Annotated in this window: 57 protein-coding genes and 1 pseudogene (2 of these 58 only partly in view); 28 read left to right on the top strand and 30 right to left on the bottom strand. The window is 64.7% G+C overall.

The features are described 5' to 3' along the window. The 3 genes from P1L40_RS05915 to P1L40_RS05905 form a co-directional block, all read right to left on the bottom strand. Positions 1–296, bottom strand: the 5' portion of a protein-coding gene (locus P1L40_RS05915) for a DUF1616 domain-containing protein (RefSeq protein WP_284010404.1). It extends 814 nt beyond the left edge of the window; 296 of the gene's 1110 nt are visible here — the first part of the coding sequence; its start codon is at positions 294–296; the stop codon falls past the left edge of the window. A 501-nt stretch (positions 297–797) separates the two neighbouring features. Further along, positions 798–1199 (bottom strand): type II toxin-antitoxin system VapC family toxin, encoded by a 402-nt coding sequence (locus P1L40_RS05910; protein ID WP_284010403.1) that lies wholly within the window; start codon positions 1197–1199, stop codon positions 798–800. Continuing rightward, positions 1196–1432, bottom strand: a complete 237-nt coding sequence (locus P1L40_RS05905; RefSeq protein ID WP_284010402.1) for a DUF7557 family protein — start codon at positions 1430–1432, stop codon at positions 1196–1198. Before P1L40_RS05905 ends, P1L40_RS05910 begins: the two co-directional genes overlap by 4 nt. A gap of 373 nt (positions 1433–1805) precedes the next feature. Between P1L40_RS05905 and P1L40_RS05900 the strand changes: the two genes are divergently transcribed. Further along, positions 1806–2378, top strand: a complete 573-nt coding sequence (locus P1L40_RS05900; RefSeq protein WP_284010401.1) for an ArsR family transcriptional regulator — start codon at positions 1806–1808, stop codon at positions 2376–2378. Positions 2379–2381: 3 nt separating this feature from the next. After that, the gene (locus P1L40_RS05895) at positions 2382–4109 is read left to right on the top strand and encodes an Nramp family divalent metal transporter (RefSeq protein ID WP_284010400.1); all 1728 of its coding nucleotides are present in this window, start codon (positions 2382–2384) and stop codon (positions 4107–4109) included. Between the two features lie 338 nt (positions 4110–4447). On the opposite strand, the gene P1L40_RS05890 is transcribed toward P1L40_RS05895, so the two are convergent. Both P1L40_RS05890 and P1L40_RS05885 read right to left on the bottom strand, forming a co-directional pair. Continuing rightward, complete coding sequence (locus P1L40_RS05890; RefSeq protein ID WP_284010399.1) at positions 4448–4729, bottom strand: type II toxin-antitoxin system RelE family toxin; 282 nt, start codon at positions 4727–4729, stop codon at positions 4448–4450. Further along, positions 4722–5009 (bottom strand): ribbon-helix-helix domain-containing protein, encoded by a 288-nt coding sequence (locus tag P1L40_RS05885; protein ID WP_284010398.1) that lies wholly within the window; start codon positions 5007–5009, stop codon positions 4722–4724. The genes P1L40_RS05890 and P1L40_RS05885 overlap by 8 nt, the downstream gene beginning before the upstream one ends. Positions 5010–5346: 337 nt before the next feature. On the opposite strand from P1L40_RS05885, the gene P1L40_RS05880 reads away from it, so the two are divergent. From P1L40_RS05880 to P1L40_RS23360, 5 genes and pseudogenes are all read left to right on the top strand, one after another. Further along, complete coding sequence (locus P1L40_RS05880) at positions 5347–6198, top strand: IS5 family transposase (protein ID WP_284010397.1); 852 nt, start codon at positions 5347–5349, stop codon at positions 6196–6198. Between the two features lie 242 nt (positions 6199–6440). Then, positions 6441–7079: a TMEM175 family protein gene (locus P1L40_RS05875; RefSeq protein WP_284010396.1), complete on the top strand. Its 639-nt coding sequence runs from the start codon at positions 6441–6443 to the stop codon at positions 7077–7079. A 243-nt stretch (positions 7080–7322) separates the two neighbouring features. After that, positions 7323–8966 (top strand): amidohydrolase family protein, encoded by a 1644-nt coding sequence (locus tag P1L40_RS05870; RefSeq protein ID WP_284010395.1) that lies wholly within the window; start codon positions 7323–7325, stop codon positions 8964–8966. Between the two features lie 73 nt (positions 8967–9039). Next, positions 9040–9372 (top strand): ribbon-helix-helix domain-containing protein, encoded by a 333-nt coding sequence (locus P1L40_RS05865; protein WP_284010394.1) that lies wholly within the window; start codon positions 9040–9042, stop codon positions 9370–9372. After that, positions 9365–9589, top strand: a pseudogene (locus P1L40_RS23360) (type II toxin-antitoxin system RelE family toxin). The gene P1L40_RS05865 and the pseudogene P1L40_RS23360 overlap by 8 nt, the downstream one beginning before the upstream one ends. 84 nt (positions 9590–9673) lie before the next feature. Here the strand turns inward: P1L40_RS23360 and P1L40_RS05855 are convergent. Further along, positions 9674–12715 carry an FAD-binding and (Fe-S)-binding domain-containing protein gene (locus tag P1L40_RS05855; RefSeq protein ID WP_284010392.1) on the bottom strand — a complete coding sequence of 1014 codons (3042 nt, stop codon included), beginning with the start codon at positions 12713–12715 and terminating at the stop codon, positions 9674–9676. Between the two features lie 22 nt (positions 12716–12737). Further along, positions 12738–14456, bottom strand: coding sequence for an L-lactate permease (locus tag P1L40_RS05850; RefSeq protein WP_419181207.1), 1719 nt, complete (start codon positions 14454–14456; stop codon positions 12738–12740). Positions 14457–15361: 905 nt separating this feature from the next. On the opposite strand from P1L40_RS05850, the gene P1L40_RS05845 reads away from it, so the two are divergent. Continuing rightward, positions 15362–15661, top strand: coding sequence for a hypothetical protein (locus tag P1L40_RS05845; protein WP_284010390.1), 300 nt, complete (start codon positions 15362–15364; stop codon positions 15659–15661). Between the two features lie 197 nt (positions 15662–15858). Here the strand turns inward: P1L40_RS05845 and P1L40_RS05840 are convergent, their stop codons facing one another. Beyond that, on the bottom strand, positions 15859–17631 hold the full coding sequence (locus P1L40_RS05840; protein ID WP_284010389.1) for a sensor histidine kinase: 1773 nt from the start codon (positions 17629–17631) through the stop codon (positions 15859–15861). A 166-nt stretch (positions 17632–17797) separates the two neighbouring features. After that, positions 17798–19390 (bottom strand): helix-turn-helix domain-containing protein, encoded by a 1593-nt coding sequence (locus P1L40_RS05835; protein ID WP_284010388.1) that lies wholly within the window; start codon positions 19388–19390, stop codon positions 17798–17800. Between the two features lie 660 nt (positions 19391–20050). Between P1L40_RS05835 and P1L40_RS05830 the strand changes: the two genes are divergently transcribed. From P1L40_RS05830 to P1L40_RS05815, 4 genes are all read left to right on the top strand, one after another. Next, the gene (locus tag P1L40_RS05830; RefSeq protein WP_284010387.1) at positions 20051–21766 is read left to right on the top strand and encodes a CARDB domain-containing protein; all 1716 of its coding nucleotides are present in this window, start codon (positions 20051–20053) and stop codon (positions 21764–21766) included. A gap of 217 nt (positions 21767–21983) precedes the next feature. Continuing rightward, positions 21984–22370, top strand: a complete 387-nt coding sequence (locus P1L40_RS05825) for a VOC family protein (protein ID WP_284010386.1) — start codon at positions 21984–21986, stop codon at positions 22368–22370. Between the two features lie 42 nt (positions 22371–22412). Beyond that, entirely contained in the window at positions 22413–22898 is a 486-nt protein-coding gene (locus tag P1L40_RS05820) for a GyrI-like domain-containing protein (protein ID WP_284010385.1), read from the top strand. A 24-nt stretch (positions 22899–22922) separates the two neighbouring features. Beyond that, positions 22923–23675 carry a flavodoxin domain-containing protein gene (locus P1L40_RS05815; protein WP_284010384.1) on the top strand — a complete coding sequence of 251 codons (753 nt, stop codon included), beginning with the start codon at positions 22923–22925 and terminating at the stop codon, positions 23673–23675. A 131-nt stretch (positions 23676–23806) separates the two neighbouring features. On the opposite strand, the gene P1L40_RS05810 is transcribed toward P1L40_RS05815, so the two are convergent. The 10 genes from P1L40_RS05810 to P1L40_RS05765 all read right to left on the bottom strand — a co-directional run bounded on the left by P1L40_RS05810 (position 23807) and on the right by P1L40_RS05765 (position 34228). Continuing rightward, positions 23807–24817 carry a WD40/YVTN/BNR-like repeat-containing protein gene (locus P1L40_RS05810; RefSeq protein WP_284010383.1) on the bottom strand — a complete coding sequence of 337 codons (1011 nt, stop codon included), beginning with the start codon at positions 24815–24817 and terminating at the stop codon, positions 23807–23809. Between the two features lie 27 nt (positions 24818–24844). Then, positions 24845–25546, bottom strand: a complete 702-nt coding sequence (locus tag P1L40_RS05805; RefSeq protein ID WP_284010382.1) for an SDR family NAD(P)-dependent oxidoreductase — start codon at positions 25544–25546, stop codon at positions 24845–24847. Positions 25547–25631: 85 nt separating this feature from the next. After that, complete coding sequence (locus tag P1L40_RS05800; RefSeq protein WP_284010381.1) at positions 25632–26702, bottom strand: TrmB family transcriptional regulator; 1071 nt, start codon at positions 26700–26702, stop codon at positions 25632–25634. 457 nt (positions 26703–27159) lie between these two features. Beyond that, positions 27160–27732, bottom strand: coding sequence for a DUF8130 domain-containing protein (locus P1L40_RS05795; protein ID WP_284010380.1), 573 nt, complete (start codon positions 27730–27732; stop codon positions 27160–27162). Next, the gene (locus tag P1L40_RS05790; RefSeq protein ID WP_284010379.1) at positions 27729–28478 is read right to left on the bottom strand and encodes an ABC transporter ATP-binding protein; all 750 of its coding nucleotides are present in this window, start codon (positions 28476–28478) and stop codon (positions 27729–27731) included. Before P1L40_RS05790 ends, P1L40_RS05795 begins: the two co-directional genes overlap by 4 nt. Then, the gene (locus P1L40_RS05785; RefSeq protein ID WP_284010378.1) at positions 28475–29365 is read right to left on the bottom strand and encodes an ABC transporter permease; all 891 of its coding nucleotides are present in this window, start codon (positions 29363–29365) and stop codon (positions 28475–28477) included. The genes P1L40_RS05790 and P1L40_RS05785 overlap by 4 nt, the downstream gene beginning before the upstream one ends. A gap of 91 nt (positions 29366–29456) precedes the next feature. After that, the gene (locus P1L40_RS05780) at positions 29457–30059 is read right to left on the bottom strand and encodes a class I SAM-dependent methyltransferase (RefSeq protein ID WP_284010377.1); all 603 of its coding nucleotides are present in this window, start codon (positions 30057–30059) and stop codon (positions 29457–29459) included. Positions 30060–30196: 137 nt separating this feature from the next. Next, on the bottom strand, positions 30197–31453 hold the full coding sequence (locus tag P1L40_RS05775) for an MFS transporter (RefSeq protein ID WP_284010376.1): 1257 nt from the start codon (positions 31451–31453) through the stop codon (positions 30197–30199). Between the two features lie 49 nt (positions 31454–31502). Further along, positions 31503–32987, bottom strand: a complete 1485-nt coding sequence (locus tag P1L40_RS05770) for an aldehyde dehydrogenase family protein (RefSeq protein ID WP_284010375.1) — start codon at positions 32985–32987, stop codon at positions 31503–31505. Beyond that, positions 32984–34228 carry a M24 family metallopeptidase gene (locus P1L40_RS05765; protein WP_284010374.1) on the bottom strand — a complete coding sequence of 415 codons (1245 nt, stop codon included), beginning with the start codon at positions 34226–34228 and terminating at the stop codon, positions 32984–32986. The genes P1L40_RS05770 and P1L40_RS05765 overlap by 4 nt, the downstream gene beginning before the upstream one ends. Positions 34229–34369: 141 nt before the next feature. On the opposite strand from P1L40_RS05765, the gene P1L40_RS05760 reads away from it, so the two are divergent. From P1L40_RS05760 to P1L40_RS05740, 5 genes are all read left to right on the top strand, one after another. Continuing rightward, on the top strand, positions 34370–34987 hold the full coding sequence (locus tag P1L40_RS05760) for a cysteine hydrolase family protein (protein ID WP_284010373.1): 618 nt from the start codon (positions 34370–34372) through the stop codon (positions 34985–34987). A gap of 86 nt (positions 34988–35073) precedes the next feature. Beyond that, positions 35074–35577 carry an Lrp/AsnC family transcriptional regulator gene (locus P1L40_RS05755; protein ID WP_284010372.1) on the top strand — a complete coding sequence of 168 codons (504 nt, stop codon included), beginning with the start codon at positions 35074–35076 and terminating at the stop codon, positions 35575–35577. Between the two features lie 264 nt (positions 35578–35841). Next, positions 35842–36996: an ABC transporter substrate-binding protein gene (locus P1L40_RS05750; RefSeq protein ID WP_284010371.1), complete on the top strand. Its 1155-nt coding sequence runs from the start codon at positions 35842–35844 to the stop codon at positions 36994–36996. 5 nt (positions 36997–37001) lie between these two features. Further along, the gene (locus P1L40_RS05745; RefSeq protein WP_284010370.1) at positions 37002–37817 is read left to right on the top strand and encodes an ABC transporter permease; all 816 of its coding nucleotides are present in this window, start codon (positions 37002–37004) and stop codon (positions 37815–37817) included. Further along, complete coding sequence (locus P1L40_RS05740) at positions 37817–38638, top strand: ABC transporter ATP-binding protein (RefSeq protein WP_284010369.1); 822 nt, start codon at positions 37817–37819, stop codon at positions 38636–38638. Before P1L40_RS05745 ends, P1L40_RS05740 begins: the two co-directional genes overlap by 1 nt. Positions 38639–38664: 26 nt before the next feature. On the opposite strand, the gene P1L40_RS05735 is transcribed toward P1L40_RS05740, so the two are convergent. Then, the gene (locus tag P1L40_RS05735; RefSeq protein ID WP_284010368.1) at positions 38665–39624 is read right to left on the bottom strand and encodes an asparaginase; all 960 of its coding nucleotides are present in this window, start codon (positions 39622–39624) and stop codon (positions 38665–38667) included. A 163-nt stretch (positions 39625–39787) separates the two neighbouring features. Here P1L40_RS05735 and P1L40_RS05730 point away from each other — a divergent pair, with 163 nt between their 5' ends. Then, positions 39788–41146 (top strand): dihydroorotase, encoded by a 1359-nt coding sequence (locus P1L40_RS05730; RefSeq protein WP_284010367.1) that lies wholly within the window; start codon positions 39788–39790, stop codon positions 41144–41146. Further along, positions 41143–42084 carry an amidohydrolase family protein gene (locus tag P1L40_RS05725; protein ID WP_284010366.1) on the top strand — a complete coding sequence of 314 codons (942 nt, stop codon included), beginning with the start codon at positions 41143–41145 and terminating at the stop codon, positions 42082–42084. The genes P1L40_RS05730 and P1L40_RS05725 overlap by 4 nt, the downstream gene beginning before the upstream one ends. A 37-nt stretch (positions 42085–42121) precedes the next feature. Here P1L40_RS05725 and P1L40_RS05720 read toward each other — a convergent pair whose 3' ends face one another. From P1L40_RS05720 to P1L40_RS05700, 5 genes are all read right to left on the bottom strand, one after another. Further along, entirely contained in the window at positions 42122–43786 is a 1665-nt protein-coding gene (locus P1L40_RS05720; RefSeq protein ID WP_284010365.1) for a spermidine synthase, read from the bottom strand. A gap of 72 nt (positions 43787–43858) precedes the next feature. Next, positions 43859–45145: a signal recognition particle-docking protein FtsY gene (ftsY, locus tag P1L40_RS05715; protein ID WP_284010364.1), complete on the bottom strand. Its 1287-nt coding sequence runs from the start codon at positions 45143–45145 to the stop codon at positions 43859–43861. 7 nt (positions 45146–45152) lie between these two features. After that, complete coding sequence (gene pfdA / locus P1L40_RS05710) at positions 45153–45626, bottom strand: prefoldin subunit alpha (protein ID WP_284010363.1); 474 nt, start codon at positions 45624–45626, stop codon at positions 45153–45155. Continuing rightward, a complete protein-coding gene (gene rpl18a / locus P1L40_RS05705; protein ID WP_284010362.1) occupies positions 45623–45796 on the bottom strand; it encodes a 50S ribosomal protein L18Ae in 174 nt (57 codons plus the stop codon). The genes pfdA and rpl18a overlap by 4 nt, the downstream gene beginning before the upstream one ends. A gap of 314 nt (positions 45797–46110) precedes the next feature. Beyond that, positions 46111–46272: a hypothetical protein gene (locus tag P1L40_RS05700; RefSeq protein WP_284010361.1), complete on the bottom strand. Its 162-nt coding sequence runs from the start codon at positions 46270–46272 to the stop codon at positions 46111–46113. An 81-nt stretch (positions 46273–46353) separates the two neighbouring features. Between P1L40_RS05700 and P1L40_RS23710 the strand changes: the two genes are divergently transcribed. Further along, positions 46354–46473, top strand: a complete 120-nt coding sequence (locus P1L40_RS23710; protein WP_465260782.1) for an FmdB family zinc ribbon protein — start codon at positions 46354–46356, stop codon at positions 46471–46473. Here the strand turns inward: P1L40_RS23710 and P1L40_RS05695 are convergent, their stop codons facing one another. Together P1L40_RS05695 and P1L40_RS05690 are read right to left on the bottom strand one after the other, a co-directional pair. Beyond that, positions 46474–46830 (bottom strand): DUF5658 family protein, encoded by a 357-nt coding sequence (locus P1L40_RS05695; RefSeq protein WP_284010360.1) that lies wholly within the window; start codon positions 46828–46830, stop codon positions 46474–46476. It lies immediately after the preceding gene. Between the two features lie 46 nt (positions 46831–46876). Then, on the bottom strand, positions 46877–48115 hold the full coding sequence (locus tag P1L40_RS05690) for a DUF7096 domain-containing protein (RefSeq protein WP_284010359.1): 1239 nt from the start codon (positions 48113–48115) through the stop codon (positions 46877–46879). Between the two features lie 156 nt (positions 48116–48271). On the opposite strand from P1L40_RS05690, the gene P1L40_RS05685 reads away from it, so the two are divergent. From P1L40_RS05685 to P1L40_RS05665, 5 genes are all read left to right on the top strand, one after another. Next, positions 48272–49384, top strand: coding sequence for a helix-turn-helix transcriptional regulator (locus tag P1L40_RS05685; RefSeq protein ID WP_284010358.1), 1113 nt, complete (start codon positions 48272–48274; stop codon positions 49382–49384). 116 nt (positions 49385–49500) lie between these two features. Further along, the gene (locus tag P1L40_RS05680) at positions 49501–50343 is read left to right on the top strand and encodes a polyprenyl synthetase family protein (protein WP_284010357.1); all 843 of its coding nucleotides are present in this window, start codon (positions 49501–49503) and stop codon (positions 50341–50343) included. Between the two features lie 32 nt (positions 50344–50375). Continuing rightward, positions 50376–50936 (top strand): AAA family ATPase, encoded by a 561-nt coding sequence (locus P1L40_RS05675; RefSeq protein WP_284010356.1) that lies wholly within the window; start codon positions 50376–50378, stop codon positions 50934–50936. Then, on the top strand, positions 50933–51349 hold the full coding sequence (locus P1L40_RS05670; protein WP_284010355.1) for an RNA-binding domain-containing protein: 417 nt from the start codon (positions 50933–50935) through the stop codon (positions 51347–51349). The genes P1L40_RS05675 and P1L40_RS05670 overlap by 4 nt, the downstream gene beginning before the upstream one ends. Further along, a complete protein-coding gene (locus P1L40_RS05665; protein WP_284010354.1) occupies positions 51346–51963 on the top strand; it encodes an HAD family hydrolase in 618 nt (205 codons plus the stop codon). The genes P1L40_RS05670 and P1L40_RS05665 overlap by 4 nt, the downstream gene beginning before the upstream one ends. Before the next feature lie 18 nt (positions 51964–51981). On the opposite strand, the gene P1L40_RS05660 is transcribed toward P1L40_RS05665, so the two are convergent. Then, positions 51982–53037, bottom strand: a complete 1056-nt coding sequence (locus P1L40_RS05660) for a molybdopterin-dependent oxidoreductase (protein ID WP_284010353.1) — start codon at positions 53035–53037, stop codon at positions 51982–51984. Positions 53038–53153: 116 nt separating this feature from the next. Here P1L40_RS05660 and P1L40_RS05655 point away from each other — a divergent pair, with 116 nt between their 5' ends. Continuing rightward, positions 53154–53372: a hypothetical protein gene (locus tag P1L40_RS05655; RefSeq protein ID WP_284010352.1), complete on the top strand. Its 219-nt coding sequence runs from the start codon at positions 53154–53156 to the stop codon at positions 53370–53372. A gap of 12 nt (positions 53373–53384) precedes the next feature. Here the strand turns inward: P1L40_RS05655 and P1L40_RS05650 are convergent, their stop codons facing one another. Further along, complete coding sequence (locus P1L40_RS05650; RefSeq protein ID WP_284010351.1) at positions 53385–54365, bottom strand: lamin tail domain-containing protein; 981 nt, start codon at positions 54363–54365, stop codon at positions 53385–53387. Positions 54366–54456: 91 nt separating this feature from the next. Between P1L40_RS05650 and P1L40_RS05645 the strand changes: the two genes are divergently transcribed. Further along, entirely contained in the window at positions 54457–55350 is an 894-nt protein-coding gene (locus P1L40_RS05645) for a CBS domain-containing protein (protein WP_284010350.1), read from the top strand. A gap of 72 nt (positions 55351–55422) precedes the next feature. Beyond that, positions 55423–56157: a GNAT family N-acetyltransferase gene (locus P1L40_RS05640; protein WP_284010349.1), complete on the top strand. Its 735-nt coding sequence runs from the start codon at positions 55423–55425 to the stop codon at positions 56155–56157. On the opposite strand, the gene P1L40_RS05635 is transcribed toward P1L40_RS05640, so the two are convergent. Beyond that, positions 56142–56266, bottom strand: the 3' portion of a protein-coding gene (locus P1L40_RS05635) for a nucleoside recognition protein (RefSeq protein ID WP_379773197.1). 904 nt of this gene lie beyond the right edge of the window; only the last 125 of its 1029 coding nucleotides appear in the window; the start codon falls outside the window, past its right edge — the gene reads right to left on this strand; its stop codon occupies positions 56142–56144. The two genes, P1L40_RS05640 and P1L40_RS05635, sit on opposite strands and share 16 nt — an antisense overlap.

Genomic DNA, 56266 nt, shown 5'->3' with positions numbered 1-56266 from the left:
AACGAGAGGACGAGCCGTTCGAGGCCGTCGATACCGCTTTCATCCCCTGTCCCTTCGTCGTCTACAGGTGTCTCGTCGGCGGGGGGACGTTCTGGGAACAGTGTGGCGATAAGTGTGTAACCAGGAACGAACAGGGCATAGAAGACCGCCAGGCCAACTCTGAGCGGACTCCCATTCAGTAGTGGGACAAGCGTGACGATCCAGAGCAACACGGTCAGAGCGAAAACCAGCCATATATCGGCTGGGAGGCGATCGAAATGATAGCTCGACGCCTCAATACCCTCTCTATCAGTCACTACTCGTCTCTGACACTCTATGAGCTAAAAATCCATCGAACTTTTTGACCCCTTCGACTGGACGAAATCAGTGGTTTCGGTCGGTATCTCTCCTATTTGACTGTGCGAAGTGCAAATAAACTCTGAGGACGCAGCCGGGCGGCTCGCGTGCTCGGCTTCGTCTGACTCGTAGAGAGCGTGAAGCCGAGAGAGCTCTTCAGTTCGGTTGACGAAGACTGTCAAGTTTTCATAGCCTATCTGCGAATATCGTACTTTAGATAATCGTACTCCAAAGTATAATACTTCAAAGTATTGTTAATGTTGTACCCGGAACTCGATTTCGGCATCAAACCGTATGGTAGCCACACAAGAGCGGAGTTCCTTGATCCCCTCCTTCAGCTCGTGTTCGAACAAGAGTTTGCTAACGCCGGGGAGAAAACGTATCACTTCCAATATTGAGATCGATCTGGTCCAAATCAGGTGAGTATCTGCCCCCCGACTGGAGGCAGAACCGGACAGGGGTCAGGAGACGATAACGTCGATATCGGTGAGTTGGTGGATCGGAGTCTTGTCGAAGTCGTTGCTGTTGTGAGTGACGAATGTCGCTCCAGCTTCGTGAGCGATGGCGAGATTCAGGAGGTCGAGTTTGTCGAGTATGATCTCCTGTGAGAGAAGCTGATCATTGAGACGCCACGCCTCGACTGCGACATCATCGGTGAAGGGAAGGATCTCGTCAAAGACTCTGAGAAGCTGCTGTTGAGTCTGAGAAGCGACATCGAGTCGGTGGTAGTGCTGGAAGAACTCGAAGCTAACCAGTGACGGGATCGCCCATACCTCACTGCTGTACTGGTTCAGATGTGATTTCACCCCTGGATCGTCTTCTCGAAGAAGTTTCACCGCAACGTCGTTGTCGAGTACGATCACTGTTCAGACCGTTCTGTTCGCTCTTCGAGCGACTCGTTCAATTCCTCGTGTGTTTCGGTGACGGATTCGCCCAGCCCTTCGTCTTCTGGCCTATCGAAACTGCCAGCGATAGCTTCGATATCCTTCTCGTCTCGGCTGAGTCGATCAAGTAACTCATCAAACGTCTCGTCGTCGCGCTTCAGCCGTTCGAGCCGATCCTTGATCTGATCGGAAACTCGGATTGTAGTGGTCATGCGTATACGTTGTATATTAGCACCTGTATTTGTTTCGCCAGCTCACTCGAACAGATCGTAGTCGCCGAGAGAGACGCTGACCCCTCCCGCGCCTGAAGACCTGTCTCTTACCTACAAGTCCGCAGTGCTCCAAACAAGTGTCTCCGGGCCTCTCGAACCCGATCTGTGCCCCGAATGGTCCCTGTGGGGGTGATTTCGGGTCGAAACCGACTGCCGGCGAGTCGCCGATAGTCCCATGCAGGAAAACCGTTCCGTCGTCGGGCGCTGTCCAACCAGGTGAAGACCTTCGCTCTCTCTCCGTTCACCACGGGACAGGTTCCGATCTGACAGTGACCATGATAACTGATAATACACGCGACTGTGTGTATCGAATATGAGCGATTCCGCGGACGACGGGCGTGACGAGAACTCGCCACCGTCCACGGCTACATTCACGACCGAGCGGGTCATCTCGGTGTTCGAAACGCGACGGGATCTCTCCAAGCCGCTGACCGCAAACGACGTGATGGAGGCTCTGGGGTGCTCCCGGCGGACGGCACACGACAAACTGGACGAACTCGTCGAACAGGGCGTCTTAGAGACCCGGAAAGTCGGCGCACGGAGCCGTATCTGGTGGGTCCCACTCGTGCGACGACGGGATCGAGAGGGGCTCTCGGACCTCCCGCGGGACCCGCTGGTCGAGATCAGTATCGCGAACGCGGACTTACCGGGAAGCGGCGAACTGCTAGAGCGACACCGCGACGCGCTCCGAGCGTCTTACGACTACCTCGTCGAGCACCCCGACACCGACCACGGGACCTTCCTCAACGACGTGTTCCCGGAGCATCCCGCCGGGTACACCACGGCCGACGAGTGGTGGGACGCGATCGGCCCTGCGCTCGAATCGCTCCCGAACGTCGAGATAGCGAGCGACAGCGATCGCGTCTGGCACTACGGCGGCGGGTAAGCGATGTCGGGGACAGGCGGTGGGGACGACGAGTCAGTCGACGTGTACGTCTCTGCGGACGAGCAGCGGTCCCTGATGTCCACGTACACGCCTGTCGCCTACGACAACCTCGAACCGGCGCCGGACGGCGACGACGCCCCGGACCCCGGTTCGGGCGGCCAGTTCAAACAACTCGACCTCCCGAAGGTCCCGAAACTCCGGCGCATCGTCGGCCCCAGTGCGATCATGCTGGGAGCCTCCATCGGGAGCGGTGAGACGTTGTTCTGGCCGCAACTGGTCGCTCGCTACGGCTGGGGGCTCTACTGGCTGTTCATCGCGGCGGTCTGTATCCAGTTCGTCGTCAACACGGAGATACAGCGCTGGACGCTCGCGACCGGGGAGAGCATCTTCCGTGCGTTCGAGCGGGTCCATCCGGTCGTCCCGCTGGCGATGCTGGTCGGCGGGTTCGTCAGCCTCGGCTGGCCCGGGTGGGCGGCCAGTGCCGCACAGATCGGCGCCGAGGGGCTCGCACTCGGCACCTACACCGTCGGCGGGGTCGAACTGGCCGGCTGGCGGCTGTTCGGCATCGTCCTGATGGTGTTCATCTGGATCACCTACCAGGTGACGCCGCTGATGTACAACGTGGTCGAGCGGATACAGATCGTCCTCGTGAGCCTGTCGATCGTGTTCACACTCGTCCTCTTTGCGCTCATCGGCTCGGTCGATGTCCTGCTGGCCATTCCGGCCAGTGTGACGGCTATCGGGGGAAGCGCTCCGACGGGGTCCATCGCCGTCCTCGTCGGGGCCCTGGCCTACGCCGGGGCTGGCGGCTATCTCAACCTCTCACAGAGCCTCTGGATCCGGGAGAAGGGATACGGGATGGGACGGTACCAGGGCCGCATCAAGAACCCCTTCGCCGGCGACGACCCCGAGACGGTCCACGAAGACGGGTTCACGTTCCCGGCCGACAGGACGAACCTCGAACGGTGGCGTGGCTGGTGGCGAGTGACGCAGCTTGAACACCTGCTGACGTTCTTCTCGGGACTGCTCGTCGTCACCACGGCGCTGGTCGTCATCGCGGTGTCGCTGGCGCCCGGGACGGCGCTCGGGGCCGTCGATATGTGGCTCGTCCAGATCGCACCGGCCTCCGGTGGTGTCACTACCGGGGTCATCTACGTCACGCTGTTTCTGGCCCTCTTTACGACCGAGTACGCCATCGTCGAGTCGTTCGTCCGCAACAGCTCCGACATCATCTACGAACTGTACGGGCGCGAGGCCGGCTGGAGTCTCCCGGAGCTGTTCTGGGGACTGTTGACCGTCTTCTGTGGCTGGGGCGTCGTCATCCTCCTGTTCCCGATCGCCATCGACGATCCCTTTGGACTGCTCGTCGTCGGGGCGGCGATGTCCGGGTTGATGATGTGGCCCTACATCGTCGTCGTCCAGGTAGTCAACACCGTCAGGCTCCCGGAACACACCATGCCGGGCTGGGGCCGCGTCGTCGCGATGTGGTTCGCGGCGGCGTTTTTCGGCTACTTCAGCGTCCGCCTGGTCGGGACAGGACTGGCGAGTCAGTTCGGCTTGCAGGCTTTCACTGTTAGTCCCGGCGTGATCGGGAGCGCTGCGGGCGGCTACGCCCTCTGGGCCGGCTACGCACTCGTCCAGCTATACACGATGTATCGGGTCGCACGCGCGAAAGTCGCTGCCAGCGGCACGGTTGAGCGGGCGGAAGTCGCCGCGGGCTGGTTCCAGTGATCGACGAATTGCGGGTGAACCTCCACTTCGGGATGCGGGGAAGTACCCGATCAGACTGCTCGACCTCCTCTTGTGTACCGAAACGGTCAGATACGTCGAGTCCGGCTACTTGATGCGGTTCGACATCGCCGTCGCCTCGACGACGCGGCGAGTGCGAGCCTTCGCAGAGCGGAGCACCAGCGAGGGGGGTCGCCGCGACGATCGACGCCGCCGAGGCAGTCGAGACACACGAGTACGAGCGTATCGAGAGTGTCGATGTCCACGACGGCGGACAGTTCGGCCGCCCGACGGTCGTCGTGCGGTCCGCGGACGGGACGGTGGCCTCCATGCGGGTTCACTCAGTCGTCATCACTGCGATATGCATCGCCACCGCGTTTCCGAATTCGTAACACGTAGAGGACTTGTTCGGTACGATCAGCACGACACCCGAGCCGAAACGGACCAATCCGAAGCTTGTCGTTAGGCGTCCCTTGCAGTGGTTCGAGGTGGTCGGGTGGGTTCCGCCATTCGTCGGTTACAATCTCGTCAAGTTTGGCTGCGATACGGTCACGCGCGTGACCGTCAAGGCTATCGAAATCTCGCTTGGCTGTGTCAGTAAGTTCCCAGTCCCACTCACTCATCGCTGTCAGGCATCAGTTGGTCGAGACCGTATTCGGTCTTCACATCGTCACTACTGTGGGTACGACCCTCACGAATCTCGGCTTCGCTGGTGAGCATTGCCTTCAGATCTGCACGATTAAATTCGGGATGTTTGAGCGCATCCCGAAGGACAGTCCGGATGAACTCGCTGCGACTATTGAATCCGTATTCCTCCCACGTTGCGTCTACATCCTCCAAGAACGTCTCGGTCATCCGAATATTTACTGTCGTTTTCTCCGGGGATGACTCGGCTTCTGACATATGATGTGTTGAAATTGTGTATCAATAAGGGTTACGGCGATTACTGCATCCACTGTACTGACCGAATCAGACGTGCCCTGATTCTCAGGTACACGTGCTGCATACGCGCCCTGTATCCAGCACGTCAGATAGAATCCACCCGACGCCTGTCAGTATCGGCGTGACCGACACAGAGCATGGATACAGCAGCGGGGCAAGAAGGCGGATTTCGTCGAAACGACTATTGATAAGACATGTGTGTTACTAACATATATCCGAAGCAACTACGGACGGAAACGGTAAGGAGGCCCTGTTGAAACCCTTGCTGAGAAACACAACGAGTGAGTAGCGGGGTTTGATGGACTCACTCCCGAAGTCACGCCTCCTTCGATTTGTTGAACAAGCTGTCGTGTTGGCTCGCCGTGCCATGCCACGGTTCTCGACACGCTATTCGCGCAAGCGATTTACGCTCCGTCAACACGTCGTCTTGCTCTGTCTGAAGGTGAAGAAGACGACCACGTACCGCGATCTCGTTGACGAACTCATAGAAATGCCCCGTATCCGAGAGGCTATTGATCTCGAATCGATTCCTACCCCCTCGACACTCTGCAAAGCATTCGATCGCTTAGAGATGGCTGTCTGGCGAGTACTACTGAACGTCTCGCTCGCTGATCTATCGGTGACCGGTGTCACTGGTATCGATGCGTCCGGATTTGAACGCGCTCACGCCTCCGCTCACTACACGAAGCGAACGAACCTCACCATCCAGCAGTTGAAGACGACCCTATTGATCGATACGGCAACCAACGCCGTTCTCGATATTCACGTGACGACGACACGAAAACACGATACCCAGATTGCACCACAGGTAGTCCGACGGAACGCAGGGTCTATCGCAGTGTTAACCGGTGACAAGGGATACGACGACGAAAACCTCCGGCAACTCGCCCGTGATCTCAATATTCGCCCGCTCATCAAGTACCGTGAGTTCACACCGCTCCATAAAGCGTGGAATGCACGGCTTGACAGCGATTTCTACAATCGACGAAACATGAACGAGACAGTCAACGCTGCGATCAAACAGAAATTCGGGGCATTCGTTCGTTCACGCCTCTGGTGGAAGCAATTTCGCGGACTCGTTATCAAGTGTGTCGTTTACAATCTGGAGCGAAGCCTCGCTGTTTCACACGAGCGAGGTGAATATCAGTGATTCCGAGTGGAACGGACTGCTGCATTCAGAGGATACATGCAGCAGATCGGTACCGAAAGTCGAGTATCCGTGGTTGCTCTACATCAGTTGAGCCATCGCTGGCGTCATTGGCTTATTACAAGAGACACACTGCGGCCAGACGGTTCGCAGCCTATCCTGTTGAGCGAGGACCGACCGGCTCCTCTCCCTTTCCACCGCTCGTCCTCGCATAGTTCCTTGGTGATAGGAGCCGTAGATACCGTATGGCACTCCCTTTTAGACGCGAATCCGAGGAGACCGACCGGCTGCTGGCTCTCTCCGACGGAGTCATCGCCATCGCCATCACGCTGCTCGTCCTAGAGATCACCGTCCCAGAGGTCCCGGCAGGCACACCCCCATCGGTCGTCGCGGGCCTCGTCTTCGAGCAGTGGCACGAGTACCTCGGATATATGTTGAGCTTCCTGGTCATCGGACTCTACTGGATGCTTCACCGACGCATCTTCGTCCACATCGAGGTCCACGACCGGGGAATCGTCTGGCTTAACCTCCTCTTTTTGCTCCTTGTGGCGTTCGTCCCATACGGGACGAGTGTTTTTAGCACGTATCCGAACCGCTTCGGCGTCTCCTTCATTGCTGCAGTCCTCGCACTCACCGGCTTCTCCCTGGCCGCCCTCTGGATCTACGCCGCGCGAAAGCAACTCATCGAGGAAGGTATCGCCTCCCGCGCCGTCGGGATCCAGGCCGCGCGCTTTCTGGCCTCACCGATCGTGTTCGCCAGCTCGATCGCCGTGGCGAGCGTCAACCCAGTTTGGGCGATGCTCACCTGGGTCTTCCTGATTCCGATCAACGGCGCCCTGAACTCACGGCTCGCCGAGAGACTCGAAGACGAGTCGAATGTTTAGGGCGAGGGCATCGCAAACTGGGTCGATATTGACGGAGGTGGTCGCGGCGAACTTGCTCCGATGTGCCAGTACGAGCGTCGACCGCTCGGAATAATTGCTCGTTACTCTGTGATGAAATCAGACGACCGGCAGTAAGGAAGGGTACCGAGGATAATATGAGACAATAACAAACACGGAGGCCGTCTATTCAGCGTTCGACCGGGGACGATTCACCTACTGAACAACTCCCTTGGTTGAGCTACCATGGGTACGCAACACTACGACCTCGTCATCTCCAATGGACGGGTCATCGATCCGGAGACGATGCTCGACGCAGTCAGGAACGTCGGCGTGAGCGATGGCCGTATCGAGGCGATAACCACCGACGAGATTTCCGGTGACGAGGCCATCGACGCCACCGGACTCGTCGTCGCTCCCGGCTTCATCGATACGCACTTCCACGCGGTCGATCCGTTCGCCACGAAGCTGTCGCTTCGGGACGGGACGACGACCGGGATGGACCTCGAACTCGGCGCGCTCCACGTCGGTGACTGGTACGACAAGAAGGCCGAGGAGGGCTGGCAGGTGAACTACGGCACGACCGCCAGCCTCAACTTCGCCCGGTTAGCCGTCCACGACCCCGAGGTCGACATCGAGGAACCGATCGACTTCTCGAACGGGCCGAGCTATCTCAACGAGTCCGCCGAAGACGGCGTCCAGGGTTGGTCCGTCACCCGGAGCGACATCGAACAGATGAACCAGGTCATGGGGCTACTTGACGAGGACCTCCGCCAGGGTGCCCTCGGAATCGGCGTCGGTGCGGCGTACATGGCCCGTGGAATGACGAGTTACGAGCAGTTCGAGGCCCAGCGGACGGCCGCCCGCTACGATCGGCTCGCGGCGATTCACACTCGATACCACCTGAGCAGCCAGACGCCGACAGAGGCGCCGATCGCGTTCGATGAGGTGCTCACCAACGCGATGCTGCTCGACGCCCCGCTGATCCTGTGTCACGACAACGACTACGGCTGGTGGGAGAACGAGGAGAAGCTTCGGCTAGCTCGCGAGAAGGGCTATAACGTGTGGGGAGAGCACTATCCGTACGATGCCGGGTCGACCGTGGTGAGCGCCGACTTCCTCCGCCCCGAGATCTGGGAGGAGACGTACGGGAACGTCTACGAGGAGACGATATACGACCCAGTGGGAGACTCGTTCCTCGACAAGGAAGCGTACGAGAACCTGGTCGCAGAGGACCCTGGCCATACCGTCGTCGTGTTCATGCCGACGCGGAAGCAGTGGCTGCCGTACTGGTTGCAGATACCTCATATGACCGTGGCCACCGACGCAATGGCCGGCGTGGGAGAGGACGGCGAACTGTTGGCGTGGGACGCCGACTACGAGTCGTACGCGGGCCACCCGCGCACGGCAGGAGCGAAGGCGAAGACGCTACGGCTCGGTCGAGAGCACGACGTCCCACTTATGTTCTCGCTCGCCCAGTTGAGCTACTGGCCTGCGAAGCACCTCGGGGACGCCGGCATCGACGACATGAAAGAGCGGGGCCGTGTCCAGGTGGGGAGCGTCGCCGATCTGACGCTGTTCGATCCGGAGACAGTGACCGACAATTCAACCTACAAACACGGTGAGAATGGCCTGCCATCTACCGGCATCCCGTACGTAATCGTCAATGGAACCGTCGTCGTAGAGGATTCCGAGCTACTCTCGGTCAAACCTGGCCAGCCGATTCGGTACCCAATAGAAGACGAAGGGCGGTTCGTTCCGATAGATACCCGCGAGTGGATTGAGGAGCACACTATCGGTGACGGGCCGATACCGCGGACAGACGATACAGGGGCCGGCACGGTAATCCCGGAAGATAGTGAAACTCCCCCGTTCCCTCATGAACACTGAGTCTGAGAGACACAACCGAAACCGCCGTTAACCCGAGTAACATTATCCTTCTCTCACCGTAGTTCCCGCTTGGATGGTGGTTGATCGATTCGCGCCCAGTATTCGGCACATCCGCAGGAACCCATCACTGATTGAGGGTTTCAACAAGGCCGGTAAGGACGATATCGTGACGGTGAATTTCAAAGCCACTGAATCGTTCCTCGAAGAGACCGACGACACCTGGCAGGGTCAGGGCTTCAACAGTCGAAGCGAATTCATCCGCTATACGCTCCGAGATGCAATCGAGTTTCCAATGTTCGACCGCGACGAACTCATTGCGCTCCTCAAAGCCGAGGAGGACATCCGTGAGGGGAAGACGATGAGCGCGGATGCGGCTCGCGAGCAGTTCGGGACGGACGATGAGTGACGAGGTGTGGACATGGGAACTCTCGTCCAAAGCACAGGCCGACTTGAACGGCCTCTCGGCCGCGGATCAAGACCGTCTCCTCGACAAACTCGATGAAATTGTCACGTCTCCGTGGTGAGACCCACCAGCCTACGGCGAACCACTGGAAAACAGCCCCTACAAGAAGAGACGCATCGGCGAATTCCGCCTCGCTGTGATCTTTCGACAGGGCGACTAACAGCTCGTCGTCGCTCGAATCAAGCAACGCGGCGGCACGTATACCGCTGACGACGACTAGCCTCTCATCATCTGACCGAAGACTCTAGACCAGCGCCGCCGCGACCATCTCGATCGGATGGGGCGGCTCGCCGTCCTCGCCGAAGTCGTCGAGTTGTGACCGACAGGAGGCCCCAGGAGCGACCACCTGCTGGGCCGCCGAGTCTCCGATCTGGTCCACCAACACGCCGGCGATGGCCTCGCTCATCGAGTAGTGTTCGGCCTCGTAGCCGAAGGAGCCGGCCATCCCACAACAGCCCGAATCGAGCGGGTCGACATCGTAGCCGGCGCGGCGCAAGACACCGACCGCGTGGTGGTCCTTCGTGGTGGCTTTCTGGTGACAGTGGCCGTGGTAGGCCAGCGCCGTCTCGGCCGGTCCGAACTCGACGCCGTCGAGCAGGCGGTGGGTGTCGAGATACTCACAGACGCCGTAGGTGTTCGTGGCGACCGTGTCGACCTCGGCAGTCGAGAGCAGGTCGCGGTAGTCCAACTGGTACATGACCGCGTCCGAGGGCTCGACGGCGACGATATCCCACCCCTCCCGGATCCGTGGCGCGAGCGCGGCGACGTTCTCGCGGGCCGTCTCGCGGGCGTGATCGAGCATGCTCTTGGAGAACGCGGGACGGCCGCTGTCGGTCACGCCGTCGGGCACCGAGACGTGGACGCCCGCGGCTTCGAGGACCCGGACCGTCGCTCTCCCGACATCGGGGTGGGAGTAGTCCGTGTACGGGTCCGCGAGGACCAGCGCCTTCCTGTCGGCGTTGCGTTCGGGAACGCGTGATCCGCCGCGCTCGGCCATCCAGTCGCGGAACGTCGTCCGGTGAAACCCCGGGAGGGTTCGCTCGCTGCTGATCCCGACGGTCCGTTCGGCGAGGTGGCCCGCCCCGGGGAGGTCCATCAGCCAGTTCGAGACGGGAGCGAACGCACTCCCCAGTGAGAGCACCGTCTCCACGTTGGCGAACAGTTTGTCCCGCAGGGAGATTCCCTCCCGCTGGTGGTGTTCGTGGACGACTTCGGCTTTCAGTTTCGCCATGTCGACCCCGCTCGGGCAGTCCTTCTTGCAGCCTTTACAGCCGATACAGAGGTCGAGCACTTCGGTGACGAACTCCTCGTCCGTGGGGTCGTCGGGCAGGTCGCCGTCCATCGCCGACCGGAGCATGTTCGCCCGGCCCCGGGTACTCGTCAGTTCCTCCTCACTGGCCCGGTAGGTCGGACACATGACGCCACCGGTCGTCTCCTGGTGGCCGGTACAGCCGGCACAGCCGTGACACAGTTCGACCATCCCCTGAAAGCCGTTCTCGATGTCCCAGTTCAGCGTCGGTTCGAACCCCGCGTCGAACGTGTACTCGGCGTCGTACCGGAGCGTCTCGGTGGGGTCGTGGTCGCCACAGACGTTGCCCGGGTTGAGGATCCAGTCCGGGTCGAACGCCGTTTTCAGCTCCCGGAACGTCGCCCAGAGGTCCTCGCCGTACAGTTTCCGGTTCCACTGGGTCCGGGCGCGGCCGTCGCCGTGTTCGCCGGAGACGGACCCCTCGTACTCGATAACGAGGTCGGTGATCCCCTCCGAGATGGCCTCCATCGTCTCGATGCCGTCCTCGGATTTGAGGTTCAGCAACGGCCGGATGTGCAAGACGCCGGGGCCGGCGTGGGCGTAGTAGGAGGCGAACGTGTCGTGCTCGTCGAGGAGCGCCTGGATGTCGGCGACGTACTCCGGGAGGTTCCGGGCCGGCACCGCGGTGTCCTCGACGAACGGCCAGTGTTTGTCGTCGCCGGTCCGGGAGAGCAAGATCGGGAGGCCGGCCTTGCGCATCTTCCAGAACTTCGCCTGCCGGTCGTCGTCGTAGGCCTCCAGCGCGTCGACGGCGTGGACGGGATCGGCCGTCACGTCCTCCGCCCCCTCGGTCGGCGTGGCCCTCGCGTCGTGCCCGGGGAGCCGATCGGCAAGCAGGTCGGCGATCTTCCGCTCCGCGTCCGTCGGGGAGTCGGCGTAGAACTCCACGAGGAGCGTCGAGTCGGTGCCGTCGGGCAACAGGGAGACCACGTCGGCGAACTCGGCGGTGTCGGCAGCGAGGTCGAGCAGGGTGTCGTCCATCACCTCCACGGCGGCGGGGTCGTGATCGAGGATCGGAGCCACGTCACGCATCGCGGCGAGGATGTCGTCGTAGGTCAACAGCACGACGGCCGTCGACTGGGGGACCGGTTCGAGCGAGACGGTCGCCGCGGTGACGATCGCAAGCGTCCCCTCGCTGCCGGCCAGCAGGCGTGCGAGGTTGACTTCGCCGCGTTCTCTGGCGGTGTCGACGAGTTCGTCGAGGTTGTACCCCGAGACGTTGCGCTTGAGATCGGGGTACTTCTCGTCGATCTCTTCGGCGTCCTCCGCGAGGATGCGCGCGACGGCGGCGTAGATTCGCCCCTCGATGTCGGCGTCCTCGTCTACTTCCCTGGCCCGTCGCTGGATCTCGTCGACGCCGACCCAGCCGAAGGTCGTTCGTGTCCCGTCGGCGAGGACGGCCTCACACTCCTCGATGTACGCGTCGGTCTTCCCGTACTTCAGGGAGTGAGCGCCCGTGGTGTTGTTGCCGATCGCACCCCCGAGGACGCTCTTGTCCCCCCAGGCCGGGTCGGGCGCGAACTTCAGTCCGTGGGGGTCGAGGCGGTCGTTGAGGCGAGCGATCGTGATTCCGGCTTCTGCTTTCGCGCGGGCTTCGTCCGCGTCGACCGAGACGACCCGATCCATGTGCCGTTTGAAATCCAGCACGACCGCCTCGTTGACCGCCTGGCCGGCGAGGCGAGTGCCGCCGCCGCGTGGAAGCACGGGAATCTCGTGGTCGGCACAGTACTCGACGACAGCGACGACATCCTCGACCGACCGCGGCGAGACGACGCCGATCGGGCGCTGTTCGTACGCGCTGGCGTCGGTCGCGAACAGTTCGCGGGTGTACGTATCGAAGCGTACGTCGCCGTCGACGCGGGCCGTCAGAGCCGCTTCGAGGTCGGGTCGGTGGTCGTCCCCGCCGCGGTAGTCGTAGTTCGCACTCGGATCGGTCGCCGGATCGGGCCTGTCGGTGGGTCGTGAGTCGTATGCCATGAAAAGATGGGTCCGCAGTCGTTCAAAAGGCTCCCGGCGCGACGACGTAGGCGAGGATCATCGTCACGATCCCCGTCAACACGCCGTAGTACAGCACCGGGATCAGTTCGAGCCGGATGACACGCCCCTCCTCGCCAATGAGCCCCACGACAGTGAGCGCGGCGACCACGTTGTGGATGGCGATGAGGTTACCGAACGCGCCCCCGACGGCCTGGGCAGCGACGACGACCTGGGTCGGCGCGCCGATCTGCTCTGCGGCCTGGAACTGGAAGAGTCCGAAGAGGATGTCGCTCACCGTGTTCGAGCCGGCGATGAAGGCCCCGAACGCGCCGATGAACCCGGAGAAGAACGGGAAGAGCTGTCCCGTCGTGTCCGCGGTGATCTCCGAGAGCAAGCCGAGCATGCCGGCGTCGACCGGGGCCGTCTCCAGCACCACCGCACTGCCGGTCCGCTGCATGATCATGACGGTCGCGACCGCGAACCACAGCGCGACGACTGCGGGGGCGATGTTGCGCAGTGCTTCTGCCCACGAGTCTTTGATCTCCCGGCGGTTCATCCCGTGGAGCGCGTAGGTGACGACCGCGACCAGCACGAACAGGCTCCCCGGTAGGTACAGCAGTTCGACACCCTCCGAGAACGGCGTCCCGAGGATGTTGTTCCAAGCGAGCACGCCGGTCGTCGCGAGGAACTCCTGGACCGGGCCGACCACGCGGGTCAGGACCAGCAGTGCGGCCACGAGGATGTACGGCAGCCACGCCATCCCCAGGGACATGTCCTGCGAGTGGCTGTCCTCGAACGTCGCCACGCCGCCGTCCGCGGCGACCGTGCCCTCACGGCTGGTGCTCCCACCGGTACCGACGCCCTGTCCGGGCTCGACGCTCCCGATCCAGTGGTCGGGCCACTGGTCTTGGGGGCCGAAGTCCCACTCCTCGTCCGGGAGGAAGTACCCCGCCCGCAGCGTCGCCGTGACGACGAGCAGGCCGACCATCGACCCCAACAGCGCGGGGAACGTCGGCCCGAGGAAGACCGCCGTCGCGACGTACGGGACCGCGAAGGAAGCCCACGCGAACAGCGTCAGCGGGAGCACCTCCAGCGCGGGTTTGATGGACCGTTCCTCGCCGAAGAATCGGGTCATCATCGCGACGCCGATGAAGGGGACGGCGATCCCCACGATCGCGTGGATGACCGCCGCCCAGACGCCGATCTGGGCGACGTAGGCGCCCACGCTCTCGAAGCCGCCCTGCTGGACGACCTGCTGTGCTGCTCCCGTCCCCTCGGCGAAGACCACGTCACGGAGGCCGATGATCAGGGGCGTCCCGACTGCGCCGAACGTGATGGCGAGCAGGTTCCCGGTCAGCGCGACGACCACCGCTGCCAGCGGTGGGAAACCGAGCCCGACCAGCAGCGGGCCGACGATGGCCGCTGGAGTCCCGAAGCCGGCCGCGCCCTCGATGAACGAACCCATCAGGAAACAGAGCAACACCACCTGGACGCGCCGGTCGTCGCTGATCGAGGAGAAGCCGGCGTTGATGACCTCGAACGCGCCGGACTGTTTGAGCGTGTACAACAGGAGTATCGCGCCGAACACGATGACGAGTATCCGTGTCGCCGTCAGCGCGCCGCGTATCGACGCGGCGGCGATGAGCCGCGGCGCCATCCCCCAGCCGACGAAGGCGACCACGGCCGCGATCACCCATGCGATCGGCATCGTTCGGGTGGCCGGCTGGTACAACCCGACCATCAACACGCCGATGACCGCAAGCGGGAGCACCGCAAGCAGTGCCAGTGTGAGGTCTGCCACGCTAGTTCGCCTCCACGAACGGGTCCCGACTGGTCGACCCTCCGTGTGCCGACCTGGTTCGGATCGCGGTCGACCGTCTCACGTTCCCGTCCGGTTCGAGGAGCTGTCTCGCCTGGAGTCCGCTGCTACCACGCTCGCTGTGTCGAAGCATCGAACGTGTCATCTGAGTAGTTGTATATATACCTGCCCACCGTTCACACGCCGGGGACGTGTCTATCATTCACAAATGGTCTGTAGAGCCGTTTAATTGGCCAAAATCACACGATACGGGGTCTTGTCTCGAACCCCCGATCACAGTCGTGTGTACGCCGCTCACAACGTACGACACGGCGGTTCTTGTCGCGTGAGAACGGCTGTTTTACCCCTACATTCGTGTGTGAAACCGGGTTTCGACGCTTCGCTCCGAGGTTTTCCCCTCGCGGCGTGTCTCGGCCCCGGTTCGAACGGCGTGGAACCGCCCTCTCGGGCGCGGGCAGACAAGGGGGCTCTTGGAGACCACAAAGACGGCTGAAACCCCGCTCGAAAAGCGTCGCGACTATCAACTATCCGTCCGCTCTCCGATGAGATGCCGCCGTAGTGGCGCGTCGCCGTCGACGGTGGACCCGTTCGGTCGTCGTCTGTCCGACACCCCGTCCCATCACCGGCTGTACGGTGATGTACACCCTGGAGCAAGTGATCGATACAGCGCAGTGAGCGAACCACGTTCAGAGAGCCGCCGGGCAGCCACACCCGACCGCACGATCCGAACACGGATAGTCGTGGCCTGACCAGACCGAGACGTGGTGTCGACACAGCGGCTCCGCTCGATTCGACACGGACTACTGATACTGCTCGCAGTTGTCTCGATGAGTGGCTCGGTCGCCGTCGGGCTAACGCCTGGCGGGTGGGACTTCGCCGGCGGAGTGGTCGTGGCGCTCGCGCTGGGGTATCTCTTTCTCAGACGGGTCATCGACGCCTTCCTCACCGAACCACAGGAGTGGCTGCTGTTCGCGCTCGTCGGAACGGTCTTTGCCAGCCTCACGACCGGACTGGTCTGGTCACGCGGCAATCGACCGAGTCGTGAACTCGTCTTCAGTTACGTGCTCTGTCTCACCATCTCCATCGGGTTCGGCTATCGGGCTCTCCCTAGAGACGGTCGCTCCTGACGGACTCTGGACCGTCGCTGGGATCGCCGATCACGTGGCGTTGAAATCGCTTTTCGACCAGCTGGTAGCGAAACACACGTGGCAGTTGTCGTGCGCCCACCTACGTCGCCAGCGACCGTCCTAGACGAATATCACGCTGTCCCGTGCTCGGTGGACACGGACCGACCCATCGCCAGGACACCGGTAGGCGGGCTTCCTCACGGCTCGGTGGGAGCGTCGTCGATCGTGATCTCGAACCGGGCACCCTCCGAGCCCGAATCAGCAACGTCGATCTCCCACCCGTGAGCCTCGACGATCGTTCTGACGATCGCCAACCCGAAGCCCGAACTGTCGGCGGTGCTCATACCGTACTCGAAGACGGTCTCGCGTTGTTTGGGGCTGATCCCCGGGCCGTCGTCTTCTACGAACACTCCGCGTTCGCAGGTGCCGACGCGGACAGTCGTCGCGCTCGCTTGTTCGTTTGAACTCGCCTGTCCCGTCCGGGTTGTGGTTGTGACTGTGTGGTCCCCTATCGTGGCATGCTGTACGGTATTTCGAAAGAGGTTCTCGAAGACCTGCTGGAGGCGTCCTCTGTCCGCGTGTATCGACCGGCTGTCCGTAACCGTTAGTTCGAGGGTGCCAGTGTCGACGGTGTTCCAGGCCGCCTGAACGACGGCCTCGAGGTCGTACTCGTCTGTCGTCTGCACGTCGACGCTTTCCCGGGCCAGCCGTGGAAGGTTCTCAGCGAACCCGCGGAGCCGGTCGTGTACCGAGGCGAGGTCGTCGAGTGACTGTTCGACCGGTGGGTCTGGATCGGCAAGGTCCGAACGAAGCAAGGAGAGGGTCTTTTCGGCAGTCGACAACGGTGCCGCCATATCGTGTGAGATGACGCCGGCCATGCGTTCGAGCTGTTCGTTCTTCCGTCGAGCCTGCTTCGAGAGCTGTTCCAGTTCGCGGTTCCGTTCGACTCGCGCGGTGATCTCGGTGAGTGTAACGATCGACCCACGTTCGACGCCGTTGGTGTCCGACGCGATAGGCTGTCGGCGGCCCAGATACCGGCGGGACTGTCCAGCGTAGCGCTGTGCACACTCGATCGTCTCGCCGAAGTCGAGACAGAGCGTGCCCGCGTCGTGGAGTTCGTCGGGAAGCACCGCGGTTGCGGGGCGACCTTCGACGGCTGCACCGCTGCCGAGAACGGTCCGTGCGGCGTCGTTGGCGTCGATTATCCGACCGTCGGGCGCGATAACGACGATCGGATCGTCGAGCGAGCGAAAGACCCGCTCGTATGCGACCGGGAGAAACGACGCCAGGTCGGTTCGAAGAACGACGACAGCCAGCGGGATGCCGGTGGCGATGAACGCCATCGGGGTCGCGTCGAACCACGGAAACGGTGTGCGGTCGAGATGATAGCTCATGTTCACGAGCCACGGTACCGTGATACACCCGACCAGGACAGCCGACTGGCGACGGTAGAGCCGGTTGTCAGACAGTGCTGCCGCGACCAGCAGCCCGGTCCCTCCGAGCAACAGCGAGTAGGAGTAAATGATGTTCACGGCGTGCCAGGGGCCAGGGGTGGTCCGGAGGACCGCGTGCCCGTTGACCGAGCTGACACCGATGCTCGTGTAGTACAGGGAGTGGTACTGGGCGGTAAAGACCATGAGGAGTGTCGTCACGGGGACGACCGACAGGAGCACGAGCCGACGCCAGGTGAGCCAGTCGCCGCGATCGGTGTATCGAAGCGCGAAGGCGAACCACGCTATCGGTGTGGTGACGACGCCGACGTAGGAGAGTTGCTTGCTCACCAACAACCACTGGCGACTGTCGGCGAACAGTGCGCCCAGATGCGTCGCCGTCCAGCCCGTGAGGACGAGGAGGAACACCCCCAGCGCGAACGTCGTGGTTCCCCGGTCGTGGCGAGCGAGCAGCCACGCTGCTGCGGTCCCACCGACCACGACCGACAGGACGACTGAAAGCACTGCGACACTGTACATAGTCGAGAGACTGTCTTGGCTCCGTGAACCGATCAGTGGCTGGAACCCGGCCCGACAGGCGAGTGACAGAGCGATCCACAGTCCCGGTCGCCTGTCAGCCCGGTACTGTCGTTCGGTACGTTTCAGGAGAGAATATAAATAAAACTACTTGTTCGAGAACACGCACTCAGTCGGCGCTGGGACGGTCGAACACGTGGGCAAGGACTTTCCGCTGAGCCGACCGAAGGTGCTGGCTGACGGTCGCCCGGCTGAGTCCGAAATGCTCGGCGAGTTCTGTCGCGTTCGTCTCGCGGGGGCGTTCGAAGTATCCGACATCGAGCGCGTGTCGGAGCACCTCGCCCTGACGCTCGGTTATCGCCATACTGTCGCCGTCGATCCGTGGGTCGGTCTCCCGCTCGCTCCATATCGTCGAGACGCCGGCACCGCTGAACGCCCCGGCGAGGACATCCTGAACCGTCGCGACCTGTTCGTCGTCGGGGATGGCCAGCGAGAGCGTGATCGTCCCGCCGCTGACGGCTGTCTCCCGGACGGCGACACCGTGGGCCGCGAGCCGCTCTTCGGGAGTGGGTGCGTCGACGACGAGTTCACACCGGGTCGGTGATGTCGTTCGGTCGATACGAACCGATTCGACGCCGTCCGCGCTAGCCACCGCGTCGGCGATGTCGTCTTTGGGGGTCTCGTCGAGCGCTGTGACGTACAGCGTCGTCCCGTCATCGCGGGAGACGGTCGACAGCACTTCGGCGGAGGTAGTGTGCGGGAGCGCTCCGGTGAGCGCGCCCAGCGGTACCGCGTCGGCGTCGAGGTCAGCGCGCACGCTGACTGCCCGTGTGGACAGTAGCGACCGCTTTCGCTCCGCGTTCGTCAGCGCGTAGCCGACCGTCTCGGCGTACTCCTCGACGGCAGCACGCTCTCGTTCTCCGAGGGTCGCGTCGTCGGTGTACGCAGCGAGGACACCGAATCGCACCCCGTCGTGGCGGATCGGCACGGCGATCGCACCCTCGAAGCCGTAGTCGGAAGCAAGCGAGCGCCAACCGTCCGATGCCGAGTGATCGTCGACGGTGAAGCTCACGGATTCGTCGCGGTCGAGCGCTACCTGTGCGGGCTCGCCGTCAGGGAGCGATCCGTCGGGGGCGTGTATCGCGTCGAGATAGCCCTCCCGACCGGCGACGGCTTTTGGGACCGCAGGACCCGTGGTCGTCTCGCGAGCGATCCACGCACACGTGTAGTTCCGCTCGGAGACGAGACGGGTACAGAACTCCTGCGAGAGGTCGGTTTCTGCGGTCGTCCCTGTAAACACGTCGAGCAGCGCGGTCTTGCTCCGGCGCTCGCGTTCGAGCGCACGCTCGGTCCGGTACGAGCGGACGGCGTTCGTGATGCGACTCGCCAGCAACCCGGCCTCGTCGTCGTCTTGGTCCTTGCGGATGTAGTCGGTGACCCCCTGACCGATAGCTTCGCTGGCCACCGCCTCGTCGCCGCGGCCAGTCACCAGCAAGAACGGCCGGTCGGGATCAGCCAAGCGAACCGTCTCCAGCAGCGCCAGCCCCGTGCCGTCTCCGAGTTGGTAATCGCAGACGACGCAGTCGGGGTCGACCCGCTCGAACGCTTCCCGACCAGCCGCGAGACTGTGGGCAGTCGTCACCTCCAGCGCATCGGTGTTCGTCTCCAGGAGCCGACCGGTCACCCGAGCCCACGTCTCGTCGTCGTCGATGAGCAAGACAGTGACCGAGCCGCCCTCGATGTCACCTCTCACGGCCGTCATTGGTACCGCGTCACAGCCGGCGACCCTAAAGCGTGTACCTTCGTATGCTGGTCACTCGCCTCGAAGACGGCTGTCTCAGACGCTTGGCGGCCTGTCGGTCGGCGTTCCCGGCAGGCGCCACCGCTGGCACACGGCGCGAGCCGCGTCAGTGGTCTCGCGGACACAGTCCAGTGATGATCGAAACCTCCGGGGATCGACACCGGACGGCCAGTGTGCCTCGCGGGTCGAGTCGACCTCAGGATCGATTCGGTGTGGTCGCTGTCTCGGGTTCGCCAGACGATCCCGGCGCAGTGGACCTGATCGGCGCTGTCGGTGACGATCGAACCGCTGCGACCGGGCGCCCCTGCACATGCTGGTATCCTTTTTATGTGGTTGTCGTCGCCGCATGGAACCGATGGTCAGGACAGACGCCGGGGCGGGGCTCCGCCCCCAGGTGGGTGAGGTGTACGGTACGACGCCGAGCGACGGACCGAAGCTTGGATCGCCGCTCGACGAGCGGCAGCAGCGATCCGAACGCCGTCAGCAGGTGCGCGTCGAGGCTCGTGGGTGCCCTGCGGAACCGGGTGGTGCTGGCCGGAGTGACCTGAGAGGTGGACGTATCCCTCACGTGTCGAACGGCACTCGAAGTACGTTCCCCGAATGGGCCGTGGAGGGGGTTCGATGACCCGTTCGTCGAAAAAAGTCGCCGCGGTTTACGTGGCTGCGTTTCTCGTGCTCGCAGCAGTCGCTACCAGTTTCGCCGGCGGTATCGGGTTCGCAGCGGCTGCAAGCGGCGACGGCGTCGCTCTCTCGTGTGTCGGGAGCCCCGGTGGGGCCGCCTACGTCACCGATTCCGGGCTGACTGCGTACGAGAACGCCCCAAGCGTGTACTTCGGAACGTTTCCGGATGACGGGAACTCGGTCACGTTCGGCGACACGACGCTCTCGGCAGCCGGTAACGCACAGGTCCGGGTCGACAGTGTGAGCGGCGACACGACCTGTCTGGGCGGTATCGACGCGACCCAGCACGACATCACGATCGCACCCGTCGAAGAGAGCAGTCTCACCGTCGCGGGCGCATACATGGGGCTGGCGTTTCGGGACCCGGTCTTCGACGGGGCTGCGGACGGCGAAGCTGACATCGCGTACGATGCCACCGAGCCCGCTGCGGTGACCATCGAGACTAACCTCGACGATGGCACCACTGTCGTCGCTGTCGACGGCGACGGTATCGAGGTCGATACTGCGACGGTCACTGGCGGGAGCCTAACTCTCGACTCCCTCCCGGCAGGGACGGTCGAGGCCGACCTCCGGATCAGTCGGGAGACACCGACGCCGACACCAACAGCTACTCCAACGCCGACGCCAACGCCAACGGCGACACCGACACCGACGCCGACAGCTACTCCAACACCGACGCCGACACCGACACCAACGTCAACACCGACGCCGACACCGACACCAACGTCAACACCAACGCCAACACCGACACTAACGCCCACACCAACGCCGACACCGACACCAACGCCGACACCGACACCAACGCCGACACCGACGCCGACACCGACGCCGACACCGACGCCGACAGCCACTCCAACGCCGACCCCGGACCCGTCGCCGTCGCTGTCAGTGACGAGTGTCTCAGCGCCCGGGACGGTCGACCAGGGACAGACTGAGACGGTCGACGTGACGATCTCGAACACAGGGTCGGCCGAGGGGATCTACACCGCCGAGCTGAAAGTCGACGGGACGAGTGTCGGTATCGAGTCGGTGCCTGTCGAGCCTGGGAGGACGGCGACAGTCTCGTTCGCGTACACGTTCGGTACCGCCGGTGATCGTACCCTGACGGCCGGGACCGAGTCGACGACGGTCACCGTCGAGGTACCGACACCAACGCCGACGGATACACCGACTTTCACGCCGACGCCAACGGATACACCGACGCCACCGCCAGGGGAGCCGTCTTTCACCGTGACCGGGATCGACGTGCCCGGGACCGTCACAAATAGCGGGAGCGAAACCGTCATCGCGCCCGTCACCAACGACGGACCCGTTGCCGGCACCTACACCGCTGTCCTCCAGGTCGACGGCGAACCCGTCGCGAGCGGAAACGTGCGGATGCCCGCTCGCAGCTCCCGACAGATCGTCTTCACCCACTCGTTCGAGAGCGCCGGAACGAAGACGGTCTCCGTGGGTAACGCGTCTACGACGGTCACGGTCCTGTCCGCGGGCGGTCGTTCACCCGTCGAAGTCTACCGCAGCGACGACGGTCGTGTCACTGTCGAGGAAGCAGTGGACGCGATCGTGCGGTTCAACTCCGGACAGGACCTCCCAGGACACGGCGACCTCTCGGTGGGTGATCTGGTGGACATCATCGCCGCGTTCAACAGCGGATGACATCGATATTCAGGAGATCGAGGAAAGACGCGTCGTCCCCCGAGCCGTCCGCCCGAAGTGGCCATAGACCGCGTCCGTGGTCGGTAAGTGTCGGTTAGCAACGGCACTACGCGGGTGTTACCAGAGCGCCAGCCGCGAGGGCGTCCCTTTCGCATCGCTAACGAACGTATACTAATCACCGCCCGAATCGTCGCCCCGGACGAGCGAACGAGAAACCATGGCACGAGTCGTACACTTCGATATCGAGGCCGACGATCCCGACCGGGCGATCGCGTTCTATCACGACGTATTCGGCTGGGAGTTCGAGAAATGGGACGGTCCGATTGACTACTGGATGATTTCTACGGGTGAGGGCGACGAGCCCGGGATCGACGGCGGCCTCGCCAGGCGCGACGGGCCTGCTCCCGGAGACGACGGAGCCTCGTCGACATACACCTGCACGATCGGTGTCGACGACATCGACGGGGTGCTCGAATCGGTGGCCGAACACGGCGGTCGAGTCGCCGACGAGGCCGAGACGATCCCCGGCGTTGGCCGGTTGGCCTCCTGCCACGATACGGAGGGTAACCGCTTCGGCGTGATGGAGAGCGATGCGACCGTATAACCCCTACCCGTCTGCCCGGTCGTGGCTCCGGGAGGTCACGTCGTGAACCGAACAGAGACGCCGACCGTCGTCGAACGGGAGCCGATGACGGTCGCCGGACTCCAGACGCACTACGCCGGGGACCAGTCGGTTCTCGGCCGGGTCTGGGAATCCCTCTCGGAGCGCTGGGACGAGTTCGAGCGCATCGGGGCCGACGACGAGACTTTCGGCGTGATGACGAACGTCCAACCGGACCAGCGCGTGTTCGACTACGTCGCCGGAGTCGCGACCGAACGCCCCGGTTCGGTGCCGAACAGCTTCGTCGTCGTCGAGGTCCCGGGCGGCACGTACGCGCGGTTCGAGACCGCCCTGGCCTCGATGGAGGCGGATTACGCCCGGGTGACCGAGGAGTGGCTCCCCGACTCGCCATACGAGCGTCGGCCCGGCCCCGAGTTCGAACGGTACGGCGACGCGTACGACCCGGGGAATCCCGACTCGCCCTACGACTACTTCGTGCCGGTGACCCCAGTCGGGTCACCGCGCGACTGAACTCCAAAGCAGGTGCACGCACCCTTGCCATCGATCCTCATCGTCTACGGGACCGGACACGGCCAGACGGCTGCGGTCGCGCGACACATCGACGGCGTGCTCTCGGCCCGCGGCCACGCCGTGACCACCAGACACGTCTCGAACCCGCCGGCAGATCCCGTCGATTCGTTCGACGCGATCCTCGTCGGGGCGTCGGTGAACTACAACCGACACCAGCGGGGCGTCGTCAGCTTCGTCGAGACACACCGCGAGGCCCTCGAATCGCGCCCCTCGGGCTTCTTCCAGCTCTCTTTTGCCGCCGCTGCCCCCTCGGAGGCGGCCCGGGCAGGGGCGCTCGAGTGGGTCGACGATTTCGTCCAGGACACCGGCTGGCAGCCCGACCGCGTCGGCAACTTCGCCGGCGCAGTCAAGTACACCGAGTACAGCCGCCCAGTGAAGTGGCTGTTTACGCTCCTCTCGGCGGTGACGACCGGCGACACCGACACGTCCCGCGACTACGAATACACGGACTGGGACGCGGTCGAACGGTTCGCGAGCGAGTTCGGGGACCTCGTCGAGACGGAGCGCGGCCGAGCCGTCCCCTGGCGAAAGCCGGTTACCGCCCTCCCTGACGGAACTGGTGTCCGGGCCGCCCTCGTCGTGGGCCTCACGATCGGCGTTGCGAGCGTCGCGTATCGGGTCGTCCGCAATCGAGCACGAGCGACGGACGGTCCTCGCGGGGCTCACGTTCCGCGAGAGCGTGACATCGACGCGCCCGCCGAACCCGTGGTCGACTAGCGAATCCCCTGGAACACCGGGGGCGAGCCACGCCCGTCCTCGGCGAGCTCACAGTCACCGAAGAACGTACTTTTGGACGACATAAGCCGAGATTTCGAGGCGCTCGCGGCGTTGCGACTGTCGACTGGCGCTCAGACCGAACAGAGCGCGGTCGCTCCGTAGGCCAGGTGTGCATCCGCCGCGACCGGGACTCGGCCGACGATCTGGGCGCCCTCTGGAGCGAGTTCGAGCAGCGTCCCGTGTGTCGTCCCGCCCAGGACGCGGTTCCCGACTGTCGTCCACGAGAGGATTTTCTCGACCGGCGCGCCGGGATAGGAGAGCCGAGTGAGCCGGTCCGTCGACCGATCGACCGCGTAGAGGGTCGCATCGGCACCCGCTTCGCCCTCCCACAGCGGCCCCGAGCGAGCGACCGGCACGTAGAGGCGCTCCTCGCAGACGAGCAGTTGGCGGACGTACTGGCGTGCTCCGAGCGGCAGTTTCGTCCACGATGCTCCCGCGTCCTGTGTCCGGTAGACGCCCTCTCTGCCGGCGAGGAGCCAGGTCTCGGGGGTGGTCATGACCACCTGATGAACGTCGTCGTGGAACGGCCCTGATATCCGATCCCAGGTCTCTCCGTGATCCGTCGACGAATACAGTCCCGCGACCTCGACGCCGGCGACGAGACGCGCGGGGGCAGACGGATGCGCCGCGAGCGTGTGGACACGAACCTCGTCTTGATTCGGGTCGGTCGGCCACTCGCTGCGCCCTGGGATGTCTTGGAACCCCTGACACTCGGTCCACGTCGCGCCGTCGTCCGATCGGTAGACCGCCGCGGGTAACGTCCCGGCGTACAGCGATCCGTCCTGTTCGGTCACCGCGTGGACGTGTGTCGTCGGGACGGCCAGATCCGTCCACGTACGCCCACCGTCTCGCGTCCGGAACAGGCCGGTCTCGGTGGCCGCCAGCACTCCCTCCGTCGCCGACAACTGTTCGAGGCGGTGGACGAGTCCACAGTCCAGACGGCGATCGGGGTCTTCGACCGGGAGTGAGGCTGCGCGAAAGACGGCTTCGGTCGTCCCGACGAGGAGTCCGTCGGTCGTCGCGGTGTCCAGCGTTTCGGTACGACTGCGTTCGGGTCCGTTCGGGGTGCTCGTCTCAGTCATCGGTAGGGAACTGCTCGGTCGCTTCGATCACCACTCGATTTGCTGCTCGTCACGCCAGAACCGGCCGCTCGGCCCGCGTTCGAACCGGGCCAGCCAGATCGCCGTCGCCGCCCCGTCGGAGACACTTCGTGGGGCGTCCGGGCCGCCGTTGTCCGTCCGAACCCACCCGGGGTCGACACTGTTCACCAGGAGCCCCGGATACTGGGCGGAAAGGGTTCGGGTGAAGGCGTTGAGCCCTGCCTTCGAGACGCTGTAGGGGAGATGGCTGGCCTCCATCTCGCCGGCGAACTGCCCGGACCCGCTGGCGACGTTGACGACCCGGGGAGTCGCTGCGCGGGTCAACAGCGGGAGGGAGTTCCGTACCAGTCGGATGGGGCCGGCCAGATTCACGCCGAACGTCTCCGCGATCGGTTCGGGCCCGATCGTTTCGAGCGGCCCCGCCGGCCCGTGGATCCCGGCGTTGTTGACGAGGATATCCAGTTCCCCCGCCTCCCGCTCGATCGTCCCGACTGCTGTCTCGACCTCTGAGGCGTCGGTTACGTCCAGTTCGAGGGTGCTGTCTGCCTCGACATCGATCTCGGACGGGGTACGGGCACTCGCATACACCGTGGCCCCCAGTTCGGCCAGTTGGCGCGTGATCTCCGCGCCGATGCCCCGAGACGACCCGGTCACGAGAGCAGTCTGCCCCGCGAGCGTCTCGAAGAGCGAGATGTCCGGGGAAGACATCATCGCGAGCACAGCCGATCGGTTCCGGTCGGCCCGGCAGTCTCCGCGGGGGTTCCGAATCCGCCCGTCGAGGGATGGCCGAGCGGTCTCATCCGTGGAGCTCCGTGACGACGATTCGTGTGGCTTCGATATCCTCGGTGCGAGCGTCGAAGCCGCCGATCGAATACGTCTCGTGGTCTGTCGAGAGCGTGAGCGTCGCCTCGGCGAACGTCTGTTGTGGCGTCGGTGACGCACCAGTCTCGAAGCCGGGATAGTCGATCGCTTCGACCGTCCCGACCTCCCTGCGCTCCCGGCCGGTCGCGACGGACTCCCCGGTGACCTCCGCGCTGAGTGTCACACCGTCACGAACGAGTGGCTCGATTACTGCCAGGCAGTCACGAAGCGACCCGAAGCGCAGCGGCGTCTCGTAGGGCGTCTCGACGTAGACCTCCGTCGCTGCCTGCTGGAGAGTCGTCATGTAGTGCCATATCATGTTCTCGTGGGCGCTGTCGTCGACGTATATCCCGTGTTCCTCGTCCGTCTCCTGGTGCCAGGAGTAGCACGCACGTCGGCGGTCGACGAGCACCCCGAACGGGTCCGAACGAAGCGGATGGGAGATCGCTCGCGCCTGCGTGCACAGCGACGTGCAGTCGTAGTCCGAGAGGGCGTCGTCCCCGGCATCGTACACCGTGAGGTCGACGAAGACGTTCCGATCGTGTGCCGAGGCGAGCGCGTGCTGGAGCGCATCGAGGTGGGAGACGGAGAGGACGGCCTGTACGTAGTCGAGCGCGTGGTCGAGTTCTTCTTCGGCCTTCTCGAAGACGGTCTGGGCCCGCTGTACGAGACTGATCGTATGTTCCTGGAGAGTCGGCTGCTCCCAGCGATCTGTGATCTCTTCGACGGCCCGCTCGAACGCACGAGCCTGCGTCGTGAGGCCCGTGAGCGCGTCGCTCGGGTCGAGCGCCTGCGCGTAGAGTTTGTCCTGTTCGTACGTGGTGACGAACCCCCTCGATTCGAGGTCCCGGAGCACGTCGTACACACGGGGCCCTGGGACAGTACTCAACTCGGCGATGTCCTGTGCGGCGACGCTTCCTCGTGTGAGCAAGGACACGTATGCGTCTGCCTGATACGGCGACAGCCCGTACCGTTTCAGCACCTCGACCAACTCGTCTGTCTCCATACTCGTCGGTTTCCGGACCCGTGGCCAAGAAACCCGTAGCACAACGGCTGTTGTGCCATCTGTCCGGAGTTCGGACAACACGTGTTGGGACTCTACGTGACAATACTTATCAAGCTGATTCGGCTCGGTGACAGTGCACGCTCCCGTGACAGCCCTTCGAGAACCCGACCGAGTGCGGTCCTCCCCCTTGGCCTCTCGCTGGAGTGTGTCCGGTCGTCCGAGCGACTCGGAACCGACCGCCACAACGGATGGTCCCCGTTGGCGAACGCTCGTCGGGTTCCCCTCCCCTTTCGTACCCCGCTCCACACCGTTACTGTGATTACCCGCCACGGAGAACCGCTGTCCGAACGGGGCGGCGTTGGCCGGCCCCCTCCGGAATCCCTCTTACCACTCGGTCGAAACATCCGTCGTGATGGCTCACCGACTCTCGTGTCCCACCGTCGACGGCCAGCAGGCGCTACGGCAGCAGTGAGAGTTCGGCTATCTCGACCGTCGCGGCGTCCGTGACCGTCGTCCAATCTTCGCTCCCCTGGCCTCGAACGGACAGCAGCGGTGGCTCGAAGTATCCCTGCAGATCGTGGACGCCGGTCCGGCGCACCCGAGCGCCGTCGAGTCGATAGGGAACGGTTACCGACTGGCTCGGGTTGAGCGAGTCGACGAGTTCCTCGTTGCTCCCCTCGACGCTTCTGGGCGTCACTTCGACCCGGTCGGTGTCGGTGTATGCGTCAGTGAGGAGCAGCGACCGCTGCATCTGGTCGCTCCCTTGTGGCGAGAGCGCGAGCAGCCCCAGCGGCCAGACCCCCGTATTCCGGACCTGCACAGCGCGGTCGCTCTCGTTGCTGATCGTCAGTACCAGTTCGCCCGGACTGTCGACGGTGACCCTTCGATCGGTCACTTCGATCGCGAGAGTCAGCGGGCCGTCGATCGAGGCGACCGACGGAGACCCCAGTTCGTACTCGGTCCGCCCCAGACAGCCGGCCGTACCAAGCACCGAGGCGCTCGCCAGCGTCAGCACCTCTCTGCGCTTCACGACTCGCCCTCCCTGGCCCCGATAGCGTCGTCGGTCAGTTCGAGGAAGATGTCTTCGACGGTCGCATCGCTGTCGAGGCCGGCGTCAGTCCGGAGTCGCTCCGGCGTTCCCTCCGTCACGAGTCGGCCCTGGTGGAGGACCCCGAGCCGGTCACAGACCAGTTCGACCTGTCCGAGGACGTGACTCGAAAAGAAGACCGTCGCGCCACGGTCGGCCTCCGCACTGACGACCGCCCGGACCATGTCGACGCCGTGGGGGTCGAGCCCGGTGAACGGCTCGTCGAGGATCAGCAAGTCCGGCTCGCCGACGAGCGCCATCGCGAGGGCGAGTCGCTGCTCCATCCCCTGTGAGAAGCTGCCGGCGTCGTCGTCGACGACATCGCCGAGTCCGACCCGCTCCAGCAGCGTCTCTGGTGCCGTCTCGACCCCTTTGGTGTCGGCCACGAGCGCGACGTGGCGGCGCGCCGAGAAGCCGTCGTACGTCTCGAAGCGGTCGGGGAGGATACCGACCCGCTTGTGGAGAGCGACGACTTCGTCCCACGGATCGTAGCCGAGGACGGTCGCCTCGCCAGCCGACGGACGGAGGTAGTTCATCAGGAGGTTGATCGTCGTCGATTTCCCCGCTCCGTTCGGACCGAGAAAGCCATACACGGTCCCGGCGTCGACGGTGAGGTCCAGACTGTCGAGTGCGACCGTCGAGCCGTACCGTTTCGTCAGCCCAGCGCACTCGATCGCGGGTGCGGTCACACCAGGTCACCCCGTTCGAACGCGTAGCGAGCCAGGCCCAGCGGTCCGAGGAGCCACACCAACAGCACGAGGACGGCGACCCACTCCTGGAGATAGAACGGGATCGCCCCCGCGTCGAACGTCGTCTCGACGACGAGCGCGTTGATATTCGACCCCGGCGCGCGTTTGGTCAGGACACTGGTGTACGGCGCCGCGGAGTTGCCGACACCCAGCAGCCAGTTGGTGACCACGTTGTAAGCCCCGGTCGGCGACAGCCGATGGAGCAAGAACAGTGGGCCACTCGCGGGCGGGTCGTACGGATTGACCGGCTGTCCGGTCAGTTGTCCGTAGATAGTGTTGGCGAGCAGGCTCCAGAACAGGACGAACGGGAGGAAGAACCCGCCGACCAGCGCCCCTGTCGCCCGGACGGCAGTGGTACTCACGGCCGAGATCGCGACCCCCACCGAGACGAGGACGGCGACGTACAGCAACGTCACGAGGACGACGCCACCGTAGGTGAGGACATCGAAGCTCCCGAACCTGACGAGTCCGACACCAGTCAGCAACACGATTCCGAGCAGGACGGCACCGCCGATGCCGGCGGCCCGACCGACCACCTTCCCGGTGAGGATGTCCGTCCGTGTCAGTGGCAACCCGAGGACGAACTTGAGACTCCCGGCAGTTCGCTCACCGACGATGGACTGGAAACTCAACAGCAAGATCCCAAGCGGCGGGATCACCAGCGCGACGTACTGGACGAACGCGATCGTCAGGTCGGGGCCGAGCCCGTCCCAGCCGACGTACGTGGGGCGATACCCCCAGAGGACGACTAGGACGACCAGGGCCCACGATCCCTTGGAGGTGAGAATCGTGCGACACTCCTTGCGAGCGAGCGGGAACCAGCGCATCGTCACGGGCGTTCGCTACGGGACCCATTAGTGGTGGTGCATCTCCGGAGCGGTCTCGACACTCGCTGGCGGACGACCTGCCTTGGCTGATTTATCTTTCCTTCCGGGCGACGACGGCAACGAGTGGGTCCCGGCCCGGCGTCTCGCTGACGACATCCACGACCGTCAGTCCGCCCGCCTCGCAGTACGATTCGACGAGTGCCTGGCGCTCGGCCATGCTGGCAGTTCGCCAGGCCCGAATCGCCTTCGTCGGGAACATCCGATTGGTGAAACTCACCACCAGGACACCGCCCGGCGCGAGGACACGACCGAACTCCGCGAACACCGCTGTGGGGTACTGGAGGTACTGGACCGACAGCGCACAGAGGACGGCGTCGAACGCGTCGTCGGCCAGGGGGAGCGTCTGGTCTTCGTTGAGGTCCTGGACGAACCACTCGTCGAGGGCGTCGTTCGCGGCGAGTTCGGCCTCGTTGAGTCCGTGGCCGACGACGCGGTCGAACCGGATCTCGGGGAGGTGTGACACCCAGCTCCCCATCGCGTCGAAGACGCGGTCGCCGGGCGAGAGGACCGAGGCGTACACCTCGGTGAGGCGGGCCAGGAAGGCGTCGTCGGCGTGGGTCACGAACCGCGGGCTGTCGTAGAAGGCGTCGTCCGGGCCCGAATCGAGCTTGGATCGGTCGCTATCCGAGAGCACACTCCCTGTAGGGTCGCGACAGCCAAGAGCCAATCGCCGCGCCGAGAGAACGGAACCGGGGCAGCCAGAGACTTCCCGGTCGTCTCCCCCCGACTCGGGACCGACCGAAACGACTCGGTTGCGGTTCGACGGGGTTCTCACCGGTTCTGGCTCCCGCCGTCCGGACGCGTGGGCCGCTTGACCGGCCGAACCGTGAACAGCACCGCACCACCGAGTGCCAGCACCCCCGCGCCCAGCAGGAACGACCGTGACCACCCGACGGTCGACACGAGGACGCTCGCTCCCGTCCCGGCGAACACACTTCCCCACAGCTTCGCGGTGTAGAGGACGGCGTAGTTCTCCGAGGAGTACGTCCGCCCGTAGTACTCCCCGACGACTGTCGGAAAGATCGCAAAGACCGGGCTCCGGAAGAACCCCGCGACGAGGATACAGGCGACGAAGGCGAGCCCGATACCGAGGTTCCCCGCCAGGACGGCGCCGCCGATCCCCGCGGCGCTACAGAGCAGCGAAGTGCCGGCGGTCCGGAGCGGGCCGAATCGGTCGGAGAGCCCGCCAACGATCAGCCCGCCGGCCCCGTCGGCGACAGCGATGACCGAGGCGGCCAGCGTCGCCGTTCCTGTGGCCAACTGCAGTGCCGTCGCGAAGGCGATGAGCTTCCCGATGAGCATGAGTCCGACGCCGTTCACGACGACGAAGACGCCGTAGAGGACCCAGAACTGCCACGTCGTAAGCGCCTGGCGCCAGTTGTACGGTTCGGCCGGTCGCCCAGTTTCGGCTGCCTGACGGCCGTCCGCGGCCGCCCCGTCTGTCGGCACCGTCTCCGTGTCGGGATCACGGAGGACGAGCGCCGCAACGAGACACGCGACAGCGGCCAACACGGCGAAGGCGAGTAGCGAGCGCCCGAGACTGCCCAGCAGGTCACGTCTCACCACCGGGATCAGTGCGAAGCTCAGAACTGCGTACGACATCGTCAGGACGCCGGTCGCGAGCCCGCGTCGCTCGTCGAACCACTTGACAGGCGTGTTGACCGCGATCGTGTAGATGGCTCCGGAGCCGGCACCACCGGCGACTGCCCCCACACCGGCAGTGATCGGCGTCGACGCCGTCGCTATACCGACGAACCCCCCGGCCATGAGGATACCACCGACGGCCGTCGGGAGCCGTGGCCCGTACCGGTCACGGACCCACCCAGCCGGAAACTGCGAGAGCGTCTGTGTCGCGATGACGACCGTAAACAGCGTACCGACGGTCGTCTCGGTCGCCCCGACCTGCGCTCCCAGCGGCCCTCTGATCGACGACCAGACGAACTGGAAGGTGCCGGCGATCCCCATCGCGAACGCGGCGCTGACGACGAGCCACCAGCGCGAAAACGGGAGTGGTCGGTCCGATTCCATTCTCGATCACCGGCGGATCCCGAACGGCCGTGTCGGCCGATCGAGACGGTCAGTCGTAGTACTCGTCGATGGCGCCGTCCTCGCTCGGGGCGATCTGCGACCGGATCGTCTTCACCTGCGTGAACTCGTCTAGGGTCTCCTCGAAGCCGAGCTTCCGTCCGATCCCGCTCCGTTTGTAGCCGCCGAACGGGGCACCGAGGAACCCGTTGACGAAGTTGTTGACGAAGATGAGTCCGGCCTCCAACCGCCGGGCGACGCGATTTGCGACTTCCATGTTCCGTGACCAGACCGCACCGGTGAGCCCGTACTCGGTGTCGTTCGCCATCTCGATGGCGTCCTCGACTCGCTCGTACCGCTGAACCGTGAGGACGGGCCCGAAGATCTCCTCGCGGGCGATGCGCATGTCCTGGGTCACGTCGCCGAACACGACCGGCGGGACGTAGTAGCCATCCGGGAGGTCGGCCGGCAGTTTGCCTTCGTGAATCACCGAGGCACCTTCCTCCTTACCGAGTTCGATGTACTTTCGCACCTTGTCGTACTGCTGTTGGCTGGCAAGCGGTGCGAGATCGGTCTCCTCGTCGGTGCCCGGGCCGATCACCATCCCCTCGGCCTTGGCGACGAACTGCTCGATGAACTCGTCGTAGATACTGTCGTGGAGATAGAGACGGGAGCCGCTGGCACAGGCCTGTCCCTGATTGTTGAAGATTCCGTCGTAGGAGCCGTCGACGGCCTTCTCGATGTTGGCGTCCGGGAGGACGATGTTTGCGTTTTTGCCGCCCAGTTCCAGCATTACGTCGGTGATGTCCTCGGCGGCGGCTTTCATCACCTTCGACCCCGTCTCGGTGTGACCGGTAAAGGCGAGCTTATCGACATCCGGGTGTTCGGTCAGGCGCGCGCCGGGTGCGACATCGCCGGTGACGACGTTGACGACGCCGTCGGGGAGCACGTCCTGCCAGAGTTCGGCCATCAGTAGGGAGGAAAGCGGCGTCTCCGGCGCGGGCTTGAGCACGACGGTGTTGCCCGCGGCCAGCGCCGGCGCGGTGAAGTCAGCGGTGTGCATCGGCGGCCAGTTCCACGGGATGATGACACCGACGACCCCGTACGGTTCGCGGACGGTGTAGTCGAACAGGTCGTCCCGCTCGGGGATCGTGTCCCCGTGGGTCTTGTCCGCCGTCCCCGCGTAGTAGCGGTAGCCGTCGATGGCCTCCTCCACGTCGGTCCGTGATTCGGAGAGCGGTTTCCCGTTCTCCAGGGTCTCAAGCAACACGAACTCCTCGGCGCGTTCTTCGACGCGGTCCGCGACTTCGAGGAGGTAGTCGACCCGTTCGCGGGCGCTGACGTGGCGCCAGGTCTCCTCGTAGGTCTCGCGAGCGACGCGGACGGCCTCGTCGATGTCGCCGGCGGTCCCCTCCGGCGCCGAACCGATGACGGTCTTGTCGGCGGGATTCTCGACATCGAACCGCTCTCCGCTCTCGCTCTGTGTGAACTCCCCGTCGACGAACAGTCCCCAGTCGTGGTAGTCGTGGTCGGTCATGTCTGGACGAACTCCATCGGGTACTCGTGTAGTCGCTCCGCGCCGTCCTCGGTGATGTGAACGTACTCGCCGAGGAACATCCCGCTCATCTCGTCGCTGGCCACGGGGTTCGGCTCGACGACGACCGTGTGGCCCTCCTGGAACTCGAACGGCGGGTTCGGGAACCCACCCTCGTTGCGCGTCCCGATGAGCGGACGCTGGATGCCCAGCCCCCACCCGTGGATGATCGGCGCGTGGACGGTCCAGTCGCGGCTCTCTATCGGTTCGGTCGCGGCCGCGAGCACGTCCTCGGTCGTCGCCCCCGGCTCAAGGGCGTCGAGTACGTCGTAGAAGACCTGCTCGCCGACATCGTACAGTTCCTGATAGTGGTCTGTCGGCTCCTCGCCGACGGCGATCCCGCGGAGAATCTGTCCGGAGTATCCCTTGACGTTCCGGGCGCTGATCTCCGTGAGTATGACATCGCCTTCCTCGATGGTCCGGTCGGACTGGTGTTCCCAGGGATAGGGCATGTCGGGGTCGTGCATGCTCGTACTCCCCAGCAGCTGGAAGAAGTACTCGCCTTCGTCGAGATACGATGACATGATCTCGGCTTTGAGTTCCCGCTCGGTTACCCCCGGCCGGGCGGCCGCTTCGAGTGCGCGCATCGCCTTGTCGGTGAGTTCGACGCCCTCCCGGATCGCCTCCAGTTCTTCTTCGCTCTTCTTGAGCCGGATCCGGTCGAGCATATCGGAGACGAACTGGAAACTGGCATCGTCCAGCGCCTCCGTGATCGTCAGGTAGTCGTTGGCGGGCAACTCCGTCGTCGCCGGGCCGGGTGATCCGACGAAGCCGATCGAGCCGTCCTCGTACCCCAGTTCTTCGAGTCGGTCGACGACAGCCTGTCCCTTGTCCTCGGTCCCCCACCGCACGTCGTCGATATGGCTCATGAGATGTGCGTCGGGTACGTGTGGGTAGAGGTCTGCGAACAGTGTCGGCTCACCGTCGGCGGGGAAGACGATGTAGGACTGTATCTGGTCGATGTAGCCGCTCAGATAGCGGATGTTCGCCTGGTTCGAGTCCGTGTGTGCGGAACTTCCGTACACGACGAGACAGTCGAGGCCGCGAAAGAACATCTCCTCGCGGAGATTGTCGTATCGTCGCTCGTACTCTGACCCGGAAAACCGCACGTCATCGTAATCGCTCCCCCGTCGATCACGTAGCTGGGATCCGATGCCGCGCAGTTGGTCATTCTGTGGTACCATGCTACATACACCCTTACTCTCTCCCGATATAAAATTTGGGGGATTGTAAATCATATTGTGAAGATATACTACTCGATATTCTAAGAAAGGTTGATTTACACCATGAAAACTTATAAACAGTGTGGCTTTACTACACAGAGTATGGATCCTGAGACCACGGCTGTCCTCACAGTCGATCTCCACCGGGGCCATCTCGATCCGGAGATCGCGACCCTACCAGTACCCGCGGACCGAGCGGAAGAGATCGTCGACGCGTCGGAGCGGCTCGTCACGGCGGCCAGAGCGAACGATTTTCCGGTGATCCACGTCACGACCGCGTACCGTGACGCCAGCGAGATCACGTCCAACCCGAAGTGGAACGAGACAGAGGTCAGTGACGGAGACTCCCGGGAGGCAATCTCCGAACACAACGTCTACGGGAACACCGAGGGGATGGAGATTATGCCGGCACTCGCTGCGGACGAGGATACGTTCCTCCAGCCGAAAAAGCGGTACTCGCCGTTCCTCGAAACGGACCTCCCTTTCGTGCTCCGGGTCAACGACATCGAGACACTGGTCGTCGCGGGCGTCAACACGAACACCTGCGTACAGTGCACCTGTTTCGAGGCAACCAACCGCGACTACGAAGTCGTCGTCGTTGAGGACTGTGTCGGAAGCATGGATGGCGAGGAGTTCCATCAACTCGGTCTCAAGAACATCGATCAGGCACTCGGGACCGTCGAATCCCTCGATCAGGTTACCGAGTCGTTCGAGAACTGAACTAACTTTCAGACTTTCCGCTGTGGTCTGGCGTAGCTTTCGGCTCAAGGAAAGGGTTAACTGAGTCACTATTCTACATCCAGTGGATGGCAACGGAACTAGACACAGTCGACAAACAGATCCTGGATCTCCTTCACGACGAAGGGAGAGCGACGTACAACGACATCGGCGAGGAACTCGGGATCACAGGAAACACGGTCAGACGGCGGATGGACCGGATGCGTGAGGAGGGGATCATCCGGAAGTTCACCGTGATGACCGACCCGGCGAAGCTCGACTATCTGACCGTCGCGTTCGGGCTCAGCACGGAGGCTGGCCGCACGGACGACATCGCCGAGGAGATCGCCGAGACCGATTGTGTCTACAAGCTCTGGGTCCTCTCCGGAACGCACAACATCATCTTCGACGCGCGGTTCGAGGACACTGAACACTTTCAGTCGTTCACCCACGACGTGCTTCACGCAGTCGAGGGGATCGCCTCATACGAGTCGTCGATCGTGACGCGGTCGGTGATCGACGACGGCAGTACGGTTCTGATGTCCGACGAGGAGGACGCGGCCGAGCAGACAGTCGCCTCCGTGGAAGACTGATCCGGCCCCGGGCGGTCACTTATCGACCGGTGTCGTGACCGCGACACGACAGATCCATCTTTCTCGTATGCCCCGACTGACCGTCTCCCACCCCGTTTTAGTATCCTCGATCCGGCCCGGAAATTATATTTCTAACAAAAGTCTCTCCCACCTGAGGAAATCTACAGTATAAAGAATATAGTGGCGATTTAGTACAAAATAATGGTAATTTGGATTATATTTACCCAAAGCTACTTGTTACCCTCTCTCAAAACAACGGGTATCATGGCACGAAAACCCACGAACCGGCGTCGATTCATCAAAGCGACCGGAGCCGCTGCACTCGCAGGGCTCGCTGGCTGTTCCGGCGGTGACGGGGGCAGCGGCGGGGACGGCGGCGACGGCGGGAGCGGCAGTGACGGCGGCTCGACTGACAGCGGTTCGGGCGACGGTGGCCTCGAGAAAACCGAGGTCAGCGTGCTACTGACGTACTTCCCGGACATGGTGTTCTCCCCGATGACTGGGGCCGTGGAGTTTGGCTACTTCGACGATGTTGGACTGGATGTCTCGATCACCACGTCGCTACAGGTCCAGAACCCGCTGCAGATCCTAGTCAACGGTGAGATCGACGTGGTCGTCGCGACCCCGTTCTCGTACGTGACAGCACTGGCCCGGGGCATCCCGGTCCAGACGCTGTTCACTACGATCGGGAACACCCCGCTGAGTTACGCGTCCATGGGCGACTCCGGGATCGAAAGCGTTCCGGACTGGGCCGGCAACACCGTCGGACTACAGAACGAGGCCGACCGTAACTGGGTCACGCCGGTCGTCCTGGAGGAAGAGGGCCTGTCACAGGAGGACATCACCCGGACCAACATCGGCTACTCGGTGACGAACCTCACCGAAGGAAACGTCGACGTGATGTCGCTGTACCCGACGAACTCCGACTACAACTCCCTGCGGCTCCAGGGGACGGAGTTCAACCTCTTCGAGGCTCGTGACTACACCGACGCCGGCGGGAACGTCGCACTCGCATCGCAAGACCTCGTCGACGACTACCCCGAGACGTTCCGGGAGTTCACGCGGGCGTGGTGCAAGTCCTGCGAGGAGTCGCTCAACCCCGAAAACCGCGATCGGTTCGCGGAGATGACGCTCGGACGGCTCAACGATGCCGACGCCGACGTGTTCCTCGGTGGCGTCGATCCGATGGAAGTCGAGCGGTCGAACTTCGATCAGTTCCTCGAATACCGCCCCGACGACTCCTGGGACGCAAACGGCGTCGGCTACAACGACCCCGGCGACTACGCCGAGGTGCAGAACCTCGGTGTCCGGGCTGGTGCGATCAGCGAGGGTGCGACGACTGCGGAGTCGGACATCGTCGACAACTCGCTGGTCGAAGCTGTCCACAGTGACGGGGAGCTTCAATGGTCGGGTAACTAACACCGATGGCGACAGACACTCCAAACCAGATGGACTTCGGGACCAGAGCCGGCAATCTCGTCGACAAGTACAAATACCCGGTGGCGTTCCTCGTTGCCTTCCTCGGGCTGTGGACGCTCGGGGTCAGAGTGTACGCTGTCCCGACGTACGTCCTACCGGCTCCCGCGGAGATCATCCTGAGTTTCCAGGGAGAACTGGGGAGTCTGGCAGGACACGCCCGGGTTACTCTGATCGAGGCGATACTGGGCTGGGTGTTGGGCAACGCCATCGGCATCTCGCTGGGTGCCGTCATGGCCGAGTTCAACACGCTCAAACGCTCGATCTACCCGTACATGGTCATCCTCCGGTCGCTCCCGGTGATCGCGTTCGCCCCACTGCTGATCATCTGGATGGGGATCAACCAGGGGCCGATCATCGCGGCCGCGACGATCACGACGTTCTTCCCGTCGCTGGTCAACAGCATCGCGGGCTTTTCCTCGACGGACAAGCTGACCAAGGAGCTGATGCACTCGCTCAACGCCAGTCGCTGGCAGGTGTTCCGGAAGGTGAAACTGTACAACGCGCTCCCCTACATCTTCTCGGCCCTGCGGATCAGCGTCGCGCTGACGTTCGTCGGCGCCGTCGTCGGCGAGTGGCTGGCCGGTAACGAGGGGCTGGGCTATCTCATCCTCGTCGCGAACAACCAGCTCTCGACGCTATTGTTGTTCCGCGCACTGTTGATCATCGGGCTGTGTTCGACAGTGTGGTTCGGACTCCTCGTGTTCGTCGAATCGTATCTCATCGACTGGGAGAACCAGAGTAGCGGAGGTGCCACCCGATAATGTCCGAAGCGGATAACCCACACGTCGAGCGGACGAGCAGCGAGGCGAAGATCTCCATCGACGGTATCGACAAGATCTACGGCCGGGACACGGCCAACCCGGTACAGGCGCTACACGATATCAACCTCGACATCTACGAGAACGAGTTCGTCTCGATCATCGGTCCGAGCGGATGCGGGAAGACGACGTTGCTGAAGTGTCTCGGTGACATCATCGAACCGACTCGGGGGACGATACACGTCGGGGACGGGACGGCCGCCCAGGCCCGCGAGAACAACGACATGTCCTTTTTCTTTCAAGAGGACGTGTTACTCCCGTGGCGCAGTGTCATCGACAACGTGCTGCTCCCCCTGGAGATCCAGGGGAAAGACACGAGCGATCCCGAGGTTCGAGAGCAGGCCGAGGAAGTAATCGAGACGGTCGGTCTCGGCGGGTTCGAGGACAGCACCCCACAGCAACTCAGCGGCGGGATGCGCCAGCGCGTCGCGCTCGCCCGCGGATTCGTCTACGATCCAGAGATCTTCCTGATGGACGAACCGTTCGCGGCCCTCGACGAACTGACCCGTCGGAAGATGAACCGGGAGCTGTTGCGGATCCACCAGGAGATCCAGAAGACGACGGTCTTCGTCACGCACCACATCACCGAGGCGGTGTGGCTCTCCGACCGGGTGATCGTCCTCTCTCCCCAACCCGGCGAGGTTCACGACATCGTCGATGTCGACCTTCCGCGCCCGCGTAGCGAAGACACGCGCACGCTCGATGCATTCGTCGAGTACGACGAATCGTTGACCGAGACCGTGATGGAACTGGACATGACCTGAGAACGCTGGCCGCGAGACTGCCGAGATCAGGGCCGTGACAGCACCGATCCGACGCCGCCGCCGGCGAGTCCGACGATCGTCTCGACGCGCGCTTTCTGGAGGTTCCGCTCCGAGTAATAACACCCCAGCCGCTGTAGTGTGACCTCACTGCCGGGGAAGTCGTACGTGTCCGTCGCGAGTCGCCCCTCCGGACAGCGCGTGGTCGCCACGAGCGGGATGTCTGCCTCGGCCAGCGCTTCCAGCGGTTCGATGAGTTTCGGCGGGATGTGACCGGCGCCGGTCGCCGCCAGCACGACCGCCGCACACTCGTCGGGCGCTGGTATCTGTGACGGATGCATGTCGGCCGTGACGGTGATACCGACGACCTCGTTCGTGAGGGCTGCGGGGTCGATGTCGACCGACTCCGTCCGCTCGGTCGCGACACTCCACCGGATCGTCTCCTCGTCGCGGGTCGCCAACGGGCCGAACTCCGGCGAGCGGAACGTATCGAGGTTCATCGAGTTCGTCTTGGTCACGTACTTCGCAGCGTGGATTCGGTCGTTGAACGCGACCAACGCACCGCGGCCACGGGCGCCCTCGCTCTGGGCCGTTCGGACGGCCGTCAGCAGGTTGGCCGGCCCGTCAGGGCTTGCGAGCGACGGGTTTCGCATCGCCCCGGTGAACACGACCGGTGTCTCGCCGTCGTAGCTCCGGTCGACGAAGTACGCCGATTCTTCGAGCACGTCCGTCCCCTGCGTGACGACGATGCCGTCGACCACGTCGTCGCTGTCGTACTCGGCGATCAACTGGCTCAGTTCGTGCATCTGTTCGACAGTGAAGTGTGCGCTGGGCACGTTGGAGAAGTCCTCCGTCCGGAGCGACAGTTGGTCGTCGAAGCCGGGCACACTGGCGACGAGGTCTTCGCCCGTCAACTCCGGACTCGCGTCCCCACCGGCGTCCTCCGTCGAAGCGATCGTCCCGCCTGTCGAGATGACAACGATTGTCATATACACTCCTTCTGTGAGAGATACCTAAAAATTTCTGATGACGAAATTGAAGTCGGGTATCGGGTCGGTTAGGGTTGTGAAAAGAGATCTAGAGTAGTATTCTCTCTAGAAATGACTGCTAATGTAGAAAAGTTATACGTGCTTGGGGATGAAACGTGTTGTCATGGTGTACGACACTGCAATCACCGACGGCACGGTAGTCACTGCTACCGAGCAGTTCCCGGCGACAGTCGCGATCCGGGACGGCCGGATCGCGGCCGTCCTCGATCCAGCAGAGACAGTGGAGGCCGAGCGTACCATCGACGCTGCTGGCAAGCACATCCTTCCAGGCGGCGTCGATCCACACGTCCACATGATGGACCCCGGCGACACGGAGCGGGAGGACTTCCCGACCGGGACGGCCGCGGCGGCCGCCGGCGGCATCACGACCGTGGGCGAACACCACCGGACAGATCCGACGGTCCTGACAGCCGACATCCTCACCGACAAGCGCGACTACCTCTCGGACCGAGCGCGCGTCGACTTCGGCCTGCTCGCGGGTGGCCACCCCGACAACGTCGACGAGATCGCGGGGCTCGAAGCGGAAGGGACACTCGCGTACAAGAGCTTCACCTGCGATGTCCACGGCGTCCCCGCCCTCCAGAGCGCGGACATGCACCGACTCTACGAGGAGATCGACCGGGTCGGTGGGATCAGCATGGTCCACCCCGAGGACGAACTGATGTTGAACGCAAACGAGGAGCGGATCCGCGAGGAGGGCCGCACCGACGGCAGCGTCATCCCGGACTGGCGATCGAAGGAGGCAGAACAGGTCGCCGTCTCGACGACGCTCCGGATCGCGAAACAGACCGGCGTCCCGTTCTGGTTTGCACACCTGAGCCACCCCGAACTGATCGATCAGGTGAACCACTACAAGTCACAGGGGGTCGACGTGTACGCCGAGAGCTGTCCACACTACTTCTATCTGACTCGTGAAGATATCGTCGAGGACGCGCCGTACACGATGTTCACGCCGCCCGCTCGCGAGGAGTCTGACCGGCGAGAGCTGTGGGAGCGGTTAGACGCTGGCGAGATCGACATGATCAACGCCGACCACGCACCCTCGACACTGGAGCAGAAAGCCGAGGGGGAAGACAACGTCTTCGACGCCCCCTTCGGCATTCCGGGCGTCGAGACGGTATTACCGCTGTTGTTGAACGGTGTCGCCGAAGGTAAGGTCTCGATCGAGCGAATCGCAGAGGTCTTCGCTACCAACCCCGCGAAGATACTCGACCTTTACCCGCGGAAAGGCAGCCTGCAGGTCGGTGCCGACGCCGACCTCACCATCGTCGATCTCGACCGCGAGCAGACACTCCGGAACGAGAACGTCGTCGCGAAGTGTGGCTGGACGCCGCTCGACGGGCTGACGATCACCGGCGACGTGGAGACGACGCTGGTCCGTGGCGAGCCAGTCTACCACGAGGGTGAAGTCGTCGGCGACCCCGGATACGGGGAGTTCGTCCGCCGAGGTGAGGCCGAATGACGGTCGACTTCGGCGGTCACCTCTACCCGGAGTCGGTGTATCCCGATCCGATACGCGAGGGGCAACTCGGTGAGTTACTCGGCCCTCGGCTCTCCGATCCCGATACCCTCGTTGACCTGTACGACGCCGCGGGCGTCGACGAGGTCGTCCTCTCACAGCCCTTCTACATGGGCTCGTCGGATGTCGAGGGCGTCCGCAGCGCAAACGACGCGCTGCTGGAAGTCGTCACCGACTACGACCGGTTCTACGGACTGGCAGCGATCCCGGTTGCCGCTGGCGGCGAGGCCGCCGCACGGGAGTTCGAGCGGGCACTGGACCAGGGCTACCACGGTGGCGCGGTCGAGACGAAGACCGAAGGCGTCGAACTGACCGACAGCCAACTGGAACCGGTCTTCGAGGTCGCGGAACGCCACGACGCGCCACTGCTCGTCCACCCCAAACTCCACGAGTCGGTCCATCCCGAGGCGCTGGACGACACGTACCTGCTGAACGCGATCTTCGGACGGGAGGCGGCCCTCTCCGAGAGCATCTGTAAGGTGATCCACGAGGGCGTCCTCGACTCCTACCAGGACCTGAACCTCGTCTTCCACCATCTCGGCGGGAACATCGCCAGCATGCTCGGGCGGGTCCACCTCCAGCTAGACGCGGGCCGCTGGCCGGGGCAGGACTCGGTAGTCCCCTACGAGGAGTTCAAGCGGTATCTCGACGAGCGAATCTACCTCGATACGTCCGGATTCTTCGGATATGAACAGCCCCTTCGAGCGACCTTCGACGAGATCCCGACCTCGCAGGTGGTGTTCGGAACCGACTACCCCTTCGAGCCCCGCGACGGGGACGAAATCGACGAATTGGCCGCCGCTGTCGATCGCTGCTCCCCAGAGGGGGCGGCACAACAGGTGTTAGCCGAGAACGCGCTCTCGCTTCTCGTCGATCCGTGACAGGAGCCCACAGGCGTCCGACCGCAGATCGGGACAGCTAAACGCCGACACCGCTTTCCGTTCCGTTTCCTGTACCCGGACGAACCGATGGTGAGAATCGTTCCGACGACACAGCACTCGCGTCGAGCGATGGCGTCGCTGTGCTCCCATTCGGCGGGGCCTGCTCGATCACGTACTCCTGACCGACCATCGGGTCGAGCAGGCTGTCGATCGGGGCGCGGTCGTCCCGGAGCACCGGCACGTCTCCGGTCGGGGGCGGGTTCTGGTAGCTGTTGACCGCCCCCGAGAGGTCGATCCCGATGTCGCGCTGGCGGTTCCGCTGTCGGAGTTCGGCCTCCGAGAGCCGGGCCGTGTCCCTGGTCGCGACGAGTTCGATGTTCTGGACGACGGTCGACCCCGACGCCGTCGAGAAACTGTAGACCTGCGGGTAGACCTCGTTCACGGTGCGGTACTCCGAGCGATAGAATTTGGAGGCGGGGCCGGCGGGCGCGGAGATGAGGTTCGACACGAGGATGCCGTCCTCGGACAGTCGCTCCCGGGTCAACGCCATGAACTCCACCGTCGTGAGCTGGAAGGGCACCTTGTCCTTCTTGTAGGCGTCGAGGACGATGAGGTCGTAGGTGTGGTTCGTCTCCCGGAGGAACCGCCGACCGTCGTCGTTGTAGACGTTCAACCGCTCGGACTCCTCGACGGCGAAGTACTCCTTGGCGACACGGATGACCGCTGGGTCGATCTCGACGACATCGACGGTCGCGTCGTACTCGGAGACGAACCGCTTGGGGCCGCTGAACCCGCCGCCGCCGACGAACAGCACCCGGTCGATGTCGTCGGGGTCGTCGGCCAGGAGGTAGGGCAGGTGGAAGTACCGCGTGTACGTGAAGACGTGTCTATCGGGGTCGTCGATGTCCATCGCGCTGTGGCGCTGACCGTCGAGATAGAGGGTTCGCGTGCCGCCGAGTTCGGTCACCTCCAGTTCCTGGTACGGCGTCTGGGTCTGGTAGACGACCTGGCCGCCCGTCGAGACGCCGATCGCGCCGCTGGAGACCGCGGCGACGAGGAGGACGCCGACGGCGACGGTCGAGTACAGCGGGTCCCGCCCGGCGGAGGTGAGCACGAGCCCCGCTGCCGTCACGATCAGGAGCGCGCCGAAGACGAAGCCGATGACCTCGATACTGAACGACGGGATCAACAGGAAGGTCGTGCCGAACGCGCCGATGATGCTGCCGATGGTGCCGATCGCGTACACCTCGCCGGAGGCCTCGCCGACCCCCTCGGTCGCCGAGAGCTGTGCCGCGTACGGGCTGATGAACCCCAGCAGGTACGTCGGCGGCCCGAACAACAGGGTGATCGCCGGCAGCGAGGCGAACCGACTGGGCAGCGGGAACGCGGCACCGAGCGAGAGCATCAGGTCGCTGGCGAAGATCACGACGGCGACGTAGGCGGCCGTCCAGACCAGCAGCCGGGCGAGGCGCGGCCGACTGGCCCGCCGGGCGGCTCGCTTGCCGCCGTAGTGATAACCCAGACTCAGCGCCGCGAGGAAGACGCCGATGATGCTCCCCCAGGTGTAGATACTGCTACCGAACTGTGGGGCGACGATACGGCCGGCGAGGATCTCCAGGCCCATGCTGGCCACCCCCGAGACGAACACCGCGATTCCGGGACCGGTGAACCGGCCGGCCGTCAGTTCGCCGACGCTACGCATCTCTGTCTGTGGTATGGACTCTGTGGGTAAGTATTGACGGGCGGCCCGGGGACTACCCGAAAACGGGTGTGGCTACTCCCCGAGCAACTGATCGACGATCTCCTCGGGATCGAACTGCTCCAGATCGTCGTAGTCCTGCCCGGTCCCCAGGAAGAGGATCGGCTTGCCGGTCACGTGGGCGATCGAGATGGCGGCCCCGCCCTGTGGATCGGCGTCGGCTTTCGTCAGTACCGCGCCGTCGACCTCGGCGGCGTCGTTGAACTCCCGAGCGCGGTTGACCGCGTCCTGGCCGGCGACCGCTTCGTCGACGAACAGCGTCATGTCCGGGTCGATGTTGCGGTCGATCTTCTCCAGTTGGGCCATCAGGTCGTCGGAGGTGTGCAGGCGACCGGCCGTATCGCCAAGCACCACGTCGATGTCGTTGGCGTTGGCGTACTCGACGGCGTCGTAGATGACTGCCGTCGGGTCCGACCCCTGCTCGTGGGCGATGACTTTCTTGTCGAGGTTCTGGGCGTGTTGCTGGAGTTGTTCGTTGGCGCCGGCACGGTAGGTGTCGCCGTTCGCCAGCACCGTCGAGAGCCCGCGGTCCTCGAAGTACTGCGCGAGTTTGGCGATGGTGGTCGTCTTCCCGACGCCGTTGACGCCGGTGAAGACGATGACGACGGGCTTGTCGGCCGCGGCCACGCGCTCGTCGAAGTCGAACTGGCCGACGCTGATCACGTCGTACAGCGCTTCCCGAACCGCGTCCTGGACCATGTTGCCCGTACTGGAGAGACGGCGGCGGGTCTGGCCTGTGAGGTTCGCCTTGACCCCCTGCAGGATCTCGTTGGCGACGCCCATCTCCACGTCGCTGGACAAAAGCGCCAGTTCCAGGTCGTCGAGGTGGTCCTGCAGGTCGTCCTCCTCGATGACGGTCTTGCCGGTGGCCATGATCTTGGCCTTCTCGGTGAGGCTCCGGCCGCCATCGTCGTCCGCGTCGTCCGTTTCGCCGACGGCATCGCTGTCGTCGGAGTCGGCCGTCTCGCTGGCCGCATCACTCTCGTCGGTCGACGACGCGGTGTCCGCACCACCGATCCCGACAGCCGCCGTGTCGCCCTCGGCGTCGTCCGAGGGTTCGTCGTCCGTGGTCTCCGCGGACTCGTCGGCAGCAGTCCCATCCGCAGTGCCAGCGGCGGGCGTCTCTGCCGTCTCGCTCACCGCGTCGGCGGGCTCACCAGCGTCGCTGTCGTCGGCTTCTGGCGTCGGCTCGGCGTCGGCCAGTTCGTCCTCGCCAGCGTCTTCGTCGACAGCCTCCTCGTCGACATCCTCCTCGACATCGCTGGTGAAACTGCTGAGCTTGTCTTTCAGTCCGTCGAACATGGCGGCCTTACTCGTCGTCGGCGTCTTCCTGCTGCTGTTGCTGCTGCATCATCTGCTGCATCTGCTGTTGTTGCATCTGCTGGGCCTGCTGTTCGAGTTCCTCTTTCTCGGTCTCGACTTCGGCCTTGTCGGACTGGAGGTCCTCGATCTGGTCGTCCAGCGTCTCCTGTTTGGTCTCCAGCGTGCTGATGGCGCCGTTCTGGTCGCGCTCGGCGGCGTAGCCGCCACCCAGGGAGACGACAACCTGGTCGATGTCGTCGACCGTCGCGCGGATGTAGGCGTCGCCGCCGACCGGGACCTGGACCGTCGAGCCAGTTTCCAGCGTCTCGATGGCCTCGATGGCGTCGTCGATGTCGACTTTCTTGTCGCGCAGGCGCTCGATCTCGTCGTCGATGGCCTGGACTTCCTGCTCCATCTGCTCGATCTCCTGGGACAGCTGCTGCATCTGGCCGCCGCCGCCACCGCCGCCACCGCCCATCATGCTGCCACCTCGTCGATGGTGATCTGTGTGCGCTTGAGGTTGTGCTGGGAGCCGAAGTTGCTGTAGACGCGCTCCTCGGCAACTTTCTCGTTTGGCGCCTCGACCTCCTTCTCGAACTCCTGGGGCCCGTCTCGGGCCGGGAAACTGCCGCGAACAGTGTACGTGCTCATACCTTCTGGTGTGAGCAGGGCAGGGAAGTATCTTCCCCTTCCACCTTTTTCGTCGTCGGGTTCGAGTCGCGCTGTCGGCGGGCTCGAACCACTCTTCGAAAAACGTGGTTTTCGTGGGCGGAGCGAACGAGATGGTTCGAGACGGCGACGCCGCTCGCCATGCCGGAAGGCGCGGCTTCGCTGCCCTTCCGGGGAAACCGCTCCTGCGGCGCGGTATGCGCTCCAGCGGCCCCGCCCGTCCCCGGGTCGGCCGACGGAGCGGCCTCCCGGCCGACCGCACAGCACCGCACCCGGTCCTCCCCAGGCGCTCCCGCTCACGACGGATGTTGGTGGCCGATGCGCTCGGCGACGCCGCCGGGCACCGGCGTCCCACAGTCGGTGCACTTCCAGGTCCGGGTGGTCCCGCTCCGGTCGATTGCGAGGTCCTGCCTGTATCGGAGGGTCTTCCCGCAGACACACCGATGCGTAGTGCCCATACTGTGGCTGTCGGCCCGAAATAGCTAAAACCGTCCGGAAGTGGTGACAATAGTTAACACGACGGGGGGCGAAGCGCCGGTATGGCACAGACGGCACAGCAGCCGTTCGTCTGCCGGAAGTGTGACTACGGAACGGACGTGCTCCGGGCGTTCTGCCCCGAGTGTGGCGGCGACATCATCTCCAACCCGGCCGCGGAGTAGCTACACGCTCGCGAGGGTCAGGGCGTTCAGCGCCACGACGGCCAGCGAGACGACGGCGAAGACGGCAAGCACCACGGTCGCTCGGTGGTCGTCGAACATCGCCCAGAGCGTGACCACGAGCACCAGCGCGCTGAACTTCAGCAGGCCGATCCCCGGCGTCCCGTAGGTCGCGATAAAGGCGCGAGCGACGGCGTTGCCCTCGGTCAGACCCAGTTCCAGGCCGACCATCGTCGTCACCACGTCGAACAGCGAGGCCAGGATGACGACCGTCCAGAGGACGGCGTGGTTCTCCGAGAGCTGGCGCTGGTTCGGCACTCGTCGTCGGACGCTGTCGATCCACGAGCGATCGGACCCCACCAGTGGCTCGGCTATCGTCTCGCCGCCGCAAAAAGTTACGCGTCGCCTACGTCCCAAGCACCGCGACGGTCGTGTTCGTCCCGCTCCGTGTCCGTACCTCGACGGAGTAGCTCCCGCGTGGTTCGACTGTCCAGAGCGTGCCGTCGTCGCCGGTCGTCCCGACCTCCCGGCCGCTGACGGCGACCGTTCCGGCCATCGGGGCGCCGGTGTCGTTGTTCCGGACCGAGACGCGGACCGGTCCGGTCTCGTAGGTCCGTGTCACTTCGACCCGGACGGAGTCGTTGATCGTCACGCGGGTCTCACTGGCCCTGATCGTCGAGAGCTGGAGCCGCTGTGACTCGTGGAACACGTCCGTCGTGCCGCCGTCGATGTAAGTCGTCAACTGCCCGCTGGGGTGGTTGGCGGTCAGCCGGTAGATACTGCTGGTCCCGTAGGTGTTGACGCTGGGGAGTTGCTGGGAGTAGAGCCACGGGTAGAGGTCCTCGGCACGGGTGTTCGCCGCCCGGAGGGGGTCGGTGTCGCTCGTGACGAACTGGTCGCTCGCCGTCGGGTCACGCGCGCTCGCCAGGTGGGTCTCCCGGATGTACGCCTGACCGGCGGTGGTCGCGAGCATGTAGTCCTGGTCGGAGGCCATCACGTACACCGCGTTCGGAGGTATCTCACCGGTGAACGACCGGCCGAGGCGGTCGCCGACCGGCCCCCGGAGCACCCGGAGCTGCCCTCTGATGTTCTCCAGGCGGGTCCGCTGCCCGCTGGCCATCGTGAAGGCGGGCTCGCTGCGCTCGACTCGATCGACCGTATCGAGTGTCTGGGCCAGTTCGCGCGCCTCGGCGTCGACCACTGCGCGGGTCCGGACGAGCGAGTCGACGGACACCGAGCCGCTCGCGTACTGCTGGAGCTGGCGTTGCTGGCGCTCGGCGAGGGCCGCCTGGCGCTGTTCGATACTGTCGAGTTCCGCCCGGATCAGGCGGGTTCTGGCCGACTCGTTGTTCGCCCTGAAGAACGCTCGTTCGAACGATCGCGCGTCGTGCTCGCGGTGGAGCCGTTGTGTGCTGAGCGAGACGGCCGCACCGACATCGATCCCCGTCGTCCCGTACTCGGCCTGCCGGACGTTCTCTTCGGGGATCGTGAGGTGGTTCGTGAGGTTCTCGACTGTCGTCACGCGGGGGAACCGATCTCCGTCTGTGGGTGTCGAGGTCTGCGTGGCTGCCACCCCCGAGGTAGCCGGGGCGGCGAGCGCGACCACGACGAGGAGGACACCCAGGAGGGCGGGGAGGCGTCGCATCAGTCCCGGATAGACCGCCGGAATACAAAAATGCCCCACATTCGCACACTGGATATCCTGCTCCGAGAGGCGTCGAGACGTTTCACGCGGGGCGTTGAAGTTTTATTCCCGGATGGAAAGCGTTTTCCCCACGGGCTGTGGACTCACGGCTGGAAAATGTCCCTGCGGCTATCCGGTTCCCTCTTTGCCCTCCTGCTCGCGTCACTGTTGCTGGCTCCGGCGGCCACAGCGATGGCTACGAGCGCGGCACCGACCGCCCCCCAACAGTCGACGCCGACGGCGACCGACGGAGCGGTCTCCGAGGCCGCGACGATCGAGCTCCAGCTCAGGCCCGACGGGGACGCACGCTGGACCGTCACACAGACCTACGCCCTGGAGAGTTCGACCGAAGTCGAGACGTTCCGATCGCTCGGTGAAGACTACGTCGCTGGCGAGACCGGAACCGGCCAGCTGGCGGCGTTTCGAGCCGCTAACCAGGAAGCGATCGAAGCGACCGGCCGCCAGATGAACATCACCGACATCGACCGCGCGTACGATGTCGACGGGAACCGCGGGACGCTCACGCTGTCGTTTACGTGGACCGACTTCGCGGTCACTGAGAGCGACCGGCTCGTCATCGACGACGCGTTCAACACGACCGACGGGACCTGGTTCCGGAGTCTCGGAGAGAACGATACGTTCATCATCTCGCCGCCGACGGGCTACGGCGTCGACAGCGCCCCCATCGGCGTCGAGAACGGTCGCCTCCGCTTCGAGGGGCCACGGACGTTCGAGCCGGGGACGCTCCGAATCGTCTACACGGGCGATCAGGCCACGCCGACGCCGACACCGACGGCGACCCCCGAACAGCCCTTCGCCGGCGGTGTCCCGCTGTGGTTCGGCGTCGCCGTCATCGTCGTCGGCGTCGTGGCAGTCGTCGGCTACATGACCCGGCAGGGAAGCGCCGGCGAACCCGCCGCGCCGACCGAGAGCGGGCCCGACGACGGCGGAAGCGGGGCGGCGGCGGCAAGCGCCGACGAGACCGAGGAGCCGACCGAGGAGATCGACACCGAACTCCTCAGCGACGAGGAGCGGGTCGAGCGCCTGCTCGAACAGAACGGCGGGCGGATGAAACAGGCCCGCATCGTCAAAGAGACCGGCTGGTCGAACGCGAAGGTCTCGCAACTCCTGTCCTCGATGGACGAGGACGACCGGATCGACAAGCTCCGGATCGGGCGGGAGAACCTCATCTCGTTCCCCGACGAGGACATCACCGACTTCGACGAGTAGCCCGTTCTCGACGCGCTGTCACGGCGTCCGCCCGTGCTGCCACCGCCGAGTCCGGGCCACGGCGCCGGCGGGATGTGTCGTCAGGTACTTTTCGGGGTGGTCCTAAGCGGGAGGTGATGGAGTATCTAGAGCAGCGACGTGACCGCGTCGAGGACCGGTTACGGGCCGTCCTCGACGACATCGAGCCGACGGAACTGGCAGCGCAGGTCCGTCACGTCGCGCTCTCGGGCGGGAAGCGCGTCCGACCGACGGTCACGGTGCTGGTCTGTGAAGCCCTGGGCGGTGACCCTGCCGACGCCGTCGACTACGCCGTCGGCATCGAACTCGTCCACAACGCCTCGCTGGTCATCGACGACATCATCGACGAGTCCGAACTCCGCCGCGGGACGCCGGCGGCCTGGGCCGAGTACGGCCACGGCCCGGCGATCATCGCCTCCGACGGCCTGCTCGGCGAGGCCTTTGCCCTCTTTTCGGCGGACGAGCGAGCGATGCAGACCGTCGCGGAGTCGATGGTCGAACTCGGCGAGGGCGAGGCGACCGAACTGGTCGCCCAGCCCACGAACGAGGCCGAATACATGGAACTGGCCCGGCGAAAGACCGGCGCACTGTTCCGGGCGGCCGCCGAACTGGGCGCGATCGCCGCCGACGCCGACGCCTACACGGTCGAGGCGATGGGCGAGTACGCCGAGCGGGTCGGCGTCGCCTTCCAGATGCGCGACGACGTGCTCGACGCGACCGCCGACGCGGAGACCCTCGGCAAGCCGACGGGACACGACGCCGAGATGGAGCGACCGTCCCTGGTCGAGGTGACCGAACTGTCGACCGAGGAGGCAAACGAGCGCGCTCGCGGGGAGTCCGACGCCGCCCTGGAGGCGCTCTCGACCGTCGACGCGCCGGACTCGCAGTCCCTGGAGTATCTGAAGGACCTCGCGGAGTTCGTCGTCGTGCGAGAACGCTAGGGCTTTTGCCCGCCGCTGGCCAACGCTCGGCAATGACAGTTATCGGTATCGTCGGACTGCCCGGCAGCGGCAAGAGCGAGGCGGCCAACGTCGCCGCCGACCAGGGGGTTCCCGTCGTGACGATGGGCGACGTGATCCGCGCGGAGTGTCGCGAGCGGGGGCTCGATCCCGCGACCGAACACGGGGCCGTCGCGAAGGCGCTGCGCGAGGAGAACGGGCCGGGAGCCATCGCCGAGCGGTCGCTCCCGATCATCGAGGACAACCTCGACGACGCCGACACGGTGCTGGTCGACGGTATCCGATCCGACACCGAGGTCGAAGCGTTCCGGGAGGCCTTCGGCGAGGCGTTCGTCCTCGTCGAGATCGACGCCCCCTTCGAGTTGCGCGCAGAGCGCCTGGACCTGCGGGGCCGGGACGCCGGCGCGGCCGACGGCGGCGAGTCCCTCGAAGAGCGCGATGAGCGGGAACTGGGCTTCGGGATGGGCGCGGCCATCGAGATGGCGGACCGCACGATCGAGAACACCGAGACGCTGGCGGCCTTCCAGCGGAAAGTGCGGACGCTCCTGCGTGAGGGGCCGGAGGGGCTGGAATGAGCGCCGTCTACAGTGTCGACGTTCGCATCGTCGCGCCGGTCAACGACACCGAGGTGACCGAGCGGGTCGCCGACGCCGTCCGGAACCTCTTCCCCGAGGCCGACCCCGAGCAGCGGCCCGGCGAACTGGCCGCCGAGGTCCACACGCTGGACGGGTTCTCCCAGTTGCTCCACGAGTACGAGATCCTCGACACCGCCCGCTCCGTGTTCTTCGACTCCCTTTCGGACGACCGGTTCGCCTTCGACCTGAAGAAGCAGGCGGCCTTCGAGGGCCGGATCAACTTCGCCGTCGGCGAGCCCTCTGAGCTGGGCGACATCCACGTCGAGGTGATCGTCCGCGACCCCGACGCCGAGTCGTACATCGACTACGTCGCGCCGCCGACCGAGGACGGCACGCCCGTCGACACCGAATGACGACCGCGGTCTGTTTCGATCTCGACGGGACGCTGATCCACTTCGACCGCCCGTACGACGAGATCGTCGCCGACGTGTTCGCGGCCCACGGGATCGACCGCGACCCGGCACGCCACGACGCGGGCCGTGAGGCCTTTCGGACTGCCTTCGACGCCCTGGAGCCGAACCCACAGCGGGCAGCGATGGCCGCCGTCGTCGAGGACGCCGGCGCGGACGCCGACCCCGACGCGATGGTCCGGACGCTTCTGGAGTACGAATGCGAGCACTCGACGGTCCGGGAGGGGACCGTCGACTGTCTCGACGCCCTCGCCGAGGACGGCCCGCTTGGCGTGATCACCAACGGCGAACCCGACTGGCAACGCCGGAAACTCGCCCACCACGGCCTGGCCGAGTACTTCGAGGCCATCGTCGCCTCCTACGAGGCGGGCGCCCACAAGCCCGACCCGGCGCCGTTCGACCGCCTGCGGGAACGCATCGACGCCGAGGAGTACGTCATGGTCGGCAACGACTACGAGGGCGACGTGGAGGGCGCTCGGTCGGCGGGCTTCGTCCCGATCCACTACGAGGACGAGGACGGCCCCTCCTTCTGGCAGACGCTCCGGGCGATGGTGTAGCGGCCGCGAGCCGTCCAGTCAGAACCCGCTGACGAAGATCGCCAGCCACTCGCCGATCTCTCGGCGCTTGCTCACCCGGACTTCGGTGACCCACTTCACCCACTGGAACCCCCGGCGGTCGGGCGCGACCAGCCGCAGCGGGAAGCCGTGGCCGTGGGAAAGCCGTTCGTCGTCGACGTGCGTGGCGAGCAGCGCGTCCCTGGCCTCCTCGATCGGCAGACTCCAGCGGTAGCCCGTCACCGAGCGAAACTGGACCCAGGCAGCGGCGTCGTCGGTCTCGGCGGCGTCGAGCAGATTCCCCACGCGGACGCCGCGCCACTCGTGCTCGGAGTACCACCCGCTCGTACAGTCGAGCAGGGCGTCCTCGCTGTCGGCGGGGCCGATCTCGTCGGCGGCGTACTCGCTCGGGTTCCCGACCCGGCCGGTGACCGCGAGCGTCCAGTCGGCCGGATCGACCGGGTCGGGGTCGTCGGCCACCCAACTGGTCACCGGGAAGCGGTTGCCCTGCCGGCTGCCGTCCTCGCGCGAGCCGGTGAACCGCCGGTCGGCGCCCGCAGTGTCCAGCAACTCGTTGACCGGTTGCTGGACGCGCCAGACCAGCGCCCCCGCGGTGAGGACGCCGGCGTAGGCCAGGACGTTTCGCCGGCCGCCGATCGTCCGCCGGGTCGGCGTGTGGAACCGATAGCGGAGGTGCCACAGCAAGAGCGGCGGGACCAGCAGTCCGAGCCCGACGTGGAGGTGAAACAGTCCCCACGGCCCCAGGTCAAGCGTCCCGCCGAAGATCCACCAGACGCCGGTCACGAGCGCCGCCGTCGCGTCGACCGCCAGCACGACCGAGAGCGCCCGCGGCGCGGTCAGGCGGTCGGGCGTCACGCGGTGGCGCACCCGCCAGAGCTTCATCGGGAGAAGCGCGATCAGGACGACGCCCGCGATGGCGTGGAGGTCGATGACCCAGGCGGTCGCCGGTGTCCCGGTGAACATGGTCGCCACGCCAGTCGCAAGCAGCGTGGCGACCGAGACCAGCAGGCCCCAGTCGACGGCTCGCGGCGCGGGAGTCAACTGCCGGTAGTCCATGCCCCTCGTTGGCGCTGGACGGACAAATACTGCGGGTCGCGAGCGTGTCACTCAGTCCCCTGTCGGCACGGCTCGCGCGCTGCTTACCCGCCTGGGGCCCCTGTCTCCCCTAGGAAATGACGACACAGATTCGATTGCTCGAAGCACACCTCCTCGCGCTCGCGCTGACGCTCGCCGGCGACCTCCTCGGTAACGGGGTCCTCACGACCGTTGGCGCCGCCGGGGCCGCGTTCTCCCTGCTGGCGCTGTTTGCGGTGATGGCGTCGGCGCTGGCCGGCGGCGTCACCCGGTGGCTGCGCGCACGGCCGTCGCCGCTGCTGACCACGCGCGGCTGATCCCGCTCTTGCTCAGTAGGACCGTTCGACGACCACCGTGCCACCGGCGTCCCGCACGGTTACCGTGTCCCCGCCGTTGTTCCAGACCGCGCCCTCACGCCCCCAGTAGACATCGCTGTCGGTGTCGGTGCCGCTGCCGGTGTGTAGCGTGACCGACGCGCCCGGTGTCAGCGTCAGGTCGCCGAACGTGTAGCGGTGGTCCGCGTCGTCGCTGACCGTCCAGCCGGCGAGTGAGAGCGCTTCGTCGCCGCGGTTCGTGAGCGTCACCGACTCGGCGTTCAGGTTCTCGTTGTCGTTGCCGGGCGCGTCGTAATCGATTGCGGTGATCGCCAGCCCCGACGCGCCGGCCGTGACGGTGCCGCCGTCCGCAACGGCGGTCGCACCGTCGGCACACTGCCACAGGCCACGCCCCGCTTCTCTGGCCTCGCTCTCGGCCCGGTCGAAGGCAGTCTTCCGGGTGAAGTCGCTGTCGTACACCCGGGCGTGACCCGAGCGGACGAGTCCGTAGTTGAACAGCCGGTCCTCGACGACGACGTAGGCGAGCAGCCGGTCGTAGTAGCCCCGTCGGTCGAGGTTCGGGTCGAACGCCAGCCCGACCGTCCGGCCCAGCAGCCGGTCTTTCGCCAGGTTCGAGGCGTCGATTCCGGCCTCGCGGAGACAGGTCGCGCCCGCTGTCGTGTCCGGGACCCCCTCGAACTCCGGCGGGTCGTTCTCGGCGTGGACCTCGGGCGTGTCGACGCCGACGAGCCGAACGGTGTCTCTGGTCCCGTTCGCGTACTCGACACGGATGGTGTCGCCGTCGACGACGGCCGTCACGGACACCTCGACGGCGGGTCGGGGCGGCGGGACATCGGTCACGGTACCCACCGTTGGTCCCACCGGCTCGGCCGTCGGCGTGGTGTCGTCCGCTAGCGTGGGCTCGGCCGGTGTCGAGAGCCCGCCACAGCCGGCGACGACGAGCACGAGACAGCACAGGACGGCGGGGACTCGCATTGCCGGGTCGAGGAGGGCCACGACCACAAGTCTGCCGGGCGCCGTCGCCGGGCCGAGAGTTATACCGCTCGGCTGTGTGGTGTCCGGTACCATGCTCGTCGACCTGCCCGTCCGGGACGTGATGAACACGCCCGCCCGGACCGTCACCGCCGAGACAGCGATCGTCGACGCCGCCGCACGGCTTCGGGACGAGGGGATCGGCTCGCTCGTCGTCCAGTCCGGCGGCGAGACCGTCGGAATCATCACCGAGAGCGACATCGTCGCGGTCACCGCCGCGGAGGGCGACACCCGGGCGCTGACCGTCGGCGACGTGATGTCGACGGCGCTGGTCACGATCGGCCCCGACGCCACCGTCGAGGACGCCGTCGAGCGACTGCGAACCCACGGGATCAAGAAACTCCCCGTCGTCGGGGACGGGGCGCTGGTCGGCGTCGTGACGACGACGGACATCTCGAACTACCTGCCACACTTCGCGCACCCACGGCCGACCACGGAGGCCCAGACCCAGCGGACCCGCTTCAGACGGCCCGACACCAGTTACGAGCGCGACGGCTGGGAGTTCGAGAGCTACGGCGTCGCCGACGGCATCGACGTGGGCGATCACGTCCGGTTCAGCAAGACCCTCGATCAGGACGATGTCGAGGCCTTCGCCGAAGCCAGCGGGGACACCAACCGCCTCCACCTCGACGACACGTTCGCCGAGGGGACCCGCTTCGGCCGGCGGATCGTCCACGGGACGCTCGTCTCGGGCATCATCAGCGCCGCGCTGGCCCGGCTCCCGGGGCTGACCATCTACATCTCCCAGGAGGTCAGTTACCGCGGCCCCGTCGACATCGGCGAGCGCGTCACCGCCCACTGTGAGGTCGTCGAACAGATCACCGACGACCGCTTCCGGCTGACGACCGCGGTCGACGACAGCGAGGGCAACAGCGTCGTCGAGGGGACCGCGGTCGTCATCTCCGATCCCATCCCCGAGTCCGCCTGATTCCCCGGCCCGGGCGACTCCTCTTGTTAACAAACGACAATGATTATGCGGGTGCGAGTCGATGGCACGCGCATGGACACGATCGAACGGCCGACGTTCGAGACGAACGCGGCCAGCGAGCTGTACCAGTACGTCGAGCGCCACGGGACGGCGACACGGGAGCGGGTCCAGGAGGCGACGCGGCTCCCGCCAGGGGAGTTCGAGGAGACCCTGGAGCATCTCCTGGCGAAGGGGTACCTCCAGGAACAGGGCGGGACGCTGTCGCTCGCGCTCGATATCGGCGCCGTCGAGTCACACACCACCGGGATGGAGACGTACGTCATCCGGCCGTCCCGACCCGAGGACTTCGAGGGATTGGTCGAACTGATCCGGGAGGTCTCGGCCGACGGGACCTACGTCATCGCCGAGAGCATCGCCGAGCAACTGCTGTACGAGGACGCGATCACGCGCCACAACACCGTCGAGTCCCGCGTCTTCTTCGTGGCGACGATGGACGGCGAGATCGTCGGTTGGTGTCACCTGGACCTCCCGCAGGTCGAGACCATGCGCGGGACCGCCCAGTTGACCGTCGGGGTCGCCCGTGACGCCCGCGGCCAGGGGATCGGCAGCCAACTGCTCGAACGCGGGACCGACTGGGCGCGAGCCAACGGCTACCGGAAACTGTACAACAGCGTCCCGCTGCGCTCCGAGCGGGCGCTCTCCTTTCTGGACGACCACGGCTGGCACACCGAGGGCATCCGCAAGGACCACTACACCATCGACGGCGACCTCGTCGACGAGGTGATGATGGCCTACCAGATCGAGTAATCGGGGACGAGCAACACCGCAAGCGCCAGCGCGATCCAGACGATCTTCAGCCCCGTGTTGACGACGATGACCTTCGAACCGAACTCCCGGCCCCAGATGCCGTACTGGA

Origin of the sequence: Haloarcula pelagica (genome assembly GCF_030127105.1) — an archaeon.
GTDB classification, from domain to species: Archaea; Halobacteriota; Halobacteria; order Halobacteriales; family Haloarculaceae; genus Haloarcula; species Haloarcula pelagica.
Note: the sequence above shows the minus strand (reverse complement) of the source record. Positions and strands in the feature narration are given on the sequence as shown.

Coding starts and splice junctions, on each gene's coding strand:
- P1L40_RS05905 (WP_284010402.1), bottom strand. CDS start 1,432: ATGACCACTACAATCCGAGTTTCCGATCAGATCAAGGATCGGCTCGAA.
- P1L40_RS05900 (WP_284010401.1), top strand. CDS start 1,806: ATGAGCGATTCCGCGGACGACGGGCGTGACGAGAACTCGCCACCGTCC.
- P1L40_RS05895 (WP_284010400.1), top strand. CDS start 2,382: ATGTCGGGGACAGGCGGTGGGGACGACGAGTCAGTCGACGTGTACGTC.
- P1L40_RS05890 (WP_284010399.1), bottom strand. CDS start 4,729: ATGAGTGAGTGGGACTGGGAACTTACTGACACAGCCAAGCGAGATTTC.
- P1L40_RS05885 (WP_284010398.1), bottom strand. CDS start 5,009: ATGTCAGAAGCCGAGTCATCCCCGGAGAAAACGACAGTAAATATTCGG.
- P1L40_RS05880 (WP_284010397.1), top strand. CDS start 5,347: ATGGACTCACTCCCGAAGTCACGCCTCCTTCGATTTGTTGAACAAGCT.
- P1L40_RS05875 (WP_284010396.1), top strand. CDS start 6,441: ATGGCACTCCCTTTTAGACGCGAATCCGAGGAGACCGACCGGCTGCTG.
- P1L40_RS05870 (WP_284010395.1), top strand. CDS start 7,323: ATGGGTACGCAACACTACGACCTCGTCATCTCCAATGGACGGGTCATC.
- P1L40_RS05865 (WP_284010394.1), top strand. CDS start 9,040: ATGGTGGTTGATCGATTCGCGCCCAGTATTCGGCACATCCGCAGGAAC.
- P1L40_RS05855 (WP_284010392.1), bottom strand. CDS start 12,715: ATGGCATACGACTCACGACCCACCGACAGGCCCGATCCGGCGACCGAT.
- P1L40_RS05850 (WP_419181207.1), bottom strand. CDS start 14,456: ATGGTCGGGTTGTACCAGCCGGCCACCCGAACGATGCCGATCGCATGG.
- P1L40_RS05845 (WP_284010390.1), top strand. CDS start 15,362: ATGAGTGGCTCGGTCGCCGTCGGGCTAACGCCTGGCGGGTGGGACTTC.
- P1L40_RS05840 (WP_284010389.1), bottom strand. CDS start 17,631: ATGTACAGTGTCGCAGTGCTTTCAGTCGTCCTGTCGGTCGTGGTCGGT.
- P1L40_RS05835 (WP_284010388.1), bottom strand. CDS start 19,390: ATGACGGCCGTGAGAGGTGACATCGAGGGCGGCTCGGTCACTGTCTTG.
- P1L40_RS05830 (WP_284010387.1), top strand. CDS start 20,051: ATGACCCGTTCGTCGAAAAAAGTCGCCGCGGTTTACGTGGCTGCGTTT.
- P1L40_RS05825 (WP_284010386.1), top strand. CDS start 21,984: ATGGCACGAGTCGTACACTTCGATATCGAGGCCGACGATCCCGACCGG.
- P1L40_RS05810 (WP_284010383.1), bottom strand. CDS start 24,817: ATGACTGAGACGAGCACCCCGAACGGACCCGAACGCAGTCGTACCGAA.
- P1L40_RS05805 (WP_284010382.1), bottom strand. CDS start 25,546: ATGATGTCTTCCCCGGACATCTCGCTCTTCGAGACGCTCGCGGGGCAG.
- P1L40_RS05800 (WP_284010381.1), bottom strand. CDS start 26,702: ATGGAGACAGACGAGTTGGTCGAGGTGCTGAAACGGTACGGGCTGTCG.
- P1L40_RS05785 (WP_284010378.1), bottom strand. CDS start 29,365: ATGCGCTGGTTCCCGCTCGCTCGCAAGGAGTGTCGCACGATTCTCACC.
- P1L40_RS05775 (WP_284010376.1), bottom strand. CDS start 31,453: ATGGAATCGGACCGACCACTCCCGTTTTCGCGCTGGTGGCTCGTCGTC.
- P1L40_RS05770 (WP_284010375.1), bottom strand. CDS start 32,987: ATGACCGACCACGACTACCACGACTGGGGACTGTTCGTCGACGGGGAG.
- P1L40_RS05765 (WP_284010374.1), bottom strand. CDS start 34,228: ATGGTACCACAGAATGACCAACTGCGCGGCATCGGATCCCAGCTACGT.
- P1L40_RS05760 (WP_284010373.1), top strand. CDS start 34,370: ATGGATCCTGAGACCACGGCTGTCCTCACAGTCGATCTCCACCGGGGC.
- P1L40_RS05755 (WP_284010372.1), top strand. CDS start 35,074: ATGGCAACGGAACTAGACACAGTCGACAAACAGATCCTGGATCTCCTT.
- P1L40_RS05750 (WP_284010371.1), top strand. CDS start 35,842: ATGGCACGAAAACCCACGAACCGGCGTCGATTCATCAAAGCGACCGGA.
- P1L40_RS05745 (WP_284010370.1), top strand. CDS start 37,002: ATGGCGACAGACACTCCAAACCAGATGGACTTCGGGACCAGAGCCGGC.
- P1L40_RS05740 (WP_284010369.1), top strand. CDS start 37,817: ATGTCCGAAGCGGATAACCCACACGTCGAGCGGACGAGCAGCGAGGCG.
- P1L40_RS05735 (WP_284010368.1), bottom strand. CDS start 39,624: ATGACAATCGTTGTCATCTCGACAGGCGGGACGATCGCTTCGACGGAG.
- P1L40_RS05730 (WP_284010367.1), top strand. CDS start 39,788: ATGGTGTACGACACTGCAATCACCGACGGCACGGTAGTCACTGCTACC.
- P1L40_RS05725 (WP_284010366.1), top strand. CDS start 41,143: ATGACGGTCGACTTCGGCGGTCACCTCTACCCGGAGTCGGTGTATCCC.
- P1L40_RS05720 (WP_284010365.1), bottom strand. CDS start 43,786: ATGCGTAGCGTCGGCGAACTGACGGCCGGCCGGTTCACCGGTCCCGGA.
- ftsY (WP_284010364.1), bottom strand. CDS start 45,145: ATGTTCGACGGACTGAAAGACAAGCTCAGCAGTTTCACCAGCGATGTC.
- pfdA (WP_284010363.1), bottom strand. CDS start 45,626: ATGATGGGCGGTGGCGGCGGTGGCGGCGGCGGCCAGATGCAGCAGCTG.
- rpl18a (WP_284010362.1), bottom strand. CDS start 45,796: ATGAGCACGTACACTGTTCGCGGCAGTTTCCCGGCCCGAGACGGGCCC.
- P1L40_RS05700 (WP_284010361.1), bottom strand. CDS start 46,272: ATGGGCACTACGCATCGGTGTGTCTGCGGGAAGACCCTCCGATACAGG.
- P1L40_RS23710 (WP_465260782.1), top strand. CDS start 46,354: ATGGCACAGACGGCACAGCAGCCGTTCGTCTGCCGGAAGTGTGACTAC.
- P1L40_RS05690 (WP_284010359.1), bottom strand. CDS start 48,115: ATGCGACGCCTCCCCGCCCTCCTGGGTGTCCTCCTCGTCGTGGTCGCG.
- P1L40_RS05685 (WP_284010358.1), top strand. CDS start 48,272: ATGTCCCTGCGGCTATCCGGTTCCCTCTTTGCCCTCCTGCTCGCGTCA.
- P1L40_RS05680 (WP_284010357.1), top strand. CDS start 49,501: ATGGAGTATCTAGAGCAGCGACGTGACCGCGTCGAGGACCGGTTACGG.
- P1L40_RS05675 (WP_284010356.1), top strand. CDS start 50,376: ATGACAGTTATCGGTATCGTCGGACTGCCCGGCAGCGGCAAGAGCGAG.
- P1L40_RS05670 (WP_284010355.1), top strand. CDS start 50,933: ATGAGCGCCGTCTACAGTGTCGACGTTCGCATCGTCGCGCCGGTCAAC.
- P1L40_RS05665 (WP_284010354.1), top strand. CDS start 51,346: ATGACGACCGCGGTCTGTTTCGATCTCGACGGGACGCTGATCCACTTC.
- P1L40_RS05660 (WP_284010353.1), bottom strand. CDS start 53,037: ATGGACTACCGGCAGTTGACTCCCGCGCCGCGAGCCGTCGACTGGGGC.
- P1L40_RS05655 (WP_284010352.1), top strand. CDS start 53,154: ATGACGACACAGATTCGATTGCTCGAAGCACACCTCCTCGCGCTCGCG.
- P1L40_RS05650 (WP_284010351.1), bottom strand. CDS start 54,365: ATGCGAGTCCCCGCCGTCCTGTGCTGTCTCGTGCTCGTCGTCGCCGGC.
- P1L40_RS05645 (WP_284010350.1), top strand. CDS start 54,457: ATGCTCGTCGACCTGCCCGTCCGGGACGTGATGAACACGCCCGCCCGG.
- P1L40_RS05640 (WP_284010349.1), top strand. CDS start 55,423: ATGGACACGATCGAACGGCCGACGTTCGAGACGAACGCGGCCAGCGAG.